The sequence below is a fragment of the Rhizobacter sp. genome (assembly GCA_019635355.1).
Classification (GTDB): domain Bacteria; phylum Pseudomonadota; class Gammaproteobacteria; order Burkholderiales; family Burkholderiaceae_C; genus Rhizobacter.
The window spans coordinates 54,921-111,292 of the sequence record JAHBZQ010000001.1; the positions used below are offsets into that span (position 1 = coordinate 54,921).

Sequence of the window (56,372 nt, forward strand, 5' to 3'; positions counted from 1 at the left end):
AGCGGAAGCCGGCCACCTGGCTCTTGCTGGTCGACAGCATGCGCCGCACCACGTTGTCGAACAGCAGCTTGGAGTAGCCGTAGACGTTGAGCGGCTTCTCGAACTGCGGGTCTTCGCGGAAGGTGTCGCTGCCGCCGTAGGTGGCGGCCGACGAGGCGTAGAGCAGCCGCACGCCCTGGGCCTGGCAGGCGTCGAGCAGGTCTTTCGAGCAGCGGTAGTTGGTGTCGAGCATGTAGCGCCCGTTGTGCTCCATCGTGTCGGAGCAGGCGCCCTGGTGCAGCACGGCCTCGACCTTGCCGAACTCGCCGCGGGCGAAGCGGGTATAGAAGTCGCTCTTGTCGAAGTAGTCGCTGATCTTCGCGCCGAGCAGGTTGCGGTACTTCGGGCCGTCGGTCAGGTCGTCGACGGCGATCACGTCGTCGATGCCGATGGCGTTCAAGCCGTGGACGATGTTGCTGCCGATCATGCCGGCAGCGCCGGTCACCACCACTTTCGTGCTCATGCGAAGAGCTCCTCGTAGGTCAGGGTCGCGTTGCCGAACTTGCCCACGGCCAGGCCGCCGGCCTTGTTGGCCACGGGCACGGCTTCTTGCACCGAGAGGCCGCAGGCCAGCATGGCGGCGAGCGTGGCGATCACGGTGTCGCCGGCGCCGGTGACGTCGAACACCTCGCGCGCCTGTGCGTGGAAGCGGGTCTCGCCTTGGGCGTCAAACACCGACATGCCTTCTTCGGATCGGGTCAGCACGAGGCTGTCGAGGCGTAGCTTCTTTCTGAGGGCTTCGGCGCGCTCATGGAGCTGCGCTTCGCTGCTCCAGTTGCCGATCACCTGGGCCAGCTCGGCGCGGTTGGGCGTGATGGTGGTGGCGCCGGCATAACGCTCGTAGTCGTTGCCTTTCGGGTCGACCAGCACCGGCTTGCCGGCCTTGCGGGCGAGTTCGATCATGCGCGGGATGTGCTCGAGGCCGCCCTTGCCGTAGTCGGAGAAGAGCACCACGTCGTGCTCCTGCAGCGCCTTCTCGAACTCGGGCAGCATGCCGGCCAGCACTTCATGGTCGGGCGCGTTCTCGAAGTCGATGCGGATCAGCTGCTGCGAGCGGCCGATGATGCGCAGCTTGACGATGGTGTAGAGCTGCGGGTCGTGGCCGAGGAGCGTCTTCACGCCTTTCTGTTCCAGCAGTTGCTGCAGCTTCTTGGCAGGTTCGTCCTGGCCGACGACGGTGAGCAGCGTGGTCTGCGCGCCGAGGGTCTTGGCGTTGAGCGCGACGTTGGCGGCGCCACCCAGGCGCTCTTCTTCACGGTTGACCTTGACGACGGGCACCGGCGCTTCGGGCGAGATGCGCTCGACGGCGCCGAACCAGTAGCGGTCGAGCATCGCATCGCCGACGACGAGCACGCGGGCCGCGGCGACGCGTTCGCGCGTGACGACGGGTTGAGACATCAGAGATCCTCCAGGCGTTGCGGCGGGTAGCTGTCCCAGCTGAGGCAGCCCGGGCATTGCCAGAAATAGTGCTGGGCTTCGAAGCCGCAGGCGGCGCAGCGATAGCGCTGCAAGGGTTTGGCAGCACGGCCGACCGCAGTGCGCAGGCTTTGCGCTTCGTTGGCGTCGAGCGCAAAGCCTTCGGTGGTCATCTGGCGCAGCAGCTCTTGTGCGGCCGACAGCGTGGGCTGCTCCTGCAGGTGGGTGAGCACGCGGGCGCGCTGCGCGGCCGGCGCGGGGTCGAGCGTGGCGATGGCCGCGAGCAGGTCCATCGTCGGGGCGCGGCGGTAGAGGCCTTGCAGGCGCTCCAGCGCGGCAGCCTGTTCACCGCAGGCCAGGGCGCTGGCGGCGTAGTCGCGTGCCACGAGGTTGAAGGCGGTGGTGTGGGCGGCCAGCAGCTCTCCCCAGAGCGCCAATGCCTGAGCGTGGTCGCCGCGCGCGTGGGCGCGCTGGCCGGCGAGCACGATCGGGCGGGCCGACAGCGGCGCGGCTTCGCGGGCGTGGCGCAAGGCGTCGTCGGCCTCGGCACTCTGCTTGCGCGCGTCGGCCTCCTGGGCCAGTTCACACCAGTAGTGCGCGATGCGCGAGGCGAACGAGGCCGTGCCGCTGCGTTCCAGCTTCTGGGCGACCTCGACCGCGGCACGCCAGTCGCGCGAGCGCTCGTGCAGCGTCAGCAACGCGAGCTGGGCTTCGGTGGCGAAGGCCGTGCCTTCGAGTGCTTGGTAGGCTTCCTCGGCGCGGTCGAAGAGGCCGGCCTTCATGAAGTCTTGTGCCAGGGCGTGCTGCGCGCGGTCACGCTCGGTCTTGGGCAAATCGGCGCGGCTCACCAGGTGCTGGTGCACGCGCACGGCGCGTTCGTACTCGCCGCGGCGGCGAAACAGGTTGCCGAGGGCGAAGTGCAAGTCAGAGGTGTCGGGGTCATGCTGGACGGCTTCGATGAAGGCGTCGATGGCCTTGTCCTGCTGTTCATTGAGCAGCAGGTTCAGGCCCTTGAAGTAGGCCTTGGGCGAGTCGTGCTGCTCGCGCTTCCATTGGCGCAGGTCGAGGCGCGAGCCCAACCAGCCCAGCGCAAACGCGATCGGCAGGCCCAGCAGGAGCCACTGGAGGTCAAAGTTCATGCTGGAGCAGGCGGGCGTCGGAGGGCAGGGCGGGGTCGGTGTTGCGCGAGTCGACGCTGGGGCCCTGTGCGCCATCGTCTGTCTTCCGACGCAGGACGGCCTGGCGGGCGCGCCACCAGCTGGGCACCATTGCGAGCACACCGAACACGCAGCCGAGCGTGAACGCCGCGAGCACGACGAACACCATGGGCGTGCGCCACTCGTGGCCGAAGAACCATTTGAGGCTGGCCTCGTGCTGGTTGTTCAGCGCGAAAGCAAGCAGGACGAAGAAGAGGGCGGCTCGAGCGAGCCAGATGAAGATGCGCATCACGACTCCGGGGCCTGGGATTCTAGGCCGGCGAATGTCGGATGGCGGGCAGAGAGGTCAGGTGCTGGGCTCGGCGGACGAAGAGGCCGCTGCAGCTTGTGCAGCTGCGGCGGCTTCCAGAGCGTCGCCACGGGCGTCGACGGCTTCGCGAAGCGCCTTGCCCGGTTTGAAATGCGGCACCAGCTTCTCAGGGATCACCACCTGCTCGCCGGAGCGCGGGTTGCGGCCCACGCGCGGCGGCCGGCGGTTGATCGAGAAGCTGCCGAACCCGCGGATCTCGATGCGGTGCCCGCGCGCAAGCGCGTCGGACATCGCATCCAGGATGGTCTTGACGGCGAACTCCGTGTCACGGTGGGTCAGTTGGCCGAATTGCTCGGCCAGCTTTGCAACGAGATCGGAGCGCGTCATAGAAGCCTGTCAGATCCTTGAGGTTCGGCGTTTCTCGGAAGAACGGCTCAGCCGTTGTCCTTGTTGTCGAGCTTCGCGCGGAGCAGGGCGCCGAGGCTGGTGGTGCCTGCGGTCTCACGCTCGTTGCTGGCCGACAGGCGCTGCATGGCTTCTTGCTGGTCGGCGCTGTCCTTGGCCTTGATCGACAACTGGATCGAACGCGTCTTGCGGTCGACGTTGATGATCAGGGCGGAGACTTCGTCACCTTCCTTCAGCACGTTGCGCGCGTCTTCCACGCGGTCGCGGCTGATTTCAGAGGCACGCAGGTAGCCGGTCACGTCGTCGTTCAGCTGGATCTCGGCGCCACGGGCGTCGACCGTCTTGACCTTGCCGGTCACGATCTGGCCACGGTCGTTGACCGAGGTGTAGCTGGTGAACGGATCGCTGTCGAGCTGCTTGATGCCGAGCGAGATGCGCTCGCGCTCCACGTCGACGGCCAGCACGATGGCTTCGACTTCCTGGCCCTTCTTGTAGTTGCGGACCGCGGCTTCGCCGGGCTCGTTCCACGAGAGGTCGGACAGGTGCACCAGGCCGTCGATGCCTTGTGCCAGGCCGATGAACACGCCGAAGTCGGTGATCGACTTCACCGGGCCCTTGACCTTGTCGCCGCGCTGGACCGTGCCGGAGAACTCTTCCCACGGGTTGGCCTTGCACTGCTTCATGCCCAGGCTGATGCGGCGCTTGTCTTCGTCGATCTCGAGGACCATGACTTCGACTTCGTCGCCGAGCGAGACGATCTTGCTCGGAGCAACGTTCTTGTTGGTCCAGTCCATCTCGGAGACGTGCACCAGGCCTTCGATGCCCGGCTCGATCTCGACGAAAGCGCCGTAGTCGGCGATGTTCGTGACCTTGCCGAAGAGGCGGGTGCCTTGCGGGTAGCGGCGCGACACGCCGTGCCACGGGTCGTCGCCCAGCTGCTTGATGCCCAGCGAAACGCGGTTCTTCTCGGCGTCGAACTTGAGGACCTTGGCTTGCAGTTCCTGGCCGACCTGAACGACTTCGCTCGGGTGGCGGACACGGCGCCAGGCCATGTCGGTGATGTGCAGCAGGCCGTCGATGCCGCCGAGGTCGACGAACGCACCGTACTCGGTGATGTTCTTGACCACGCCGGTGACGATGGCGCCTTCGGAGAGCGTGCCGAGCAGCTTGGCGCGCTCTTCACCCATCGAGGCTTCGACCACGGCACGGCGCGACAGCACGACGTTGTTGCGCTTGCGGTCGAGCTTGATGACCTTGAATTCCATCGTCTTGCCTTCGAACGGCGACATGTCTTTGACAGGACGCGTGTCGAGCAGCGAGCCGGGCAGGAAGGCGCGGATGCCGTTGACCAGGACGGTCAGGCCACCCTTGACCTTGCCGTTGACGGTACCGACGACGAACTCGCCGGACTCCAGCGCCTTCTCGAGCGACAGCCACGAGGCGAGGCGCTTGGCCTTGTCGCGCGAGAGGATGGTGTCGCCGTAGCCGTTTTCAACGGCATCGATCGCGACGGAGACGAAATCGCCAGGCTGAACTTCGAGCTCACCCTGGTCGTTCTTGAATTCATCGATGGGCACGTAGGCTTCGGACTTGAGGCCTGCGTTCACCACCACGAAGTTGTGCTCGACGCGCACGACTTCGGCCGTGATGACTTCGCCTGCGCGCATCTCCGATTTGTTCAGAGATTCTTCGAACAGGGCGGCAAAGGATTCCATCCCGGCAGGGGCGGCGGTTTGTGCTTGAGGCATGGGGACTTTCTGTGTGGCAAGTGCCACGGGTTAGGTTGAACACCCGCTGCTTCGGAGCGCCTTGAACCTGTGGGGCAGGAAAGGCGCAGAGGTGAAACGGCGGACCGGTTTTGCCCGGCTGGGCCTGAAGGATCAGGCTTGACCGAACGGGTTGCGTTGCTGCCACCACTCCAGCACCTGGGCGACACACTGGTCGACCGAGAGCTCGGAGTTGTCGAGCACCATCGCGTCTTCGGCTGGTTTGAGGGGTGAGGCGGTGCGGGATTTGTCCCGCGCGTCCCGGGCCTCGAGGTCGGCACGAAGGACATCGATACTAGTCGAAATTCCCTTGGAAATCAATTGCTTATGGCGCCTTTCGGCCCGCACGGCGGCGCTGGCGACGACGAAGACCTTGAGCTGGGCAGCAGGGAAGATGACGGTGCCCATGTCTCGCCCATCGGCCACCAGGCCGGGCAGGCGGCGGTGGGAGAGCTGGAGCTGGAGCAGGGCAGCGCGCACGGCCGGCCAGACCGAGACCTTGGACGCCATCGCGCCCACGTCTTCGCGGCGCAGCTCGTCGCTGACCTCGGTGCCGCCCAGCCAGATCTGCTGGTGGGTGAACCTGAGCTTCAGACCCGCGGCCACGGCGGCGAGCCCGGCTTCGTCGGTTTCGGACACGCCGGCCTGCATCGCCGCCAGGGCGGTGGCGCGGTAGAGGGCGCCGGAATCGAGGAAGTGGTAGCCCAGGGCCTGGGCGACGGCACTCGCCAGCGTGCCTTTACCCGACGCGGTCGGGCCGTCGACCGTGATCACGGGGATCGACGGCGTGTCGGTGCGGGCGACGGCGAAGAGCGTCTCGAAGTAGTCGGGGAAGGTCTTGGCCACGCAGCGCGGGTCGAGGATGCGAACCGGCTGGCGGGCCGGGTTGTAGGCCGCCAGCGAGAAGCACATGGCCACACGGTGGTCGTCGTAGGTGTGGATGGCGGCGGGCGTCCAGGCGGTCGGCGGCGTGATCTCGATGAAATCGTGGCCTTCGGCGACGGTGGCGCCCAGCTTGCGCAGTTCGGTGGCCATCGCGGCGATGCGGTCGGTCTCCTTGACGCGCCAGCTCGCGATGTTGTTCAGGCGCGTGGTGCCGTCGGCGTAGAGCGCCATCACGGCGAGCGTCATGGCCGCGTCGGGGATGTGGTTGCAGTCGAGCGTGATCGCCTTGAGCGGCCAGGCGCCGCGGCGCACCTCCAGCCAGCCGGGGCCGCTCGTGACTTCGGCGCCCATCAGGCGAGCGGCCTCGATGAAGCGGATGTCGCCCTGGATCGAGTCACTGCCCACACCTTCGATGCGGACGGGCCAGCTTTCGAAGCCGGCAATCGCACCAAGGGCGATGAAATAGGAGGCCGATGACGCATCGGCCTCGACGTGGATGCTGCCCGGCGAGCGGTACTCGCTGCCTTGCGGGATGGTGAACCGTTGCCAGCCGTCACGCTGCACCTCAATGCCGAAGCGCTGCAGCAGGTTCAGCGTGATCTCGACATACGGCTTGGAGATCAGCTCGCCGACCACCTCGATGGTGATCGGATTGGCTTGTGAGACCAGCGGCAACGCGAGCAGCAGCGCGGTCAGGAACTGGCTCGATACATCGCCGCGCACGCGGATCGGGTCGGTGGTGCGAAGCGCGCCGCCTTTGAGCCGCAGCGGCGGGTAGCCGTCTTGCCCCAGGTACTCGATCGTGCAGCCCAGCTGGCGCAAGGCGTCGATCAGGTCGCCGATCGGCCGCTCGTGCATGCGCGGCACGCCCTTGAGGTCGAACTCGCCACCGCCTTGCGCGCTGAGCACCGCGAGGGCCGCCGTCAACGGTCGCATCGCCGTGCCGGCGTTGCCAAGGAAGAGCTGCGCCTGCTTCACCGAGAGCGCGCCGCCCAGGCCGGTGATGCGCACCGTGGTGCCGTCGGTCTGCACGTCGCAGCCGAGCTGGCGCAGGGCGGTCAGCATGACCTGCGTGTCGTCGGAGTCGAGCAGGTCGTAGACGGTGGTGGTGCCGTGGCTCAGGCCGGCCAGCAGGAGCACGCGGTTGGAAATGCTCTTGGAGCCGGGCAGCCGCACGGTGCCGTGGGCCGACTGCAGCGGGGGGAGGTCAAGGAACGGCGTGGTGTACATGAGCGCAACGTGGCGCCGCGCCTGGGGCGCAGCCTGAGGTCAGCGAGACGAACCGGACTTGCCGGCGCCCATCTGCCAGTTGGCGCGGGCATCCGAGGCGCTGCGGATCAAGTCCTCGAGCGCCTCGACGTTGCTGGTCTTGATGACGTGTTCGAGCGCATCCAGCGTGTGCCGGAAGCGCATCGACTGCTTGAGGATCTCTTCGCGGTTCGACATCAGGATGTCGCGCCACACCTCGGGGTCGCTCGCGGCGATGCGGGTGAAATCGCGGAAGCCGGGGCCGGCCAGCGAGAGGAAATCGCGCCCGGCCGGCTGCTTGGCCACCGAGTTGAAGAAGGCGAAGGCCAGCATGTGCGGCAGGTGGCTCACGGCGGCGAAGGCGGCGTCGTGGTTCTCCGGCGTCATGCGCAGCACCTGGGCGCCGATGGCTGACCAGACGTCGGTGGCTTTCTGCACCAGCTCCGCATCGGTCTGCGGCAGCGGGGTGATGATGACCTGACGACCCGCGTAGAGCGAGGCGTCGGCATGGGCCACGCCCGACACTTCCTTGCCGGCGATGGGGTGGGCCGGGACGAACGAGCCGACGCGCTCCTTCAGGACGCGCCGGGCCGCATCGACCACGTCGCGCTTGGTCGAGCCCACGTCCATGAAGAGCACGCCCGGCTCCACCAGGTGGCGGATGGCCTTGAAGGTGGCTTCGCTGGCCGAGACCGGCACGGCCATGATCACGATGTCGGAGCCCGAGACCGCGAGCAGTGCCGATTCGGCGGTGTCGTCGATCACGCCCATCTTCTTCGCACGCTCGGTGGTCGACGGCGACTTGCTGTAGCCGATGACGCGCTTGACCAGGCCGGCCCGCTTGAGGGCAAGGGCGAAGGAGCCGCCCATCAGGCCGCATCCGATCACGCCAAGCTGGTTAAACATGGATTCCTTTGCAAGAGATCGAGCGCGCCAGCGAAGCGACGCGCACATCAAGCAACAACTCACGGAACGGGCTTGGCCCGGCCGTCGAGTTGGCGCCCCCTCGGGGGGCAGGAGCGTAGCGACGTGGGGGCTTCATCTCTAGTGCACGTCGATCGGGTAGGTGCCGAGCAACTTGAAGAACGCACAGGCCTCCCGCAGCTCGCGCAGCGCGGTGGCCACATGCGGCTGGTCGGGGTGACCTTGCAGGTCGATGTAGAAGTAGTACTCCCACTGGCCCGAGCGGGCGGGGCGGGATTCGAAACGGGTCATCGACACGCCGTGCTGCTTGAGCGGCACCAGCATGTCGTGCACCGCGCCGGGCCGGTTGCTCACCGAGACCACGAGGCTCGTGCAATCGTGGCCGGAGGCGCGTGGTTGTGGGTGCCGTTGAGGGTGGGTGACGACGGCGAAGCGGGTGCGGTTGTGCGCTTCGTCCTGGATGGCCGGGGCGACGAGGTGCAGGCCGAACTGGCTGCCGGCGCGCGCGCTGGCGATCGCGGCCAGCGTGGGGTCGGCCGCGGCCAGGCGTGCGCCTTCGGCATTGCTCGCCACCGGCCGGCGCTCCACGTTGGGCAGGTGCGTGCCCAGCCAGCCGTGGCACTGGGCCAGGGCCTGCGGGTGCGCGCAGACCGCCTCGATGCCGGCCAGCGAGTTTTCCTTGCGCAGCAGGTTGTGCTGAACAAAGAGGCTGGTCTCACCGATGATGAAGAGCGGAGTGGTGAGGAAGAGGTCGAGCGAACGGGTGACCACGCCCTCGGTCGAGTTCTCGACCGGCACCACGCCGAAGTCGGCAGCGCCTGAAGTGGTGACGTGGAAGACCTCGTCGAAGCTTGCACACGGCACCTTGACGATCGACGAGCCGAAGAAGCCGAGTGCTGCTTCCTCGCTGAAGGTGCCGGCCGGGCCGAGGTAGGCTACGCGCGTGGGTGTCTCGAGCGCGCGGCAGGCCGACATGATCTCGCGCCAGATCGGCGCCACGCTCTCGGCGAGCAGCGGGCCCGGGTTGACGGCCTTCATGCCATCGATGACCTGCGCTTCGCGCTCGGGGCGGAAGGCCACCGAGCCTTCCTTCTTCTTCACTTCGCCGACTTCCTGCGCTAGCCGGGCACGCCGGTTCAGGAGCGCCAGCAGCTCGCGATCGACCGCGTCGATCTGCGTTCTGAGGGCCAGCAGCTCAGGGTTTGGGGCGGGGGAAAGGTCAGCCATGGGTGACGCAAATTGTCGCATGCAGCCTAGCGCGATCGGCAAGTGAAGACCGACGGACCGCGCACGGTTCGCGTCACTTCTTGGCAGGCTTGGCGGGTGCCGGCGCGGCGGCACCACTGGCCGGGGCGGGCGCGCCGACGGCGATGCGGACGTCGCGCTCCAGCGCGTCGATCTTTGGCTGCACCGCGGTGGCGAGATCCTTGCGCACGGCTTGCACGTAGAGGTTGAGCAGCTCGGGTTGGGCTTGCTGGAATTTCTTGAACGCCGGGGCTTCCAGTGCGTTCACCAGCTGGCGCAGTTCGTCTTCGGTGAACTTCTCTTCCAGGAAGGGGCCGACGCTCGCCTGGCTGATCTTGGCGGCGCGGTCGCGCACGAGGGGCATGGTGCCCTCTTCGTACTTCTGCAGGTGCTCCTGGATCTTCTTGATGATCGGAGGGTGCTTGGCCGGCGGGATCTGCGTCTGCAGCGTTTCGTCGGCCATGGCCGCGATCTGCTGGGCCGGGCGGGCCACGATGTCGCGGGTGATGCCGTCGAGCTGGTTTTGTTGCAGGGTCAGCAGCCGCTGCACCAGCTCCTTCTTGGCGGCGCTCGCGGGCGCGCCCGGGATGGCCGTGTTCTGGGCGTGCGCCAGGCTTGCCGCGGCCACCAGGGCCAGACCGATCAGTCGCTTCATTCTTCGGTGCTTTCAGTCGTGGGCTCGTCGCCCGAGTTGGCATCGTTCTCGACGATGCGTTGCAGGCCGCTCAGCTTGGCGCCGTCGTCCAGTGCGATCAAGGTGACGCCTTGTGTCGCGCGGCCGAGCTCGCGGATTTCGGAGACTCGGGTGCGCACGAGCACGCCCTTGTCGGTGATGAGCATGATCTCGTCGGCGGGCCGCACCAGGGTGGCGGCGACGACCTTGCCGTTGCGCTCGCTTTGTTGGATCGCGATCATCCCTTTGGTTCCGCGGCCGTGGCGGGTGTATTCGACGATCGAGGTGCGCTTGCCGTAGCCGTTCTCGGTCGCGGTCAGCACGCTTTGCGTCTCGTCTTCGGCGACGAGCATCGCGATCACGCTCTGGCCGTCTTCCAGCATCATGCCGCGCACGCCGCGCGCGCCACGCCCCATGGCGCGCACGTCGTCTTCGTCGAAGCGCACGGCCTTGCCGCCGTCGCTGAAGAGCATCACGTCGTGCTTGCCGTCGGTGAGCGCTGCGCCGATGAGGTAGTCGCCCTCGTCGAGGTCGACGGCGATGATGCCGGCCTTGCGCGGGTTGCTGAACTCGTCGAGCGAGGTCTTCTTGACCACGCCTTGGGCGGTGGCGAAGAACACGAAGTGATCGGCCGGGAAGCTGCGGAAGCCGTCGGTCAGCGGCAGCACCACGTTGACCTTCTCGCCCGGCTGCAGCGGGAACATGTTGACGATGGGCTTGCCGCGCGAGGCGCGCGAACCCTGCGGCACTTCCCACACTTTCAGCCAGTACACACGGCCGCGGTTGGTGAAGCACAGAATGTAGTCGTGCGTGTTGGCGATGAAGAGCTGGTCGATCCAGTCGTCTTCCTTGGTCTGCGCCGCCTGCTTGCCGCGGCCACCGCGCTTCTGGGCGCGGTATTCGCTTAAGGCCTGGCTCTTGATGTAGCCGGTGTGCGAGAGCGTGACCACCATGTCGGTGGGCGTGATCAGGTCTTCAGTGCCGAGATCCTGTGCGTTGTGTTCGATGGTGGAGCGGCGTGCGCCGATCTTGGTCTGGCCGAACTCGAGCTTGATGGCCTGCAGCTCGTCGGAAATGATGGTCGTCACGCGTGACGGCGTGGCCAGGATGTCGAGCAGGTCGGCGATCTGCGCCATCACTTCCTTGTACTCGCCGACGATCTTGTCCTGCTCGAGGCCGGTCAGGCGCTGCAGGCGCATCTGCAGGATTTCGCTGGCCTGGTCGTCCGAGAGGCGATAGAGGCCGTCGGGCTGCATGCCGTATTCGCGCGGCAGGTTCTCGGGGCGATAGGCGTCGCGGCCGCCGGCGGTTTCCTTCTCGGCGCGGGCGAGCATCTCGCGCACCAGCGAGGAGTCCCACGACTTGCTCATCAGCGCGGCCTTCGCGATCGGCGGCGTGGCCGAGGTCTTGATGGTCTCGATGAACTCGTCGATGTTGGCCAGCGCCACGGCCAGGCCTTCCAGCACGTGGCCACGCTCGCGGGCCTTGCGCAGCTCGAACACCGTGCGGCGGGTGACGACCTCGCGGCGGTGCTCCAGGAAGATCGCGATCAGATCCTTCAGGTTGCACAGCTTGGGCTGGTTGTCGATCAGCGCCACCATGTTCATGCCGAACGTGTCCTGCAGCTGCGTCTGCTTGTACAGGTTGTTCAGCACCACCTCGGGCACTTCGCCGCGCTTGAGCTCGATCACCACGCGCATGCCGGACTTGTCAGACTCGTCCTGGATGTGGCTGATGCCCTCGAGCTTCTTCTCGTGAACCAGCTCGGCCATGCGCTCGAGGAGGTTCTTCTTGTTCACCTGGTAGGGGATCTCATCGACGATGATGGCTTGGCGCGCACCCTTGTCGATGTCCTCGAAGTGGCACTTCGCGCGCATCACCACGCGCCCGCGGCCGGTCTTGTAGCCCTCGCGCACGCCGCTCGTGCCGTAGATGATGCCGGCGGTGGGGAAGTCGGGCGCCGGGATGATCTCGATCAGCTCGTCGATCGTCGCCTGCGGGTTCTTCAGCAGGTGCAGGCAGGCGTCGACGACCTCGTTGAGGTTGTGCGGCGGGATGTTGGTGGCCATGCCCACCGCGATGCCGCCAGAGCCGTTGACCAGCAGGTTGGGCAGGCGGGTGGGCAGCACCAGCGGCTCTTTCTCCGAGCCGTCGTAGTTGGGGCCGAAGTCGACCGTCTCCTTGTCGAGGTCGGCGAGCATCTCGTGTGCGATCTTCGCCAACCTGATTTCGGTGTACCGCATGGCCGCGGCGTTGTCGCCGTCGACCGAGCCGAAGTTGCCCTGGCCGTCGATGAGCATATGGCGCATCGAGAAGTCTTGCGCCATGCGCACCGCGGTGTCGTACACCGACTGGTCGCCGTGCGGGTGGTACTTGCCGATGACGTCGCCGACGATACGGGCCGACTTCTTGTAGGGCCGGTTCCAGTCGTTGTTGAGCTCGTGCATGGCGAAGAGCACACGCCGGTGCACCGGCTTCAGGCCATCGCGCGCATCGGGCAGTGCGCGCCCCACGATCACGCTCATCGCGTAGTCGAGGTACGAACGCCGCATCTCCTCTTCGAGGCTGATCGGCAGGGTTTCCTTGGCGAACTGGGTCATGCGGAGTGGGGCAGAAAAGCCATGAAGGCAGGCATGGTTCGGCCTGCGCGCAAAACCCGCGATTCTAGGCGCTGGAACAGTGCTGTCGCGGTCGCGCAACAACGCCTTGTGCTACTGCAAGCACCAATGGCAAAACTCTTCGCTCCGAATACCGTATGGCACAATCGATTGTCGGTGGGAAACACCCGAGTTACTTGGGGTTTGCCAGTACTTCCCGATTCGGTTTTTGACCTTTCGTTAGAACATCTGCCCCTTCCTTGAGAGGAGAACCATGAAGAAACTGAACAAGGTCGCATCGCTCTTCGCATCGGCCACGCTCGCCGTCGCTGCGGGCTCCGCGTTTGCCCAAGCCAAGTCCGTCGACAACTGGACCAGCGGGTTCGGCCTGCCCTGGAAGGCTGGCGCTGCCGACCTGTGCTGGCGCGATGCGTTCTGGACCCCTGCGACCGCTCATCCTTCGTGCGACGGCGCGCCGAAGGCCGCTCCGGCACCTGCTCCCGCTCCGGCCCCTGCGCCGGCACCTGCTCCCGCCCCCGCTCCGGCTGCCCCCGCTCCGGTGGCTCCGCCTCCCCCGGCTCCCGCCCCTGTGGCCCCGCCCGCTCCGGTGAGCGAGAAGGTCACCTTCGCCGCTGACGCCTTCTACGACGTGGGCAAGTCGGTGCTGAAGCCCGACGCCAAGGCCAAGCTCGACGACCTCGTCAGCAAGACCTCGGGTGTGAACCTCGAAGTCATCATCGCTGTCGGCCACACCGACTCCGATGGCTCGCCTGCTGCGAACCAGAAGCTGTCGGTGGCTCGTGCCGAGTCGGTGAAGAACTACCTGGTCAGCAAGGGCATCGAAGCCAACCGTGTCTACACGGAAGGCAAGGGCGAAAGCTCGCCGGTCGCCGACAACAAGACCAAGGAAGGCAAGTCCAAGAACCGCCGCGTCGAAATCGAAGTGGTCGGTACCCGTACCCGCAAGTAATCCCGCGGCAGTACCTGAAAACCCCGCTTCGGCGGGGTTTTTTATTTACCATTTTCAAATGATCAACGCCGACCCTCAGGAACTGAGCAAATTCAGTGAACTGGCCCACCGCTGGTGGGATCCCGAAAGCGAATTCCGCCCGCTTCACGAAATCAACCCGCTGCGGCTGGATTGGATCAACGGCCTGGCGCCCTTGGCCGGTCGTCGGGTAGTCGACGTTGGTTGCGGTGGGGGCATCCTCGCCGATTCGATGGCGCGTAAAGGGGCGCAGGTGCTCGGCATCGATCTGGCCACCAAGGCCCTGAGGGTCGCGCAACTGCACGCTGTAGAAGCGGGGACTCCGTCGATCGAATATCGCGAAGTCGCCGTCGAGACCCTGGCGGACGAGATGCCCGGCCAGTTCGATACCGTGACCTGCATGGAGATGCTGGAGCATGTGCCGGACCCGTTCTCGGTGGTGCGCGCCTGCGCCACGCTCGTGAAACCCGGCGGTTCGGTCTTCTTCTCGACGCTCAACCGCAACCCCAAATCGTTTCTGTTCGCGATCGTCGGGGCCGAGTACATGCTGAAGCTGCTGCCGCGCGGCACGCACGAGTACGCACGCTTCATCCGCCCCAGCGAGCTGGCGCAATGGTGCCGCGATGCTGGCCTGACGCTCGGGCAGACGCGTGGCATGGAATACAACCCGCTCACCCGCCGCTACTCGCTGTCGGCCGACGTCAGCGTGAACTACCTCTTCGCCTGCACGAAGCCCGCGTGATGGCCGGCCTTCGCGAGCGTATCCGGGCGGTGCTGTTCGACCTCGACGGCACCTTGATCGACAGCGCGCCCGATCTGGCTGGCACGGGCAACGACATGCGAGCGGCTCGCGGCTTGGCGCCCCTGGCCTACGAGGTCTTTCGCCCCATGGTGGGGGCGGGAGCGCGCGGCATGCTGGGCATCGCCTTGCAGGTCACGCCCGAGGACGATGACTTCCTCGCCCTGCGCGAAGAGTTCCTCAGCCGCTACGAGGCCCGCATGAGCCAGGAGACGCGGGTTTTCGACGCGATGCATCCCGTGCTGGCCACGCTTCAGGCGAGCGGTACGCCCTGGGGCATCGTCACCAACAAGGCCGAGCGCTTCACCTTGCCCCTGGTGCGCACCCTGTCGCTCCACCAGCATGCGGCGGCCATCGTCGGCGGTGACACCACTGCCCATTCCAAGCCCCACCCGGCACCCCTGCTGGAGGCGGCACGCCGCCTCGGCATGGCGCCCGAAGCCTGTGTGTACGTCGGCGACGACCTGCGCGACGTGCAGGCCGGCCGTGCCGCCGGCATGGCCACGGTCGCCGCGGCCTGGGGTTACCTGGGGCTTGGCGAGCCGGTGAGTGCCTGGGGCGCCGACCATGTGATCGAAAGTCCCGGCGAACTCTTGAACTTGCTGGGCCTGGCCTAAACTAAGCACTTCTCTGGGGCCGACCTGGTTTCGACGCGGGTACGGAGTTGGCGCAGGGCATGCCGAGGGCCAGTCACCTCGTAAATCCATCTGGAAACAAAGTAACTGCGAACGACGAAACGTACGCACTCGCCGCTTAATACCGGTGAGCTTCGCAACGGTTGGCCGATGGGCCGGGTCTGAGGGGCAACCCGAAGGCTGCGAAGTCATTCACATTGGCTCGCTCTGAGTCGGGTCACTCGACCCAGGGCTAAATCAAGTGACTCGGGGTTCAGGTAGCGTGCTGCTGCGCGACCTGCGCCCTTAAAACCCAAATCAGACAGCTACGCATGTAGAACTGTCCGGCAATGGCTTGCGGACGCGGGTTCGATTCCCGCCGGCTCCACCAAATCGAAGCGAACGCCACCGATGACCTCGGTGGCGTTTTGCTTTCTGCGCTTGTGATTCAGGCCGCGTCGTCGGGCATCGCCGACAACCGTGATTCGCGGATGCGTGTCTTCGAAAGCGCACCGGCCGACTCCAGGATGGGATAGGCGATCGAGCAGATGTGCGAGTTGATGCGCTTCAGGTCGCTGATGAGGTCGAGGTGCAGCGAGCTCGTCTCGATGCTCTGCGCGGTGTTGTCCTGCAAGCGGGCGATGTGGGCCGCGGCGTATTCATGCTCCAGGTCGCGGAAGCGCGCCTTCTCTTCCAGCAGCTTGCGCGCATCGCGCACGTGGCCATCGAGGAACACGCTCATCGCCAGCCGCAGGTTGGCCAGCAGCCGCTCGTGCAGGTGCACGATCTCGGCCATGCCGGCGTCGGAGAAGCTGCGGTTCTTGCGCACCTTCTTGTCCTCCACGTCCTGCAGCACGCGTTCGATGATGTCGCCGATCTGCTCCATGTTGATGGTGAAGGAGACGATGTCGGTCCAGCGGCGGCTTTCGCGTTCCGACAGCGCTTCGTGCGAGATCTGCGTGAGGTAGAACTTGATGGCGGAGTAGAGCTCGTCGACCGTGTCGTCGAGTTGGCGCAGCTGCTGCGCGAGGTCGAGGTCGTTGTTGCGGATCACCGGGAGCACCCCGCGCAGCATGGTCTCGACCACGTCGGCCTGGTGCAGCGCCTCGCGGGCCGCGCAGCTGATGGCGAGCGACGGCGTGGCCAATGCCACCGGGTCGAGGTGGCGGGGGCGTGTGCTGCCGGCCGGGCCGCTTTTCTCGACGAGCCAGCGGTCGACCGTGCGCCCGACGAGGCCGGTGAAGCTGATGAAGGTGAGGGCCAGCACGAGGTTGAAGCCGAGGTGGAAGAACACGACCTGGTCGTGCACGTTGGGCGCGAGCTGTTGCAGCAGCACGTGGATCTGCGGCATCAAGGGAATGGCGAGCAGCACGCCGACGGCCTTGAAGATCAGGTTGCCGAGCGGCAGCCGGCGCACCTGCTGGGCAGCATTGCCGGTGGCGATGAGCGCGAGGAAGCCGCTGCCGAGGTTCGCCCCCAGCACCAACCCGAGGGCCACCGGCGTGGTCAGCAAACCCGAGGCGGCCAGCGTGGCGGTCAGCAGCACGATCGCAAGGCTCGAGTACGACAGCACCGTGAGCGCCGCGCCCACCACGATGTTGAGCATCACCTCGTTGGGCAGCGACACCAGCAGCGCGCGCACCGCAGGTGCTTCGGTGAGCGGCCGGGTGGCGGCTACGATGAGCTGCAGCGCGAGCGTGATGAGGCCCAGGCCGATCAGCACACGACCGATGCGGCCCGCCCCGGTGTTCTGCCGCGAGATGAAGAGCACCACGCCGACGAAGATGAGCAGCGGCGAGAGCCACGAGAGATCGAACGAGAACACCACGGCCATCAGGCTCGTGCCCACGTCGGCACCGAGCATCACCGCGAGTGCCGGCCCGGTGGTGACGAGCCCCTTGCCGACGAACGAGGCCACGATGAGGCAGGTGGCGGTGCTCGACTGCACGATGCTCGTGACACCCAGCCCCGCGGCCGCGGCAGTCAGCCGGTTGCTGAAGCTGCGCGAGAGGATCTGGCGCAGGTTTTCGCCGAAGACGCGCAGCATGCCGGTGCGAACGATGTGCGTGCCCCAGACCAGCAAGGCGATGGCGGCGAGCAGGTTCAGCAGGTGTTGCATGGCTTGAGTCTATCGCCGTGAACTTGCCGAAATGGCTCAAAATGCCGGCTCCTTTCGGACCTACTGTTGGATCAAACGTTGGAGTAATGGCCGTGGCAATGGACGTGGTGGACTACGAGATCAAGGGCAGCGAGATGCAGTTCGTGGAGGTCGAGCTCGACCCCGGCGAAGCGGCCGTGGGTGAGGCCGGCAGCATGATGTTCATGGACGCCGGCATCGGCATGGACACCGTCTTCGGCGACGGCTCGCAAAACCAAGGCGGCATCTTCGGCAAGCTGCTCGGTGCGGGCAAACGCCTCATCACCGGCGAGTCGCTCTTCACCACCGTCTATACCAACAAAGGCCAGGGCAAGCAGCGCGTGGCCTTCGCCTCGCCGTATCCCGGCAAGATCCTGCCGATGGACCTGAGGCAGCTCGGCGGCATGCTGATCTGCCAGAAGGATTCCTTCCTCTGTGCGGCCAAGGGCGTGTCGCTGGGCATCTATTTCCAGCAGAAGATCTCGACCGGCTTCTTCGGCGGCGAAGGCTTCATCATGCAGAAGCTCGAAGGCGACGGCCTCGCCTTCGTGCATGCCGGCGGCACCGTGGTGCGCCGTGAGCTGCAGCCTGGCCAGACGCTCTTCATCGACACCGGCTGCCTGGTCGCCTTCACGCCGAACGTCAACTTCGAAGTGCAGTACGTGGGCAAGATCAAGACGGCGCTCTTCGGCGGAGAGGGGCTCTTCTTCGCCAAGGTCACGGGCCCCGGCACGGTGTGGGTGCAGAGCCTGCCCTTCTCGCGTCTGGCATCGCGTGTGTTCGCTGCAGCACCCCAGCGCGGCGGCAGCCGCGAAGAGGGGTCGGTGCTCGGTGGCTTGGCCGGCGGCGGCCTTCTGGGCGGCATTCTTGGCGGTGACGACGAGTAAGTCGCCAAGCGAACGGAACTTTGCCGGTAACGGCGCGCCTACACTAGCCGCCCGTTCCCTGGTGGTGCCCGTCTTGAAGCTGTTGTCCGCTCTTTTGTGTGCCGCTGTGGTCGTGCTGGCCACGCTCTGGTGCCCCACGGCCTTGGCGGCTGACAAGTCGCCCATCTTCGTGCTCAACTCGCTCGACGCGTCGATCAGCGTGATCGACCCGGTGAGCTTCACCGAGACCAAGCGCATCCCGACCGGCAAGGAGCCGCACCACCTCTATCTCACGCCCGACGAGAAGTCGCTCATCGTGGCCAACGCGCTGAGCGACTCGCTCACGCTGATCGACCCGAAGACGGGCGAGGTGCAGCGCACCATCACCAAGATCATCGATCCGTACCACCTGCGCTTCTCGCCCGACATGAAGTGGTTCGTGACGGCGGCCAACCGGCTCGACCACGTCGACATCTACCGCTGGGAGCCGCACGACGCGACCACGCCGCTCAAGCTCGCGGGCCGCGTGCGTGCCACGCGCACGCCGAGCCATCTGTCGATCGACAGCAAGAGCACCACCATCTACGCGTCGATGCAAGACAGCGACGAGCTGATGGCGATCGACATCGCCACGCAGAAGCCGCGCTGGAAGATCTCGATCGGCAAGCTGCCGGCCGACGTGTACCTCACGCCCGACGACCGCCTGCTGATGGTGGGCCTCACAGGCGACGAGTTCGTCGAGGTCTATGACGTGACGCAGCCGGCCCCGAAGCTCGTCAAGCGCATCCAGACTGGCGCGGGCGCACATGCCTTCCGCTCGCGCGGTGATGGCCGGCATGTGTTCGTGAGCAACCGCGTGGCCAACACCATCAGCATGATCGACATCCAGAGCCTCGCGGTCGTGTCGCAACTCCCAGGGCCGGGTGGGCCCGACTGCATGGATCTGCTGGCCGATGGCAAGACCCTGCTGGTGAGCTCGCGCTGGGCGCGCAAGCTGAGCTTCGTCGACATCGAGAAGAAGCAGGTGGTTCGCCAGGTGGCGGTCGGCCGCTCGCCGCACGGCGTGTGGACGCTCGATCATGCGTCGCGCCGCTAGGCTGCTGGTCGCGGCGCTGCTCGCCGGCGCCACCGCAGCGCATGCGGCCTGCGACAAGCCGGTCTACCTCACCTTCGACACCGGCCACATGGGCGTGGCGCCCTTGGTGGCGGAGGTGCTGGCGAGGCAGGGCGTGAAGGCGAGCTTCTTCCTCGCCGACGAGAAGACGCAGACCGGCGGCACGAGCCTCGACGAACACTGGGCGCCGTGGTGGAAGGCGCGCGCTGCCGAAGGCCATGTCTTCGGCTCCCACACCTTCGACCATGTCTATTGGCTGGCCGACACGCCCGGCGGCTTTCGCGTCCGCGCGAGCGCGGGGCCAAAGGCGGGCCAGATCCGGACCTGGACACCTGCGCAGTACTGCGCCGAGCTTGAGCGCCCGGCCGACCGTTTCAAGGCCATGACGGGGCAGGCGATGCCGAAGCTCTTCCGTGCCCCCGGCGGCAAGACCTCGCCGGCCTTGCTCGCCGCCGCCAAGGCCTGCGGCTGGACGCACGTCGGCTGGAGCCCGGCCGGCTTCCTGGGCGACGAGTTGTCGAGCGACCGCTACCCCAACGCCAGCCTGCTGGCCCGCGCGCTGCGCGACGTGCGCAGCGGCGACATCCTCCTGGCGCACCTGGGTATCTGGTCGCGGCAAGACCCGTGGGCGCCGGCCGTGCTCGAGCCGCTGATCCAGGGGCTCAAGGCCAAGGGCTATTGCTTTGCAACCTTGGCCGATCACCCTGTCTATCGGGGGGCGGCGCTCGCGCGTTGAGTTGTCATGATCGACCCGCTTCTCCAGACCTTCGTCGACGGCTTTCACCGCGTGCAAGAGGCCCTTTTCGAGTCGGTGATCCAGCCGGTCGTGTTTTCGCTCGGCTTCGGCAACCTGCTCGAGGACGGCTACAACGCCACGGGCTGGCTGCTGGTCGGGCTCCTGCAGCTGTGCGTGATGCTGGTGGTCTTTCGTTCGCTCGAGCGCTGGCGGCCGGTGGAGCCGGTGGTCGACCGGCGCGCAGTGCGGGTCGACGTGCTCTACACGCTGCTGCACCGCCTGGGCTTCTTTCGCTTGGCCTTGTTTTTCGCGATCGACCCGCTGTGGGACCTGCTCTTCGGCACCCTGAGCCTTCACGGCCTGTCGAGCTTGCAGCTCGACGAGGCGCTGGCGCCGCTGTGGCCGGGGCTCACCGACACCGCCTGGTTCGCGTTCCTCGCCTACCTCGTGGTGCTCGACTTCATCGACTACTGGCTGCACCGCGGCCAGCACCAGTTCGGCTGGTGGTGGGGCCTGCACTCGCTGCACCACAGCCAGCGCCAGATGACGATGTGGAGCGACAACCGCAACCACCTGCTCGATGACCTGATCCGCGACAGCATCCTCGTGATCGCCGCGCGCCTGATCGGCATCGCCCCGGGGCAGTTCGTGGCCGTGGTGGCGTGCACGCAGCTGCTGGAGAGCCTGTCGCATGCCAACGTCCGCATCGGGTTCGGGCCGGTCTTCGACCGTGTGCTCGTGAGCCCGCGGTTCCATCGGCTGCACCACAGCATCGGCGTCGGCCACGAGTCGGCCGGGCGCGGCACGCTCGGTGGCCACAACTTCGCGGTGCTCTTTCCGGTGTGGGACCTGATCTTTCGCACTGCCGATTTCAGCGAGCGCTACGACCCCACGGGCATCCGCGACCAACTGCCCGAAGAGGGCGGGCGCGACTACGGTCGTGGCTTCTGGGCACAGCAGTGGCTGGGGCTTCGCCGCATGGTCGGGCGCGGGTAGGAGCCAGCATGCCGTTGCTGGCCATGAGGTCCGTCATCGATGCCGCCTGGCGCGCTGCCGCCTATTGCGTGCACCCGCTGGTCATCGCACTGTCGGTGCTGCCGCTCGTGCTGACCTGCGGGGTGGCCTACCTGCTGGCGCGCGCCTACTGGGAGCCCGCCATCGATGCGGTGCGCGCGGCGTTCGAGTCGTGGTCGCTGCTCACCGTGCTCTTCAAGTGGCTGGAGGCGATCGGCCTGCTCGGCCTCAAGTCGGTGCTGGCGCCCCTGGTGGTGGTGTTCCTCGCCACGCCGGTGATCGTGTTCTTCTCCCTGCTGACGGTGGCGGTGCTGATGGCGCCGTTCATGTTGAAGCTCGTGGCGCGGCGCCGCTTTCCGGCGCTCGAGCTGCGGCGCGGCGGCTCGTTCGCCGGCAGTCTCTTCGTGAGCGTGAGCGCCACGCTGCTCGCGGCGGTCGCGATGGTGGTGTCGATCCCGTTCTGGCTGGTGCCGCCGGTGGCCTTGGTGGTGCCGCCCTTGATCTGGGGCTGGCTCACCTACCGCGTCATGAGCTACGACATGCTGGCCGACCACGCCACCCAGGCCGAGCGCCGCGCTGTGGTGCGCAAGCACCGCCTCGTGCTGCTCGCGATAGGCGTGCTGAGCGGCTACCTCGGGGCGGCGCCGTCACTGCTGTGGGTGTCGGGGGTGATGTTCGTGGCCTTTGCGCCGGTGCTGGTGCCGATCGCGATCTGGGTCTACACGCTCGTTTTTGCGTTCTCGGCGCTTTGGTTCGCGCACTACCTGCTGGCGGCATTGCAGGCCCATCGGCTGGCGGAGGCGTCGCTCCAGGCCGAAGCGGCGGTCATCGAAGCGCTTCCCGAGCCTCCCAATCAGGGCCCCGGAGTGGTGCGTTAGCTCGCCAAAGACAGCCCAACATTGGTGCGCGATGATGCACCAAGGTGGTGTTATTCTGCGTGCCGCTCGTCCCGTGCACCATCTCCTTCTGTGCAGCGGTAGCTCCGCTGTGCCCGGCCTTTGCCGCCTCCGCCCCGGGAGGGCCGGGCATGCTTTCTGCTACATTCCTGTGCGCTTTTCGGGGCCGATCCGCGCTCGAACTGCCAGCATTACTGACCCAATTCCAACCCCACACAGCATCTCGCTAGGAGTCCCCTGATGGCAGCCAAGACCGTCGCCGACGTGATGAAGATGGTGAAGGAGAACGAAGTCAAGTTCGTCGACTTCCGTTTCACCGACACCCGCGGCAAAGAACAGCACGTTTCCGTGCCCGTGTCTCACTTTGACGAAGACAAGTTCACGTCGGGCCACGCCTTCGACGGCTCGTCGATCGCCGGCTGGAAGGGCATCGAAGCGTCGGACATGCAGCTCATGCCCGACCCGACCACGGCCAACATCGACCCGTTCTTCGAAGAATCCACCCTCATCCTCACCTGCGACGTGGTCGAGCCTGCCGACGGCAAGCCCTACGAGCGCGACCCGCGCTCGCTGGCCAAGCGCGCCGAGGCCTACATGAAGTCGTCGGGCCTGGGCGACACCGCCTTCTTCGGTCCGGAACCCGAGTTCTTCATCTTCGACAGCGTGCGCTGGGGCAATGACATGTCCGGCTGCTTCTCGAAGATCGAGTCGGAAGAGGGCGCCTGGAACACGGGCAAGGAATACGAGCACGGCAACTCCGGCTATCGCCCCACCGTCAAGGGCGGCTATTTCCCCACGCCCCCGGTCGACAGCGGCCAGGACCTGCGCTCCGAGATGTGCCTCATCCTCGAATCGCTGGGCATCCCGGTCGAAGTGCACCACCACGAAGTGGCCAACGCCGGCCAGATGGAAATCGGCACGAAGTTCAGCACGCTGGTCCAGCGCGCTGACTGGGTGCAGCTGCAGAAGTACGTCATCCAGAACGTGGCCCATGCCTATGGCAAGACCGCCACCTTCATGCCCAAGCCCATCGTCGGCGACAACGGCTCCGGCATGCACGTGCACCAGTCGGTCTGGAAAGACGGCAAGAACCTCTTCGCTGGCGAAGGCTATGCCGGCCTGAGCGAATTCGCGCTCTTCTACATCGGCGGCATCATCAAGCACGCTCGCGCGCTGAACGCCATCACGAACCCTGGCACCAACTCGTACAAGCGCCTGGTGCCTGGCTTCGAAGCCCCGGTGAAGCTGGCTTACTCGAGCAAGAACCGCTCGGCGTCGATCCGCATCCCGCACGTGGCCAACCCGAAGGGCCGCCGCGTCGAAGCGCGCTTCCCCGATCCCCTGATGAACCCGTACCTGGGCTTCTCGGCCATGCTGATGGCTGGTCTCGACGGCGTGGAAAACAAGATCCACCCGGGCGAAGCCGCCACCAAGGACCTGTACCACCTGCCGCCGGAAGAAGACGCGAAGATCCCGACCGTCTGCCACAGCCTCGACCAGGCGCTCGAGTACCTCGACAAGGACCGCGCGTTCCTGACCAAGGGTGGTGTGTTCACCGACGGCTTCATCGACGCCTACATCGAGCTGAAGATGCAGGAAGTGACCCGCTTCCGCATGGCCACGCACCCGATCGAGTTCGACATGTACTACACCCTCTGAACCTCTTCAGGTTCCGATGGCTCGAAGGGACGGCAGTTGCCGTCCCTTTTCTTTTGGTGCACAGGGATGGCAATCGGACACAATCGCAAGGCTTGTCCTGTCACCCTGCGCACGGGCGCTGGCGTTACAGGGCAGAGGTGACACATGACATCAGCGCGCTTCCGGTTCTCTCTTTCCATGTTGACGGCCCTCACGGCGGCATCGCCGGCCTGGTCGCAAGGCGACAAGCCTGTCTACCGCTGCCCCGGCAACCCGCCGCTGTACACCGACAGCCTGTCTGCGAAGGAAGCCAAGGACAAGGGTTGCCGCACGCTGGAAGGTGCGCCGATCACCGTGATCCAGTCGCCCAAGCCACGGCCCACCGCCGGCGCTCCCGTACCACCCGCCCCGAACCGCGAGCGTGTCGACGCCGCCGAGCAGCGCAACCGCGATTCCGATGCGCGCCGCATCCTCGAGGCCGAGCTGCGCAAGGAAGAAGAGCAGCTCGCCAACCTGCGCAAGGAGTTCAACAACGGCGAGCCCGAGCGGCGAGGCGATGAGCGCAACTATCAGAAATACCTCGACCGCGTGGCCGAGATGAAGGCCACCATTGCCCGCAAGGAAAGCGACGTGGCCGCCCTGCGCCGTGAGCTGGCCAAGCAGACGCCGGCCGACGCCACCCCGAAACCGCAGTGAGCGCCGCTTCCTCGTCCACCCACCCGGCAACGCCCGCCCTCACGTCGGCGCAGACCCGGGCCTACGAGGCTTTCGATCAGCTCGCCACCATGGTCGCGGTGGTGCACCGCGACGGAAGTTGCCTCTTCGCCAACGCCGCCTTCGAGCATGTGTTGGGCCTGTCACGGCGCAGCGTGCTGCGGGAGTCCCTCTTCGACTGGTTCGTCGACGCGCAGATCGTGCGTGACACGGTCGATGCCGTCGCCCGCAACGATTTCGCCACCAGCCGGTTCGAGGGGCTGCTGCGCCGGCCTGCACAACTGCACAGCGACCCGCTGCCGGTGCACGTGATCGTCAACCAGATCGACCGGGCCGACCAGGTGCTGGTGGAGCTGGTCGAGATCGAGCAGCAGACGCGCATGGACCGTGAAGAGCGTGCCCTCGGCCAGGCCGCTGCCAACAAGGAACTGATCCGCAACCTCGCGCATGAGATCAAGAACCCGCTCGGTGGCATCCGCGGCGCGGCGCAGCTGCTCGAGATGGAAGTCGAGTCGCGCGCGCTCACCGAATACACCCAGGTCATCATCCAGGAGGCCGACCGCCTGCAGGCGCTCGTCGACCGGCTGCTCGCGCCACACCGCAAGCCCCACGTGGTGAGCGACGTCAACATCCATGAGGTCTGCGAGCGGGTGAGGGCGCTGATCCTGGCCGAGTTCCCGCGCGGGCTCAGCGTGCGGCGCGACTACGACACCTCCATCCCCGAATTCCGCGGCGACCGCGAGCAGCTCATCCAGGCCGTGCTCAACATCGCCCACAACGCCGCCCAGGCGCTCACCGAGCGCATCGCCCAAGGCGATGCGGTCATCACGCTGCGCACGCGCATCGCACGCCAGGTCACCTTGGGCAAGCAGCGCTATCGACTGGCACTGGACTTGCATATCGAGGACAACGGCCCGGGCATCCCGGAGTCGATCCGAGATCGCATCTTCTACCCTCTGGTATCGGGGCGCGATGGCGGGTCGGGTCTGGGGCTCACACTCGCGCAAACCTTCGTGCAACAGCATCAAGGCGTGATCGAATGTACGAGCGAGCCGGGCCAGACCATTTTCAAGATCGTGATACCGCTGCCGTAGTCATCTCGTCTTCGTCAGCGGCCACTAGAACAGGCAGGGCATGAAACCCATCTGGATCGTTGACGACGACCAATCCATCCGATTCGTGTTGGAGAAGGCGCTGGCGCGCGAAGAACTCGCGGTGCGCAGCTTCACCAACCCACGCGACGTGCTCGCCGCACTCGAAGACGACGTACCGCAGGTGCTGGTCTCCGACATCCGCATGCCGGGTGGCTCGGGCATCGAGCTGCTCACCAAGGTCAAGGAGCGTGCCCCCGGCCTGCCCGTCATCATCATGACGGCCTACTCCGACCTCGACAGCGCCGTGAGCGCCTTCCAGGGCGGCGCCTTCGAATACCTGCCCAAGCCCTTCGACGTGCCGAAAGCGGTGGAGCTCATCCGCCGCGCCGTCGACGAGAGCATGCGCGAGGAAGTGCGCGACGAGCGCATGGCCGCCATGCCCGAGATGCTGGGTCAGGCACCGGCGATGCAGGATGTCTTCCGCGCCATCGGGCGGCTCAGCCAGAGCGTGGTCACGGTGCTCATCACCGGCGAGTCGGGCTCCGGCAAGGAGCTGGTGGCGCATGCGCTGCACAAGCACAGCCCGCGCGCGAGCGGCCCCTTCGTCGCGATCAACACCGCCGCCATCCCGAAGGACCTGCTCGAGAGCGAACTCTTCGGCCACGAGCGTGGTGCCTTCACCGGCGCGCAGACCACCCGCCGCGGCCGCTTCGAGCAGGCCGATGGCGGCACGCTCTTCCTCGACGAAATCGGCGACATGCCCTTCGACCTGCAGACGCGCCTGCTGCGTGTGCTGAGCGACGGGCAGTTCTACCGCGTGGGCGGCCACAACCCGCTCAAGGCCAACGTGCGGGTGATTGCCGCCACGCACCAGAACCTGGAAGAGCGCGTGAAGCTCGGCGCTTTCCGCGAAGACTTGTTCCATCGCTTGAACGTCATCCGCCTGCGCCTGCCCGCGCTGCGCGAGCGGCGCGAAGACGTGCCGGCGCTGGCGCGTTTCTTCCTGCAGAAGAGCGCCAAGGAATTGGGCGTCGAAGCCAAGCGCATCACCGATGCGGCGCTCAACAAGCTGATGCAGTTCGACTTCCCCGGCAACGTGCGCCAGCTCGAAAACATCTGCCACTGGCTCACCGTGATGGCCCCGGCCCAGGTGATCGAGCCCAAGGACCTGCCGCCCGAGCTGCTCGGCGGTGGCGACCCGATGGCGGCCCGCCCGCTGCCCGCGCCGGCGGCTCCGGCTGCGGTCATCGAAGGGGCCGACCTGCCCGGCGCCGCACCGGCTGCCGCCGCACCCGCGTGGACGGCCCCGGTGGCACCCGTGCTGCCCATCGACACACCGGTGGCCAGCGCCAACTGGCTCTCCGACCTCGAACGTGAGTCGCGCACCATGCTCCAGGCCGGCGTGCCCGAGGTGTGGGACACGCTCACCCGCAAGTTCGAAGCGCAGCTCATCCACACCGCGCTCGAGATCACGCGAGGCCGCCGCATCGAAGCCGCGCAGAAGCTCGGCATCGGCCGCAACACCATCACGCGCAAGATCCAGGAACTCGGCCTGGATGATTGACGGCCCCCCAGTCGCTTCGCTCCTGCCCCCGGGAGGCGACCCCCGAGTGGCCCGGCCAAGCCGGTTCCACGGGGTGGCTTGATGAGACGCTTGCTCCGCTCGCTTTGGGGCTAGCCTTTCATCAGTTCCGCGAAGCGTTGGCCGGGTCGCGTGTGTTCCGCGACCACCTTCATCACCACGACCAGGGCAGGCCCGAGGAAAAGGCCCCAGAGGCCCCAGATCGAACCCCAGAACACGAGGCCGATGAAGACCGCCGCGGGGTTCATCTTCGCAGCACGGCCTTGCAGCCATGCGGTGACCACCGTGCCGATCAGCGTTGACATCACCACGATGAACGTTGCCATCGCCGCGGCCGAGCCGAGCGAGCCATGCGCCAGAAAGGTCTCGGCCGCACCCAGGCCCGTGAGCACCGCCATGCCGAGGTAGGGGATGACGTGCAACAGGCCGGCCGTCACGCCCCAGCCGCCCGCGTCGGGTAGGCCGGTGGCCCAGAAGGCCAGCCACACGGCCGTGCCGATCAACGCATTGGTCACCACCAGCACGCCGAGGTAGATGCGCACCTGGTGCGCACATTCGAGCAGCGCCTTCTCCGCCCGTGACTGCACCTCGGGGTGCTCGCCCCAGAGGCCGATGAAGCGCTCGGTGAGCGGCTTGCCGCCGATCAGCACGAAGAAGGCGATCAAGAACACGATGCTCAGGTTGGCGGTGAATTCGAGCAGCGCGCTCGAGCCCGTGACGGCGCCTTCGCGCAAGGCCACCGTCGCGCCCGCCGTGATGGTGTTGGGCGCCGACGCCGCGGCCGCCGCGGCTGCGGCGGCGACCACGCGCTTCGTCGGCCGTGGAGGCTTGCCCGACATCACCCGCTCGGTGGCGCGGTCGAGCTCCTGCAAGGCGATGCGGGCCCGCGACACGACCGACTCGGCGCCCGGGTCGCGCTCGGCGAGCTTGGCCGCGGCCATGCTGATCATCTCGGGCGTGCGCTCGGCCACGCGCACGAGCTGGCCGCCGAAGATCATGCCGCCCGCGGCCAGCGTGCCCATCACCACGCCCAGCGTGATGAGCGTGGCGAGCGTGCGGCTGCGCAGCCAGTGTTCGAGCGTCACCGACAGCGGCGTCACCAGCATCACGAGCATCAGGCCCGCGGTGAGGGGGATCAGGAAGCGCTGGCCCCACCACAGCACGGCCACGACGGCGAGCGCGGCCAGCAGGTTGGTCGCCGCGCTTGCACGCACACGCGGCTTGTGCGTGCGGCGTGGCGGCGGGTCGTCGTCGTCTTCGTCGTCGGTCTGCATCGGGTGTGCGAAAAAAAGCCCCGGTGTTCACGTGAACCCGGGGCGGTGCCGAGGCGTGCGATCAGGGGCGAACCGCGATCTCGTTCTTCACGGCCTTCACGCCGTCGACCTTCCAGGCCAGGTTTTCAGCCGTCGACTTTTCGGTCGCGTTCTTCGCGAAACCCGACAGCATCACCGTGCCCTTGAGCGTCTCGACCTTGATGGCGCTCGCGTCGACATCCTTGTTGTCGACCATGCGCGCCTTCACGGCGGTGGTGATGGCGGCGTCGTCGACAAACTGGCCGACGGTCTCTTGCTTGCGGGTCACTGCGCAGCCCGAAGTGGCCAGCAGGGCAACGGCCGTCATCGCGGCGGCGAGGGTGGTGCGGATCATCATGGTGTAGCTCCTACGTGTTGGACATGCGGGTGGTTCTTCGGCCCACCACCCTGGGGCGGAAACTCGACGACGTGATGGGTGCTCAGGCCAGCCAGTCCGACAGCTCGTCGGCATGCTCCTGCTCGTCCGCGAGGATCTCCTCGAGGATGCGGCGCGTGGTGCTGTCCTTGTCGCCGATCAGCTTGATGATCTGCGTATAGGCCTCGATGGCCACGCGCTCGGCGATGAGGTTGGCGCGGATCATGTCCTGCAGCTCCAGCGATTCGTCGTAGTCTGCGTGGCTGCGCTGCGTGAGCGAGTCGGGGCGGAAGTCGGGCTTGCCGCCGAGCTGCACGATGCGCTGCGCGAGCTTGTCGGCATGGGCCGACTCTTCGTTCGCGTGCACGAGGAACTCGTCCGCGATGGCGGGCGAGTCGAGCCCGACCGCGGTGTAGTAGTGGCGCTTGTAGCGCATCACGCACACGAGTTCGGTGGCGAGCGAATCGTTCAGCAGCTTGATGATGTCTTCGCGCCACGGGCCGTAGGCGGGTGTGATAGCTCCCTGGTCGATGCTCTTGCGTGCGGCCTCGAGGCCGGCTTGGTCGAGCACCAGCGGGGTGTATTCGGCGCTGGCCGTCGACGTCTGGGTTTTCTGGTCTTGTGAGCTGAACATGCAGTCCTCGTGGGATGGCGTGGCGATGGATGAACTCTAGAAAGACATCTGAGTGGCAACCATCGGCGCGCTGGCCCTGGTGCTGTAGGACGGCACCGCGGCCCGCTGTCGGAGCTGCGGGGTCACTTGTGAAGCGCGCTGTGGGCCGGTGACGCGGCGACTTCGTCTTCCGGCGTGAGCGGCACCACGAAGGCCGTGTCGGCTGGCAGCTCGCGCCAGTTCACCTTTTCCCCCACGGCGAGCACGCGCGCGTTCTTTGCCGACGCGGCCTCGCGCGCCGCGTGTGCGCTGCCCCGCAGCAGCGTGAAGTGCAGGCGCCGGCCCTCGCGTTGCAGCGTCAGCTCGGCCTGCGGCCAGTGCGCGGGCAGGCAGGGCCGCACGCTCAAGCGCTCGGCCTGCAGCTTGAGGCCCAGGATGGAGCCGACCGCCGCGCGGTGCAACCACGCCGCAGCGCCGGTGTACCAGCTCCAGCCGCCGCGGCCCACGTAAGGTGGCTGCGTGTACACGTCACCCGCCATCACGTAGGGCTCGATCGCATAGGCCTCGCCCAGGCGCGGGTGCTGTGCGCGGTGTGCCGGGCTGAGGTAGCAGAAGTAGCGATAGGGCAGCTCGGCGAGGCTGGGCGTGCTGCCGTCGCGCGTGGCCAGCTCGGCCTGCGCCATCAGGGCCCACACCCCGGCGTGCGAATACTGCCCGCCGTTCTCGCGCACGCCGGGTGGGTAGGCCTGGATGTAGCCCGCGCTCGGTGTGGCGGTGGCGAGCGGTGGGTCGAGCAGCTTGATGAGGCCGGCGTCGTGGTCGACCAGCAGCTCTTCGGCCGCCGTCATCGCGCTGTGCGGGCGCTCGAAAGGCTCGGCGTTCGCGAGCACGCTCCACGCCTGTGCGATGAGGTCGATGCGGCCCTCCCGGTTGGCCTGCGAGCCGAGCGGCGTGCCATCGTCGAAGAAGGCGCGCTTGAACCACTGGCCGTCCCAGGCCTCGGTGTCGAGCGCACGGCGCCAGCCCGTCGCTGCGGCCTCCCACAGCTCGGCGCGAGCGTCTTCGCCGCGCGCGCGCGCCAGTGGCGCGAAGTCGTCGACGATGCGGCAGAGAAACCACGCGAGCCACACCGACTCGCCGCGCCCTTCGTGGCCCACACGGTTCATGCCGTCGTTCCAGTCGCCGGTGCCCATCAGTGGCAGGCCGTGGGTGCCGCACTTCAGGCTGCGGTCGATGGCGCGTGCGGCGTGCTCGTAGACGCTCGCCTTCTGCGCGCTCACGGTGGGGGTGTAGTACGCGTCTTCCGCGCCCTCGGGGATGGGGCCGCCGTCGAGGAAGGGCACCTCTTCGTCGAGCAGCGAGCTGTCACCGGTGGCCTGCAGGTAGTGCGAGCAGGCGTGTGCGAGCCAGAGCAGGTCGTCCGAGAAATGCGTGCGCACGCCGGCGCCGGTGGGGGCGTGCCACCAGTGCTGCACATCGCCTTCGGGGAACTGGCGCGAGGCCGCCACGAGGATCTGGTCGCGCAGCATCTGCGGCGCCGGCCAGGCCAGCGCCATCGCGTCTTGCAGCTGGTCGCGAAAGCCCGTGGCACCCCCCGCCTGGTAGAAGCCGGCCTTGGCCCACAGCCGGCAGGCCACGGCCTGGTAGAGCAGCCAGCGGTTGACCATCGCGTCGAAGAGCGGGTCGGGCGTGTGCACGCGGGTGGCGCCGAGCAGGGCGTCCCACCGGGTGAGCACTTCGTCGAGCCGCTGGCGCGGCGGCACGGTCACCGCGGCCTGGGCCAGCTCGCGCGCGGCGGCGGGTGTGTCGGCATAACCGATGAGGAAGACCTGGTCGTGCGTGGCGCCGGGTTCCAGCGTAAGGCGTTTCGAGAGCGCGGCGCAGGGGTCGAGGCCGCCGCCCTGGTGCTCGGCAAAGTGATCGGGCAGCACCAGCCGGCCCCGCGCATCGAAGCACTCGCGGCGGTCGCAGGTCCAGTCGTCGTCTTCGGTGGCGCCGTGCATCGCGAGGAAGGCGGTGCCGTCGCCATACCCCGCCGTGCGGTCGGCCTGCGTGGCGAAGAGCGCCAGACCCTGGGCCGACGTGTGCGCCGCCGTGTGCACGGTGCCGCGGTCGCTGCGGCCTGCGCCCATCATCCACTCGGCCATCGCCACCAGGCGCAGCGGCTGTGCGCGCGTGCCGCGGTTCTCGAGCCGCAGCCACACCTGCTTGACCGAGGTCTGCGCATCGACGCACCACGAGGCGGTGATCGCGATGTCGCCGCGCTGGTGGCGCACCATCGAGTAGCCTTGGCCGTGCTGCACGTGGTACGTCACCCGCTCGTCGCCCCAGGCCGAGGGCGTGACGCTCCAGGCCTCGCGGGTCTTGCGGTCCTGCACGAGGAACCATTCTGACGGCGGGTCCGACACCGGGTCGTTCGACCACGCGGTGAGCTGGTTGAGCCGGCTGTTCACCGCCCAGGTGTAGCCGCCACCCGCCTCGGACAGCTGGCCGCCGAAGCCCGGGTTCGACAGCACATTGATCCACGGGCGCGGGGGGCGAGAGCGGGCGCCGGCCTCGAAGCGGAACTCGTGCGCGCCATCGTCGAAGCGGCCGTGCGTCACCGCCACCGGCGCCTGCGGCAGACGTGCCATCGGCACCGCCGTGGTCGACACCTCGCCGCGCGCGTCTTCCGCCTTCTCGTGCAGCGCAATCCACTCCTGCAGGTGGTGCACCAGCGGCCGGCCGTCGGCGCGCAGGCGGATGCGCGCCAGGCTGCGCAGCGTGCCCAGTTCTTCGGGGCTCAGCTCGTCGGCGCGCAGCAGGTGGAGGCCGGTGCAGGCGGGGCCGGGCTGCGCCGCATTGTCGGCATCGTGCCGCTCGCGCAGCGCGGTGATCTCGCGGTGCAGGGCCATGTGGTAGGAGGCCGGTTCCGCGTCGACCACGACCAGGTCGCAGGGCAAGCGCCCCCAGGCCCACAGGCGCAGCACCTGGCCGAGCGAGCGCAGCAGGCCGAGCGATTGGGTGAGGCCGGCGGACACGAGCACGATGGGCCGGTCGCCCGAGATGCCGAAGCGCCACAACAGCTTGCGGTCGCAGACGTCGATGCGCGGCGAGGCGCGTCGTTCGACGCCCGGCGGGCCGAGGCTCGGGCGCGTGAGCGAGAGCGCCACCGCCGTCGTGAGCGCCTGTGCAGCGGCGAAGTTCTCGGCGCTGATGCCGAGGCTGCGCAGGCGAATGCCGGTGAGCGTGGCCGACATCAGCGACGAGCGCTGCAGGTGGATGGGCTGGCGGTACTTGTCGATCACCGCGTGCAGCGTGGCGGCCGAGTCGGAGGCGGCGGTCGCGAAGGTGAGCCGTGCCTTCGCGTTCGGCGGGATGCGCAGCGTGAGCGCGAGCGCGCAGACGGGGTCGAGGCCGGTGTCGAGTGTCAGGTTGTCGCCCGCCGGCAGCTCGTGCAAGCCGCCCTGTGGCCGCACCGCATCGTGGTTGCGGCCCACCCAACGCAGGCGGTCGGTTTGTGCGCGCACGGCGGAGACGTGCGGGCTGCTGTCGGCGAGAAAGTGAGCGGCCTGCAAGCCGCTCTCGGTCACGAGCCGCGGCGTGCGCTCGAAGAGCAGCGCCTGCTCCGCGGCGCGCCACTCCGCCCGGATGAAGAGGTTGGAAAACGCCGGGTGCGCCTCGTCGGCACGCGGGTCGGCAAGCGTGGGCTCGAAGGCCGAAACGAGCTCGATCTCCAATGGCTCTCCGGTGAGGTTCTGCAGCTCGACCTGGCGGAATTCGATGTCGTCTTCGGGGCTCACCCACACCGTCGTGTGGGCCTGCACCTGGCGCCACGCGGCATCGAAGCACACGCGGTCGGCGTGGAAGAAGGCGCGGTACCAGGCCTTGGGGTCGGGGGCCGGGTGCTGGGTGATGGAGACCAGTTCTTTCCCGGTGGGCAGACGCAGGTAGAAGAAGCTGCCGTGTGCATCGCGCAGCGCATCGTCGCGCCAGCGGGTGATGCCGGCGTTGCCGCGGCGGCTCCAGCCGGCGCCGTTGGCGCGCAGCGCCACGCTGTAGCGCCCGTTCGACAGCAGGTGCGTCGGCTCGACCGCGCTCGTGCCCGGGCTCAGCTCGCGCAGCAGCGCCGGGGTGCGCTGCACCTTCACCGGCGGCGGCCCGGCCAGCGGCTCGTAGAGGCGCGACACCTCGTGCGGCGCACGTTCGTGCAGCAGCGTGGCCACCGCCTCGATGCGCGGGTGGCCCATGCCCCAGCGTTTGGCGCGGTTGTCGAGCAGCACGTTGGCGATCGAGACGATGCTCATGCCCTGGTGGTGCGCCATGAAGGTGGCCACCGGCGCATAAGGCTCGCCGGCCGCCAGCCGCGCGGGCGTGAAGTCGAGCGCCTCGATGAAGCCGTAGCGTGCGCGCGCGCCCAGCCCTTCGAGCGCCGCGAGGTTGGCCGCTGCGCGGCGTGGTGCCACCTGCGAGGCGAGCGCGGTGGCGTAGGGTGCGATCACGAGTTCGTTGGCCGGCGTGCGGCGGAAGGCCAGGCGCGGCACGCCTTGCGGTGCGTACTGGTAGGCGAGCGTGTGGTCGCGCCCGGCATAGGCCGACTCCGAGATGCCCCAGGGCACCGCGTGCGACCGCGCGTAGGCGATCTGCTCCTGCACCGCCGCGATGGCCGCGTCGCGCAACACGCTGCCGTGCGGCTCGTCGAGGGTCAGGCTCGGCATCAGGTACTCGAACATCGAGCCCGACCACGAGCGCAGCCCGGCCTGCGCCCCCACCGCATAGAAGGGCCGCCCGAGCGATGCCCAGTGGCTCACCGGCACCTCGCCCTTGGCAATGGCGAGCAGGCTGGTGAGCCGCGCCTCCGACGCGAGCAGGTCGTAGAAGCCGGCATCGAGCTGCCCTTCGGCCACGCGGAAGCCGATGTGGAAGAGGTGGCGCTTCGGGTGGTAGAGGAAGCTGAAGTCGGCCTCCCAGGCGAAGCGCTCGCAGCGGTCGGCGATGGCCAGGAGCTGCTCGCTCAAGCCATCGGCGTCATGCCGCGCGTCGATGTCGCGCAGCGCCGATTGCAGGGTGGCGAGGTGGTCGGTGAGCTGCCATGCGAGCTCGTCGCGCAGCGTCGGCTTGGCCGGCATCGCGGGCTGCACGGCTTCGGGCACCCAGGCGTGCAGCTCGTCGCGCGCTTCCTGCAGCAGCAGGCCGAAGTCGGCCGGCCGGTGCTGTGCTTCGTCGAGCGGGCTCGGCATGGCGAGCAGCCGCGCGAGCGGCCGGGTGCTGTGGTGCACGCCGTTGTCGGGGAAGAGTTCGGGCAGCTGCTGCAAGAGCGGCGACAGCCGCGCACGCGAGGCATGGGCGGCGGCCTCGGCGGCGTTCAGGTCGACGGGCCGGCGCGCCAGCTCGCGGCAGGCCTGCGCCACGGCGAGGAAGTGGCCGCAGAGGTTGCCGCTGTCGACGGTCGACACATACAGCGGCAGCAGCGTGGCACCGCTTTGCGTGTCGTACCAGTTGAGGAAGTGGCCGCGGTGGCGCTGCAGCGTGTCGAGCGTGCCGAGCGTGGCCTCGAGCCGCTCGGTGAGCTCGCGCGTGCCGATCCAGCCGAAGGCGCGTGCGCAGCAGCTGGAAAGCAGGTACAGCCCGATGTTGGTGGGCGAGGTGCGGTGCGCCACCATGTCGTGCGGCAGCGTCTGCAGGTTGTCGGGGGGCAGGTGGCGGTCGGCCGGGCCCACGCAGCGTTCGAAGAGGCGCCAGGTGTCGCGCGCGATGCGCTCGAGCCGCATGCGGTCGTCGTGCGGCAGGGCCTGGTCTTCGCGGGCCGGGCGGGGGCGGCTCACCCACCACGTCCACACCGGCGAGGCGGCCCAGATCGCGCACAGCAGTGCGGCGAGGCCCGGTGACGGCGTGCGGGCCGCGAGCAGCAGCACGAGCAGCGCGATGGCGGTGGCCGAGGTCTGCCAGTGGCCGCGGGCAATCTCGCGCAGCTCGGTTTCGGTGGCGGCCTGGGCGCTGGCCGAGGTGGTCCATTGCATCAGCCAGCGGCGGCTCACGAACATGCGGTGCAGCGAGCGCACCACGGCATCGGTGGCCATCAGGGCGTGGTGCAGCAGCTGTGCCAGGTGCCACAGCGCGCCGAGGACCGCGCGGGCGAGGCGGTGGGCCGCACCACGGTAGAAGTGGCGCAGGGCGATGTTGTCGCGGCTTGGCGCGAAGCCGGCCACCGCGCCCAGCAAGGGCCCGGCGCCGAAGGCCGCGAAGACGAGCAGCAGCGCGGCCCACGGCGACACCACCGGCCGCACCAGCACCAGCACGAGCAGCGCGAGCGACGCGGGGGCGACCAGCGAGCGGCGCAGGTTGTCGAACACCTTCCAGCGGTTCACGCCGCGCATCGGGTAGAGGCGTGGGCTCGCGAAGATGGGCAGCAGCTGCCAGTCGCCGCGCATCCAACGGTGGATGCGCGCGGCGGCGGCGTCGGCATGCACCGGCGCGTCCTCGATCAGCGTGAGGTCGGTGACGGCCGCGCAGCGGGCAATGGAGCCTTCGACCAGGTCGTGGCTCAGCACCAGGCCTTCGGGCAGGCGCTCGTGCAGCACGGTGTGCATGGCCTGCACGTCGAGCAGCGCCTTGCCGGTGTAGGTGCCTTCGCCGAACACGTCTTGATAGATCTCGGAGCTGGGCGTGCTGTAGGGGTCGAGCCCGGGCTGGCCCGCGTAGAGCCAGTGGAAGGGCGTGACCTCCTGCGGCTGCGGCAGCGGCGTGGCGATGCGCGGCTGGAAGATGCTGTAGCCGCTCACCACGCGCAGGCCCGTGTCGTCGAGCCGGGGGCGGTTGTGCGGGTGCGCGGCCACGCCCACCAGCTCGCGCAGGCGGCCGGGCGGGAGCTGGGTGTCGCTGTCGAGCGTGAGGATGTAGCGCGTGCCGGGCGCGATCTGCGATTCGCGCCCGAGGTCGAGGAAGGGGCCGCGCTCGCCGCGTGCGAGTGCAGCGATCAGCTGCTCGAGCTTGCCGCGCTTGCGCTCCCAGCCGATCCAGCTCTGCTCGGTGGCGCTGAACTCGCGCTCGCGGTGCAGGATGAGAAAGCGCGGTGGGTCACCCTCGGCGACGGGGTGGCGCTTGTTGAGCTCACGCAGCGCGATCACCGCGTCGCGCAGCAGCGGTGTGTCGGTGGGCATGTGCGCGGCTTCGGCATCGGCCCAGTCGCTGAGCAATGCGAACTGCGCGTGCCGCTCGGGGTTGGCGAGGTAGTGCAGCTGCAGGCGGTGCACGAGCGCGGCGATGCCGTCGTCGCTCGTCAACATGCACGGGATGACCACCATCGCCCGGTGTTCGGCCGGGATGCCCTCGTGCAGCGCGAGCCGCGGCAGGTGCTCGGGCCGCACCGATTCGCTCACCAGCCGGTTGATCACCGCCACCACCGCCTCGGATGCCGGGAAGAGCAACAGCAGCGCTGCCAACGTGCTCAGCAGCATCGACGGCTTGGCCAGCGGCGGCGTCATCGCGAACATCGACAGCACCAGCACGATCACCGCGGCGAGCAGGCTGCCGAGGTAGAGCGGCAGCGCGGCCTGCCGTGCGTGCGAGACGCAGGCGGTGCCGGTGTCTTCGCGCAGCTTCAGCGCTTCGAGCAGGCGCGGGCGGCCGTCGCCTTGCAGCCAGTGCAGGGCGACCTGCGTGTCGGGCTCGTCAGGGTCGTCGCTTTGCATCAGGGCGAGCAGCGTGCGCCCGACCTCGGTCTCGCTGCGCCGGCAGCGGCGGGCCAGGCGCTCGATGGCATGCAGCGTGCGGTCGCGCGTGGCGGCGTGCTCGGCGGCGAAGAGCGGCGAGCCGAGCATCATCTGCATCAACGGGCTGCTCTTCGCGATGAGCTCGGGCCAGTCAGCATCGCCGATGGTGCGCAGCGAGGTCACGGCATTGCTCACGCTCAGGTTGTCGGCGGCCTGGTCGGCGGCCTGCTGCGCACGCTGGCTCGCCACGTCGGGCAACCCGGCCTGCAGCCAGTGCTGGTAGGGCAACAGGGCCAGCGGGTCGCTGGTGCGTTGCAGGTCGGCCAGGCGCTGCGTCATCTGGCCGAGGAAGGTGCGGCCGACGCCGCGGCGGTTGAGCTCGCCCAGCAGCTCGTCGAGCGACTCGATGGAGAAGGTGTGCAGCCGGTCGCTGCACAGGTTGGCCAGCTCGCGTGCGGCCTTGTGCGTGGCCACACGCTCGGCCAGGCGCCGCAGGTTCTCGATCAGCACCACGCGCAGCGTGGTCGGCAGTGCCCACAGCTCGGCCAGCTGCAGCTCGCGCGCTTGCTGGTAGGCGGTGAGAAAGCGCAGCGCGAGGTCTTCGTCGAAGGCGCCGTCGGTGTGCGCCACGAAGGCCCAGGCGAGGCCGTAGATGCGCGGCAGGCCGGCGAGCGGCTCTTCCACCAGCACCGGCAGGTGGCGGTAGTAGCGACGCGGCAGGTCTTCGTGGATGGCCTTGAGCTGCGCTTCGATCAGGTGGAAGTTGTCGAGCAGCCATTCGCCAGCCGGGCTGATGTCGTAGCCGCTCTCGGCCTGCAGGCCGATGTATTGGTGCGCTTCGCGCAGGGCCCGGATGTTGTGGCGCAGGCGGGGGAAGAAGGTTGCTGCGCGCCAGGGACCGCGCTGGGCGCGGTGGCTGTCGGCGAGGCTCTTCGCGTGCTGGGCAAAACGCTCGGCGCCGTAGAGCTCGGCGCGCACCGGCGCGAGCACGGGGCCGCGCTCGCCGTCGAGGATGTTCAGCAGGGCCCGGGGCGCCTCGGGTATCAACCGCTCCAGCGCGCGCGTGGCCATCACATGACCAGTGAAGTGACCCCTATCAGAAAGGCGGCCACCACCAGCGTTGTGACGAGCCGGGCGGCGATGAAGCGGTCGGCGGCTTCGGCCAGGCACTGCAAGGCGAAGAGCCGGCCGTTGACGCCCTTGCACGAGACGAGGTGCTCGCTCAGGCCCGACAGCTCCACCGGCGTGGTGTCGGTGCTGTCACCGAAGGAAGCGGTGCTCCAGAAAGGCATCTCGGGGTGGCGTTGCGTCATGCGCTCGATGGTCGCCGCGGCGCTGCGGCGCGCCCATCGGACGAGCCCGGCACGCGTTGTCGGACGAGGCCTACACCTGCAGCCGCACGGAGCACGGTTGTAGGCGGCGGCCCACAGCGGAAGTCGCTCCGGGCCGATGGTGCATCGCCGGCGGTGTGAGCACGATCTGGCCACCCTGATACCAACGTCTTTGGAGGACGACATGACCCTAGGCACCATCCTGCTCATCGTGCTGATCCTGTTGTTGATCGGCGCCTTTCCCAGCTGGCCGCACAGCCGCGGCTGGGGCTACGGCCCGACGAGTGGCGTCGGCCTGTTGCTGATCATCGTGATCGTGCTGCTGCTGATGGGACGGATCTAGCCATGTCGCGCCTCGCGCTGGCGCTGCTCGCGGCGGCATCGCTCGCCGGCTGCGGCGAGACCGCCAAGCTTCCGGTGTCGGCCGGTACGGGCCCGCAACCGGAGCTGCCGGCGCCCCACAAGACGCTGATCCCGACCGTGAAGGTGGCCAAGGTCGAGCCCTGGCCTGCAGGGCAGGGGCCGCAGGCAGCGCCGGGCACGAAGGTCAACGTGTTCGCCACCGGCCTCGACCACCCGCGCTGGCTGCATGTGCTGCCCAACGGCGACGTGCTCGTGGCCGAGAGCAACGCGCCGCCCCGGCCCGACGATGGCAAGGGCCTCAGGGGCTGGGTGATGAAGCTCCTGATGAAACGGGCGGGTGCGGGCGTGCCCAGCGCCAACCGCATCACCTTGCTGCGCGACACCAACGGCGATGGCGTGGCCGACGAGCGCTCGCCCTTCCTGCAGAACCTCGATTCCCCCTTCGGCATGGCGCTCATCGGCGACCAGCTCTACGTGGCCAACACCGATGCGATCGTGCGCTTCACCTACACGCCCGGCAGCACGCGCATCGAGACGGCCCCGGCCCGCGTGACCGATCTGCCCGGCGGCACGCTCAACCACCACTGGACCAAGAGCCTCATCGCCAGCCGCGACGGCCGCAAGCTCTACGCGACGGTGGGCTCCAACAGCAACGTGGCCGAGAACGGCATCGAAGCGGAAGAAGGCCGCGCGGCCATCTGGGAGGTCGACGTGGCGAGCGGCGCCAAGCGCCTCTATGCGACCGGCCTGCGCAACCCCAACGGCATGGCCTGGGAGCCCACCACCAACATGCTCTGGACGGTGGTCAACGAGCGCGACGAGATCGGCAGCGACCTCGTGCCCGACTACCTCACCTCGGTGAGAGACGGCGGCTTCTACGGCTGGCCCTACAGCTACTACGGCGGCCACGTCGACGAGCGCGTGAAGCCTCAGCGCCCCGACCTCGTGGCCAAGGCCCTCGTGCCCGACTACGCGCTCGGGCCACACACCGCCTCGCTCGGCCTGGCGTGGTCGGCTGGCACCACGCTGCCGGCCAGCTTCGCGCAAGGCATGTTCATCGGCCAGCACGGCTCATGGAACCGCAAGCCGCCGAGCGGCTACAAGGTCATCTTCGTGCCCTTCCAGAACGGAAAGCCCTCGGGTCCGCCGCTCGAGGTGTTGAGCGGCTTCCTGAACGAAGAGAGCGGCATCGCCCACGGCCGGCCCGTGGGCGTGGCGCTCGACGCCAAGGGCTCGCTGCTGGTGGCCGACGACGTGGGCAACGTGGTGTGGCGCGTGAGCGCGTCGGCACCGTGAACACGATGCGCCCGCGACTGAGGCTCAACCGCTTCGCCCTCGCCGTGCTGGTGGGCATGAGTGCCTGCAGCACCCTGCCGACCTTCGAGCCCGAAGCGGTGCTCGCCGCCGCACCCAAGCCGCAGCTCGATGGCGCGCGTGGCCCGCTCTCGCCAGAGCAGAGCAAGGCGGTGCTCGCCAAGCTCGCGGCCCGCGCCCCCGAGACGGCGATCTTCGACCGCCACCTCGCCATCGAAGAAGCGATCGTGGGCAGCCCGCTCACCGTCGGCAACCAGGCCACGCTGCTGCAGGATGGCCCGGCCACCTACGGCGCGATGTTCGCCGCCATCGAGGCGGCGCGTGACCACATCCACCTCGAGACCTACATCCTCGATGACGACGAAGTGGGCCGCAAGTTCGCCGACGCCTTGATCGCCAAGCAGAAGAAGGGTGTGCAGGTGAGCGTGATCCACGACAGCGTGGGCACCTTGCAGACGCCGAAGGAATTCTTCAAGCGCATGACCGATGCCGGCATCCGCGTGCTGGAGTTCAACCCGGTGAACCCCACGCAGGCCCGCAAGGGCTGGGAGCTCAACCAGCGTGACCACCGAAAGCTGCTCATCGTGGACGGCAAGGTGGCGTTTCTCGGCGGCATCAACATCAGCAGCGTCTATTCGAGCGGCTCGTTCAGCCGCTCGGGCGGCGGCAGCTCCGGCTCGGGCGGCGCCGCCGCGCCGGGCAAGGACGGCAAAGCCTGGCGTGACACGCACGTGCGCCTGCAGGGGCCGGTGGTGGCCGAATACCAACGGCTCTTCCTCGGCACCTGGAAGAAGCAGAAGGGCCCGCCGCTGCCCGACCGCCACTACTTTCCGCCCTTGCAGAACGTGGGCAACCAGGTGGTGCGCGCCATCGGCAGCTCGCCCGACGACCCGTATGCGCTGATCTACGCCACCTTCCTCTCGGCCCTCGGCGCGGCCGAGACGAGCGTGCACATCACGATGGCGTATTTCGCGCCCGACCCGCAGTTCCTCGAGGCACTCAAGTCGGCCGCGCGGCGCGGGGTCGACGTGACGCTCATCCTGCCGAGCCAGACCGACTCATGGCTGATCTTCCATGCGGGCCGCCGCTTCTACACGCCCCTGCTCAAGGCCGGCGTGAAGATCTACGAGCGCAAGGGCGTGATCCTGCATTCGAAGACGGCGGTGATCGACGGGGTGTGGGCCACCATCGGCTCGACCAACCTCGACTGGCGCAGCTTCCTGCACAACGACGAGCTGAACGCGGTGGTGCTGGGGGCCGACTTCAGCCAGCAGATGGAGGCGATGTTCGCGAAGGACCTCGAAGCCTCGCAGCCCGTGACGCTCAAGCAGTGGAAGGAGCGCCCGCTGGACGACCGGATGAAGGAGGCCTTCTCGGCGATCTGGCAATACTGGCTCTGACGACGCGCCGCAAAGGCGCGCCGACACGACACGTTCAGTGCAGCGTGTCGGAGCGGGGCACGGGCGGTGTGGGGGCGGCGGCTGGCGCCTGCGCCGAGGCGGTGTCTTGCGGTGCGGGGCTTGCAGCGCCGGTGGCGCGCATGCGCTCCGAGGCGAAGTCGGAAGCGGCCGCCATCCAGGCCTCCAGCGGCACGTGGTCCATGGCCCGCGCGACGAGGTGCGGCACCAGGCCGGCCAGCAGCGCCGGCTTCAAGAGGCCGCGCCAGGGCTTGATCCAGTAGAGCAGGCCGCCCACCGCGACGGCCGCGGCGATGAGGGCGAAGGGCTTGCGGCGGGCGATGGGTGCCATCGCGCTGCGCGCGGTGTTGCCGGCCACCATCGTGGCCATGTGCAGCGGGTGCTGCGACCACCATGAGCGCACCGAGTCCGCCACGAGCTGCACGCCGGGGATGGCCATCAGCGCCGTCATCAGCACCGAGGGCTCGGGGTCGCCGGCAGCGTCGGGCGGCGGTGCGATCTCGATCAGCGCGCCGCGCAGGCGCTCGCGCGAGAGCATGAGCCGCTCGACGGCAGGCAGGCGGGGGTCGTTGAATTCGGCGCTCATGATGCGCGGGCCTCCCGCAGCATGGCGGCGTCTTCGCGGAGCTGGCGGCGCACCTGCTCGAAGGCACGCGGCCCGGCCTGGCGCTGCGCGGAGACCCAGCAGCCGACCGCGAGCCCGAGCGGCACGAGCGGTGCGGCGATCAGCGCCCACGGGGCGTTCATGTTCTCGGGCGGGATCACCGCCCACAGCATCAGCGCCACACCCACCAGCACCGCGCCCACGCCGCCACTGCACAGCGCCACCGCGCTCAGCAGGGCCTTGCGCTTCCAGTGGGTGGAGGCGACCCCGATCTCTTCACCGAGCAGCTCGGCATAGGCGCCGGCATGGTCGGCCAGGAGGTCGGGTTCGCGGACGATGAGGTGCAGCAGCGGGTGCATGGGGCGGTCCTGGGAAGGCGCTCAAGAAGGGGTGGCACAACGAACAGCGCCGTCCGCACTCGGGCGGACGGCGGTGCGTGGCGCCAGGTGGCTCAATCGTGGTGGCGCGAGCGGGTCACGAGGCTCACGAGCGCCATCAGCGCGGCACCCGTGGCAGCGGCGATCAGCACCGACTTGATCGGGTCGTTGCGGATGTAGCTGGCGGTGGTGTCGGAGGCGTGCATGGCCTTGTCGCGCAGCTGCTGCGAGGTCTGGCGCACGGCGTCGACGCTCTTCTGCGCGAAGGCGGTGGCCTGCTCGGTGGCGCGGTTGATCAGCGGCGAGACGCGGCTGCTGGCGCTGTTGACGCTGTCGGACAGGCCGTCGAGCGCATCGTTGGCCATGCGCTGCGTGGAGCGGATGGCCTGGTCGGCCTTGCCAGCGGCCTGGTCGGCGACGGTGGTGGCGGTCGCGGTGGGATCAGCGGGGTTCTTCGTGTACATGGTGATGTCCTTCCGTGGGTGGGTGGGATGTCTGGGCGCGAGGCGGTGCGGCGCCTTCAGCCTTTGCGCAGCAGGCCGAAGAGGAAGCTCGCGACCGCCAGCACGGCGAACACGACGAACAGGATCTTGGCGATCCCGACAGCGCCGGCGGCGATGCCACCGAAACCGAACAGTGCCGCGATCAGGGCGATCACGAAGAAAACGACGGCGTAATGCAGCATGAGTTGCTCCTTGTGGATGAATGAGTCTTCTCGGGCTCGCAGACGTTTCTTCTGCGATGGAGCGCAGTGTGGGCACGCGCTCGCGCCGCGGCGATAGGCCGCATCGCCTCTGCACTGTCGGGGGAGCGAGCAACGCGGCGTAGGAGGCCGCTGACAGGTGGGCGCCTGCCGTGCTCAGGCCGGGGTCGGGCTCGTTTCGGGCAGCGTGGCCTCGATGCAGGTGCCCTGGCCGGGCGCCGAGCGCAGCTTGAGTTCGCCACCTTCGGCGGCCACGCGGTAGCGCATGCCGATGAGGCCGAAGGCCGAGCGTGGCTGGTGGGCGGGGTCGAAGCCCACGCCGTCGTCGCGCACGCACACCTCGGCGTGGCCGTCGCGGGCCTTCAGCTTGATCCACACCTGCGTGGCCTGCGAATGCTTGGTGATGTTGGTGATGGCCTCCTGCACCAGGCGGTACACCACGAGCTGCGCATCGGGCGGCAGCTTCACCGCTTCGAGTTCGCAATGCACCTTCAGGCCCGAGTGGGTGGCAAAGTCGCGCCCCAGGATCTCGAGCGTGGGCACGAGGCCGAGGTTGCTGAGCGTGGACGGGCGCAGGTCTTCGATGATGCGGCGGCCGAGCGCGATGCTGCTGTTAAGCGTCTCCACGAGGTGGTTGAGCCGGTCGAGCGCCTCGGGGTTGCCGCCGGTCAGGCGCGAGCGGATGCGTGCGGCGTCGAGCTTGGCCGAGGTGAGCAGGGCGCCCAGCTCGTCGTGCAGGTTGCGCGCGAGGCGGTTGCGCTCGTCTTCCCGGGCGGTCTGCAGGTGATCGGTCAATTCGACAAGCTGGGCCGTGCGCTGGGTGACTTCTTCTTCGAGCCGGTCGCGCTCGCCGCGCACCAGGCGTTGCTGTTCCTCGCGCTGCGCTTCGAGGGCGGACGTCTGGCGCAGGTACATGAAGAGCGACAGCAGCCCGAGGGCACTCAGCACCAACACGCCCATGCGGCCGAGCCAGAGCGTCTGGTTGACGGCTTCGCGCTCGGCGGTGACGTTGGCGCTCTCGCGGGCGAAGAGCTCCCGGGTGAGCTGGCGCACCGCCTCCATCTTCTCGCGGCCGATGTCGGAGAGCATCAGCTCCATCGCGGCATCATTTTTGCCCTCTCGTTGCAGACGCATGGTTTCGGTCAGTTCCGACACCTTGCCGTCGACGGCCGCGTGCAGCCTGGCGAGCACGGCGGTGGAGTTGTCGTCTTTCTGGTAGTACTGGTCGAGGAAATTGAAGGAATGGTCGATCTGCTGGAGCGCGCGTTCAAACGGCCGCAAGTATTCCTCGCGATGGGTGAGGAGGTAGCTGCGCTGGCTCGCTTCGGCATCGAGGATCGATTGGGCGAGGTCTTGCACTGCCGTGCGGGCCGCGCCCACTTCGGTGAGCGTTTCGAGCTTGCCGGCCGAGCGCCAGTAGGAGGTCTCGCTGACCGCCACCATGGCCAGCACGGCCAGGCACGCAAGAGGAAAGACAACGGGGTTTCGTTTGAGGACCTTGTAGACGCTCATGTTTTCTTTTCGTCCGATAACATGCAATCTTCGTTGAGGAGCAACAGAGGCACACCATGATTCGAATTGCCATCGTTGATGACCATGCCATGATTCGTGCCGGCCTGAAGCAATTCTTTGCCGATCAGCCGGACTTTTCGGTCGTGGCCGAAGCGAACAACGGCCGTGAGGCCCTCGACATCGTGCGAGGCGGGGAGGTCGATGTGATCGTGCTCGACATCTCCATGCCCGACCAGAGCGGCGTCGATGCCCTCGCCGGCATCAAGGCCCGCGCGCCCGACCTGCCGGTGCTCATTCTCAGCGGCTTTCCCGAAGAGCACTACGCCACGACCCTGCTGCGCCAGGGTGCGAGCGGCTATCTCAACAAGGACTGCGACCCCGAAGAGATCGTGAAGGCGATCCGCACGGTGGCGCGTGGCCGCAAGTACATCACCGCCGGCGTGGCCGAGCGCCTGGCCGACGGGCTCAATGGCGGTGGCGACAAGCCACCGCACGAGCAGCTCTCCGAGCGCGAGCTGCAGGTCTTCCTGCGGCTGGCCAAGGGCGAGACCATCAGCCACATGGCCGACAGCATGTCGCTCAGCGTGAAGACGGTCAGCACCTACCGCACGCGCGTGATGGAGAAGATGAAGCTCGAGTCGAACAGCGACCTCACGTATTACGCGCTCAAGAACGGCCTCATCCAGTAGCGCGCCAGGGCCACGTAGCAAAACGGGGCGCCGCGGCGCCCCGTTTTGCTTTGACCATCGCACGGCCTACATCAGCGGGCCGTGGCCGGTATCACCCCCGGCCAGGCGCGTGCAGTACTGGATCAGCGCATCGATCTCGTTCGACTTGTCGAACACCTTGTCGGCACCCAGCTCCAGGCACTTGCGGCGGATGTCCTGCGTGGCGAAGTTGCTGAGCACGACCACGTTGCGCCGCGCGGGCAGGTCATGCGTGACCTTGAGCACGCCGAGGCCCGAGCCCGACTTCAGGAAGATGTCGACGATCACGAGGTTGGCGTCGTTGTCGTGCTGCTGCAGCCATTGGATGGCCGTGGCCTCGTCTTCCGCATGGCCGACGACTTCGACAGGCACCAGCTCTTCGAGCGTGGCGATGAGGTTGTCGCGAATGACCTGGCTGTCTTCGACGATGTAGGCCCTCAGCGGCTGCATGGACGGCGACCTTTGTTGGTTGTCAGGAGCCTGGGCAAACGTTTCACCACTGCTGACGGAAGAGAGAACTTGCATTTGCACCCAAGTTTGCGACGTATCGGGTGGCAACGCCATGTTCGGGAACCCCAAGCCGGTGTCGGACGATGCCTACAAGCGTTCTCGCATTCTTCTCCTGGCAGGCCGCGCGTGCAGGGCCATCCGTAGGACTGGCACTACAGGCGCTTCCGGCGTTATCCGGTGGCTGCGCGCATCGGTGCTGCCGATACTGCGCTCACTTTCAACAAGCCATGAGGAGCGCCCCATGACCAAGACCTCTCACTTCAAGTATTCGCTGCTGGCCGCTGCCGCACTGGCGCTGCCGATGACCTCGGCCTTCGCGCTCGACAAGGCGCAGCACAAGGCGGAAAAGGAACGCGTCGAAGCCGCGTACAAGGCCGACAAGGCCGCCTGCGATGCGCTGAAGGACAACGCCAAGGACGTGTGCAACCAGGAAGCCAAGGCCAAGGAAAAGGTCGCCAAGGCCGAGCTGGATGCACAGCTGAGCGGCAAGCCGAAGGACCAGGAGAAGCTCGCCAAGGTGAAGGCCGACACCGCCTACGACGTGGCCAAGGAAAAGTGCGACGACAAGTCGGGCAACGACAAGGACGTCTGCGTGAAGGAAGCCAAGGCCGCGAAGGAAAAGGCCCACGCCGACATCAAGGCCGCGAAGAAGTCGCAAAGCGCCCGCGCCGATGCCGCCGACGACAAGCGCGACGCCAACTACAAGGTCGCCAAGGAGAAGTGCGACGCCCTCTCGGGCGACGCCAAGGACGCCTGCGTGGCCAACGCCAAGGCGCAGAACGGCAAGTCCTGATCGCGCCTCACGGCACGATGAAGAAGGCCCGCGGATGCGGGCCTTTTTTCATGGGGCGCTGACGCTCAGATGTGGAACCAGGCCATGCCGCCCAGCGCCACGCCGACTGCGCTCACGCCGATCACCGCGTACTCGAGCCAGCGCTTCTTCGTGAGCAGCGCGATGGCCGCCATCGCGATGGCGATCTGCAGCGCCGTGGTGGCCTGCGCCCAGCGGTGGTGCTCGTGCATCTGGGCGTCGCTCTTCTTGTCCCAGTCCTTCGACTCGGCCTCGATCTTCTCGGCCTCGGCCTGGATGTCCTTCTTCTCTTTTTCGTAGCGGTCGATCTTGGCCTGGTACTTCTCGCGGTCGGCGGCCACGGGCGAGAGGTCGCGCGACACCTCGGCGAGCGACTGTTTCGTGCTCTTGGCCTGGAAGAAATTCCACTGGTTGGAGGCCTCGGTCTTCTTGATGGCCGCCATGTTCTTGTAGAGGCCCGCATTGGCCTGCGTGGCCCCGCCCATGTAGGCGAACATGGCGCCCACCGTGGCGAGGATGGCGGTGATCACCGCCAGCTGCCCGGCCATGCCGGCCGGCTCGTGTTGGGCCGCATGCTCCAGCTCGTGGTCATGCGGGCCGTGGACGTGGAAACCTCCTCCAGACATCGTGTGCTCCTCAGCGTTTTCGTTGGTAGGTGACAAAGGCAAAGCGGAATGGGGCCGACGACGCAGCGTCGGCCGGTGGCAGCTCGCGCGCGGTTTCCTCGAAGTCTTCGCGCTGCCAGGCGGGGAAGAACACGTCGCCCTCGGCCTCTTGCTCGACTTCCGTGAGATCCAGGCGGTCGGCGTGGGGCAGGGCGAGCGCGTACAGCTCGGCACCGCCGATCACGAAGGCCTGCTGCGCGCCGCGGGTGTGTTCCAGCGCGTCCTCGAGGCTGTGCACGGTGACGGCGCCTTCGGCGCGCCAGTCGCGGTTGCGGGTGACGACGATGTTGAGGCGCCCCGGCAGCGGCCGGTTCTTCGGCGGCAGCGACTCCCAGGTCTTGCGGCCCATGATGACCGGGTGGCCCAGCGTGATGCGCTTGAGGCGTGGCAAGTCGCCGGGGATGCGAAAGAGCAGCTGGTTGTCGCGGCCGATGGCGCCATTGCGGGCGACGGCGGCGATGAGCGTGAGCGGGGGGCGGGGCGCAGGTGACATGGCCCGCGATTCTGTCAGGACAGCGTGGCGGCTTCGCGGCCTTGCTTGATGTGTCGTTCCATCAGCTGCTTCACCTTGGCAGCATCGCGCGCCTTGAGCGCCTGCATGATCTGGCGGTGCTCGTCGAGCGAAGCCTCCACGCGGCCCTGCTTGAAGAGCGACTGGTGCCGGTTGAGCTTCATCACGCGGCGCAGGTCGCCCACCATCGCCTGCGTCCACTGGTTGTCGGCGATGTGCAGCAGCTTCAGGTGGAACTGCTCGTTGGCGCGGAAGAAGGCGTCGCGGTCGTTCACGCTCTTCTCCAGCAGGTCGTGCAGCGCCTGCAGCTCGGCGAGCTGCGCGTCGGTGGCCGCTTCGGCAACCGTGGCGGCGGCATCGGCTTCGAGCAGGCCCAGCAGGTGGTAGACCTCGGTCAAGTCGCGCTCGGAGACTTCGGTGACGTAGGCCCCGCGGCGCAGCTTCATCGTGACCAGCCCTTCGGCGGCCAGCACCTTGAGCGCTTCGCGCAAGGGGGTGCGGCTGATGCCGAACTCGGCGGCAAGGGCCTGCTCGTCGATCCAGCTGCCGGGCGGCAGGGTGTGCGCCAGGATGCGTGCGCGCAGCCGCTCGGCCACCTGTTCGTAGAGGGCGCTCTCGCGCAGGCGAGACGAAGCCGGTGCGGGCGCGGCGCGGGGCGACAGGGTGGTAGACATGGGGCGGCGACCGTAGCGAGTAGGTGAATTGGCGTAAGAAGCGCGGCGTAAGCCGACGTCAAGCCTATTGTAGATATAATTCAATTTTGAATTACGGCCGGCGAACGCATTTTTACGTGTGCGCGTGGTCCGAAGTCAGCCCCTTTCTTTCCGCTCCTTCTGAAACTTCCGGGTTCCGTCATGTCCGATCCCAAGCTCACCCCCGACGCGCTCGCCGCCTGGCAGAAGGCTGCTGCCAAGTCCGCCCCGGGCGGCAACGTGGAAGCGCTCAACTGGGTCACGCCCGAGGGCATCACCGTCAAGCCGCTCTACACCGCGGCCGACACACAAGACCTGCCCTACGCCGACACGCTGCCCGGTTTCGCGCCCTTCGTGCGCGGCCCGCAGGCCACGATGTACGCGGTGCGGCCATGGACGATCCGCCAATACGCCGGCTTCTCCACCGCCGAAGAGAGCAACGCCTTTTACCGCCGCGCGCTCGCCGCCGGCGGGCAGGGCGTGAGCGTGGCCTTCGACCTCGCCACCCACCGCGGCTACGACAGCGACCACCCGCGCGTGACGGGCGACGTGGGCAAGGCCGGTGTCGCCATCGATTCGGTGGAAGACATGAAGATCCTCTTCGACGGCATTCCGCTCGACAAGGTGAGCGTCTCCATGACGATGAACGGCGCGGTGCTGCCGGTGCTCGCGGGCTACGTGGTCGCGGCCGAAGAGCAGGGCGTGTCGCAAGACAAGCTCTCCGGGACCATCCAGAACGACATCCTCAAGGAGTTCATGGTCCGCAACACCTACATCTACCCGCCCGAGCCGAGCATGCGGGCCATCGGCGACATCATCGAGTACACGGCGAAGAACATGCCGAAGTTCAACTCGATCTCGATCTCGGGCTATCACATGCAGGAGGCGGGGGCCAACCAGGCGCTCGAACTCGCCTTCACGCTGGCCGATGGCCGCGAGTACGTGAAGACGGCGCTCGCCAAGGGCCTGAACGTCGATGACTTCGCCGGGCGCCTGAGCTTCTTCTGGGCCATCGGCATGAACTTCTATCTGGAAGTGGCCAAGATGCGCGCCGCCCGCCTGCTGTGGTGGCGCATCATGAAGGAGTTCAACCCGAAGAACGACAAGAGCCTGATGCTGCGCACGCACTGCCAGACCTCAGGCTGGAGCCTGACGGAGCAGGACCCGTACAACAACGTCGTGCGCACCACCATCGAGGCGATGGCCGCGGTGTTCGGCGGCACGCAATCGCTGCACACCAACTCGTTCGACGAAGCCATCGCGCTGCCCACCGACTTCTCGGCCCGCATCGCACGCAACACGCAGCTCATCATCCAGGAAGAGACCCACATCACCAACGTGGTCGACCCCTGGGCCGGCAGCTACATGATGGAGAAGCTCACGCAAGACATGGCCGACAAGGCCTGGGCCATCATCGAAGAAGTCGAGGCGATGGGCGGCATGACGAAGGCCGTGCAGAGCGGCTGGGCCAAGCTCAAGATCGAGGCGAGCGCCGCCGAGAAGCAGGCCCGCATCGACTCGGGCAAGGACGTGATCGTTGGCGTCAACAAGTACAAGCTCAAAGAAGAAGACCCGATCGAAGCGCGCGACATCGACAACCATGCGGTGCGCGATGCGCAGGTCGCGCGCTTGCAGAAGATCCGCGCCACGCGCGACGCGAAGGCCGTGCAGGCCGCGCTTGACGCGCTCACCCAATGCGCCGACAGTGGCTCGGGCAACCTGCTCGACCTGTCCATCAAGGCCATCCGCCTGCGCGCGACGGTGGGCGAGGTGAGCGATGCACTCGAAAAAGTCTGGGGGCGCCACCGCGCCGACACGCAAAAGGTGACCGGGGTGTACGCAGCTGCCTACGACAGTGCCGAAGGCTGGGAAAAGCTCCAGCAGGAAATTGCCGCCTTCGCCGAAGAGCAGGGCCGCCGCCCGCGCGTGATGATCGCCAAGCTGGGGCAAGACGGGCACGACCGTGGCGCCAAGGTAGTGGCCACGGCCTTCGCCGACCTCGGCTTCGACGTCGACATGGGCCCGCTCTTCCAGACCGCTGAAGAGTGCGCCCGCCAGGCGATCGAGAACGACGTGCACGCGGTGGGCGTCTCTACCCTCGCGGCCGGCCACAAGACCTTGGTGCCGGCCATCATCGAAGCGCTCAAGGCACAAGGTGCCGACGACATCGTTGTCTTCGTGGGTGGCGTGATCCCGCGGCAGGACTACGACTACCTCTACGAGGCCGGCGTGAAGGGCATCTACGGCCCGGGCACGCCCATCCCGGCGAGCGCGAAAGACGTGCTCGAGAAGATCAAGGCGCAGATCGCGAAAGCCTGAGTGTCGTGGCCTTCTACACCTACCTGCTCAAGTGCGCGGACGATTCGTACTACTGTGGGCACACCGACGACATGGCGGTGCGCATGCGGCAGCATGAAGACGGCCTGATCGGGTACACCGCGACCCGCAAGCCGGTCACCCTCGCGTGGCAGGGCGAGTTCGAGAGCCGAGCCGAGGCGCTGGATTTCGAACTGAAGGTGAAGGGGTGGTCCAGGGCGAAGAAGGAGGCGCTGATCGCGGGGGATTGGAACGAGGTCAGCCGGTTGGCGCGGAGCAAGGCGGCGGCAGGGCTTCGACAGGCTCAGCCCGAACGGAGTGGTGGATCCGTTCGCCCTGAGCTTGTCGAAGGGCCGACGCCGGGCGGACATGGGCTTCGACAAGCTCAGCCCGAACGGGGTGGTGTGGCCCTCCCCTCCGTTCGCCCTGAGCCTGTCGAAGGGCCCGCGCAAGACGCCCTCTTGCCCGGCATCCTCCGCGCCGATCGCCGCACCCTCGCCAAGGCCATCACCCTGCTCGAATCGACGCGAGCCGATCACCGCGCACGCGCCGATGCGCTGCTCAACGCGCTGCTGCCGCACACCGGCCGCGCCCTGCGCCTGGGCATCTCCGGCGTGCCGGGCGTCGGCAAGTCGACCTTCATCGAAGCGCTCGGTCTTCATCTCATCGCCCAAGGCCATCGGGTGGCCGTGCTCGCGGTCGACCCGTCGTCCAGCCTCTCGGGCGGCTCCATCCTCGGCGACAAGACGCGCATGGAGCAGCTTTCGGCCAACCCCTCGGCCTACATCCGACCGAGCCCATCGTCGGGCACGCTGGGCGGCGTGGCCGAGAAGACGCGCGAGGCGATGCTCGTCTTCGAAGCGGCGGGCTACGACGTGGTGATCGTCGAGACGGTCGGCGTCGGCCAAAGCGAGACTGCGGTCGCCGGCATGACCGACCTTTTCGTGCTGATGCAGCTGCCCAATGCCGGTGACGACCTGCAGGCCATCAAGCGCGGCGTGATGGAGCTGGCCGATCTTGTCGTCATCAACAAGGCCGACCTCGATGTCGACGCGGCCACGCGGGCCGAAGCCATGATCGCAAGCTCCCTGCGCCTCTTGGGCCAGGCCGGCCACGGAGATGGCGCCCCCTCGCGCGTGCTCAAGCTGAGCGCGCTCAAGGCCCAGGGAGTCGACGCCTTCTGGCAGAAGGTGCAAGGCCTCATCGCCCATCGCCGGGCGAGCGGCGAGTTCGCACAGCGTCGGCAGCACCAGGGCCAGGCCTGGATGTGGGACCTGATCCACGCCGCGTTGCTCGGCGACTTCCGCCGCCACCCCGACGTTCGCCACGCCTTGCCCGAGGTGCTGAAGAACGTCAACGAATCCCGTGTCGCGCCGTCGGCTGCGGCGCGCCAACTCCTCCAACTGTTCACACGAGCCTGAGAGGCCAAACCATGCACGACATCATCGAACAGCTCGAAAAGAAGCGCGCCGCGGCGCGCCTCGGCGGCGGCGAGAAGCGCATCGCCGCGCAACACAGCAAGGGCAAGCTCACCGCGCGCGAGCGCCTCGAGCTGCTGCTCGACGAAGGCACCTTCGAAGAGTGGGACATGTTCGTCGAGCACCGCTGCCACGACTTCGGCATGCAGGACAACAAGATCCCCGGCGACGGTGTCGTCACCGGCTACGGCATGATCAACGGCCGCCTCGTCTTCGTCTACAGCCAGGACTTCACCGTCTTCGGCGGCGCGCTCAGCGAAGCGCATGCCGAGAAGATCTGCAAGGTGATGGACCAGGCGATGAAGGTCGGCGCCCCGGTGATCGGCCTCAACGACTCGGGCGGCGCGCGCATCCAGGAAGGCGTGGCCTCGCTCGGCGGTTATGCCGAAGTGTTCCAGCGCAACGTGATGGCGTCTGGCGTGGTGCCGCAGATCAGCATGATCATGGGCCCGAGCGCCGGCGGTGCGGTGTACTCGCCCGCGATGACCGACTTCATCTTCATGGTGAAGGACAGCAGCTACATGTTCGTCACCGGCCCCGAAGTCGTGAAGACAGTGACGCACGAGGAAGTGACCTCCGAAGAGCTGGGCGGCGCGGCGACGCACACGACCAAGAGCGGCGTGGCCGACCTCGCGTTCGACAACGACGTCGACGCGCTGCTCATGCTGCGCCGCTTCTACAACTACCTGCCGCTCAACAACCGCGAGAAGCCGCCGGTGCGCCCCAGCCACGACCCCGCTGACCGCATCGACCTCTCGCTCGACACGCTGGTGCCCGACAACCCCAACAAGCCGTATGACATCAAGGAGCTGATCGTCAAATGCGCCGACGACGGCGAGTTCTTCGAGCTGCAGCCGGGCTACGCGCAAAACATCGTGATCGGCTTCTGCCGCATGGAAGGGCAGACGGTGGGGGTGGTGGCCAACCAGCCGCTGGTGCTCGCGGGCTGCCTCGACATCAAGAGCAGCATCAAGGCCGCGCGCTTCGTGCGCTTCTGCGATGCGTTCAACATCCCCATCGTGACCTACGTCGACGTGCCGGGCTTCATGCCGGGCACTTCTCAGGAGTACGGCGGCATCATCAAGCACGGTGCCAAGCTGCTCTACGCGTATGCCGAGTGCACCGTCCCCAAGATCACCGTCATCACCCGCAAGGCCTATGGCGGCGCCTATGACGTGATGGCCTCCAAGCACCTCAGAGGCGACGTCAACTTCGCCTGGCCCAACGCCGAGATTGCGGTGATGGGCGCGAAGGGTGCGGTGGAGATCATCTTCCGCGAGGAGAAGAGCGACCCGGCCAAGCTCGCTGCGCGCGAAGCCGAATACAAGGCCAAGTTCGCCAACCCCTTCGTGGCGGGCGCACGCGGTTTCATCGACGACGTGATCCAGCCGCACGAGACGCGCAAGCGCATCTGCCGTTCGCTGGTGATGCTGAGAAACAAGAAGGTCGAGAACCCGTGGCGCAAGCACGGGAATATTCCGCTGTGACGCTGCAAGCCTCCGCTTTGCACACGCATACCTCCGTTCGCCCTGAGCTTGTCGAAGGGCATTGCGCACACCGCTCATGCTTCGACAAGCTCAGCACGAACGGTGTGTGGAGACACTGAAAATGTTCACAAAAATTCTCATCGCCAACCGTGGCGAAATCGCCTGCCGCGTCGTCAAGACCGCGAAGAAGATGGGCATCAAGACGGTCGCCGTCTATTCCGACGCCGACCGCGACGCCCGCCACGTGGAGCTGGCCGACGAGGCCGTGCACATCGGTGCGCCGCCCTCGCGCGAGTCCTACCTCGTGATGGACAAGATCATCGCGGCCTGCAAGCAAACGGGCGCGCAAGCGGTGCACCCGGGCTACGGCTTCCTGAGCGAGAACGAGGAGTTCGCGCGCCGCGTGGAAGAAGAGGGCATCGTCTTCATCGGCCCGAAGCACGCCTCCATCGCCGCGATGGGCGACAAGATCGCGTCGAAGAAGCTCGCAGCCGAGGCGCGCGTCAACACCATTCCGGGCCACAACGCGGCCATCTCGGGTGCGAAGGAGGCGGTCGAGATCGCCAAGAAGATCGGCTACCCGGTGATGATCAAGGCGAGTGCCGGCGGTGGCGGCAAGGGCCTGCGCGTGGCCTACTCCGACAAGGAGGCCTTCGAAGGTTTCACCGCCTGCCAGAACGAAGCCCGCAACAGCTTCGGCGACGACCGTGTGTTCATCGAGAAGTTTGTCGAGGAGCCGCGCCACATCGAGATCCAGGTGCTGGGCGATGCGCACGGCAACACCGTCTACCTGTGGGAGCGCGAGTGCTCCATCCAGCGCCGCCACCAGAAGGTGATCGAAGAGGCGCCCAGCCCCTTCCTTGACGACGCCACTCGCAAGGCGATGGGCGAGCAGGCGGTGGCGCTTGCCAAGGCGGTGAACTACCAGTCGGCTGGCACGGTGGAGTTCGTCGTCGGCAAGGACAAGAGCTTCTACTTCCTCGAGATGAACACCCGCCTGCAGGTGGAGCACCCGGTCACCGAGTGCATCACCGGGCTCGACCTCGTGGAGCTGATGATCCGCGTGGCGGCCGGCGAGAAGTTGCCCTTCAAGCAGGAGGAGATCCAGCGCAACGGCTGGGCGATGGAGTGCCGCATCAACGCGGAAGACCCGTTCCGCAACTTCCTGCCGTCGACCGGCCGGCTGGTGAAGTACGCACCGCCGAAGGAAGAGAACGGCGTGCGCGTGGACACGGGCGTCTACGAGGGCGGCGAGATCCCGATGTACTACGACTCGATGATCGCCAAGCTCATCGTGCACGGGAAGGACCGGCTGGAAGCCATCCGCAAGATGCGCGAAGCGCTCAACGGCTTCGCCATTCGCGGCATCAACTCCAACATCCCTTTCCAGGCGGCACTGCTGGCGCACCCGGATTTCGTGGGCGGCAACTTCAACACCGGCTTCATCGCCGAGCACTACGGCAAGGGCTTCACCGCCGAGGCCGTGCCGCACGACGAGCCGATGTTCCTGCGGGCGCTCGCGGCTGTGGCCAACCGCAAGCACCTCGAGCGTGCGAGCCGCATCAGCGGGCAGCTGCCGGGGCACGAGATGGAGATCGGCGTCGACTTCGTGGTGGTCACCGATCTCGGGGGCGGCAAGACCGAGCAGGTGCCGGTGAAGGTGGAGAAGCAGGGCGGCGGCTTCGAAGTCACGATGGGCGGCAAGACGAGCCGCATCAACTTCGTGACCCCGCTGCGCGACATCGTGATCCGCGGCACGCTCGACGGTGAGCCCTTCTGCGCGCAGATCGAGCGCATGGGCCTGGCGTATCGCGTGTCGCACAACGGCACCCAGATCGAGGCCAAGGTGCTCACGCCGCGTGCGGCCGAGCTGAATGCGCTGATGCCGTTCAAGGCGCCGCCCGACCTGTCGAAGTTCCTGCTGTCGCCCATGCCCGGCCTGCTGGTCGACGTGGCCGTGACCAAGGGGCAGAAGGTGATGGCCGGCGAGAAGTTGGCGGTCATCGAGGCGATGAAGATGGAGAACATCCTCACCGCCACGCAGGATTGCGTGGTGGCCGAAGTGGCGGCAACCAAGGGCGAGAGCCTGGCCGTCGATCAAGTCATCCTCAAATTCGAGTGAGGGGCTTCGACAGGCTCAGCCCGAACGGAGCGTTCCGTTCGCACTGAGCTTGTCGAAGTGCCCGATGGAAGGAGATCTTTCATGAGCAAGCGACCCTTCAAGGTGCTGGGGATCCAGCAGGTGGCCATCGGCGGCCCGAGCAAGGAGCGCCTGCGCACGCTCTGGGTTGACACGCTGGGGCTCGAGGTCACGGGCAAGTTCGTGAGCGAGCGCGAGAACGTCGACGAAGACATCTGTGCGATGGGCCAGGGCGCGTTCAAGGTCGAGGTCGACTTGATGCAGCCGCTCGACCCCGAGAAAAAGCCTGCGGTGCACACCACGCCGCTCAACCACATCGGTCTGTGGATCGACGACCTGCCCAAGGCGGTGGAGTGGCTCACCGCCAAAGGCGTGCGGTTTGCGCCGGGCGGCATCCGCAAGGGGGCTGCGGGCTACGACATCTGCTTCCTGCACCCGAAGGCGAACGAGGAGTTTCCGATTGCGGGCGAAGGTGTGCTGATCGAGCTGGTGCAGGCGCCGCCCGACGTGATCGCCGCGCTTCAGTAGCCTTTTGCGAGGCCCGAGTTGCGGCGCGGATCGTTGGCGCCGTAGTAGCGGTTCTTGCCCACCGGCTTGCCGCCGA

Annotated in this window: 49 protein-coding genes, 1 other RNA gene and 1 pseudogene (2 of these 51 cut by a window edge); 24 read left to right on the top strand and 27 right to left on the bottom strand. The window is 67.4% G+C overall.

Annotation, left to right across the window (positions count from 1 at the left end; all coding sequences use genetic code 11):
* The 11 genes from rfaD to gyrA form a co-directional block, all read right to left on the bottom strand.
* A protein-coding gene (gene rfaD, locus KF892_00285; GenBank protein ID MBX3623420.1) for an ADP-glyceromanno-heptose 6-epimerase crosses the window boundary here: on the bottom strand, positions 1 to 502 show its 5' portion. The gene continues 500 nt to the left of window position 1, outside the view; the window shows 502 of its 1,002 coding nt (coding positions 1-502); it begins with the start codon at positions 500 to 502; its stop codon lies off the left edge, out of view.
* Positions 499 to 1,437, bottom strand: coding sequence for a D-glycero-beta-D-manno-heptose-7-phosphate kinase (gene rfaE1, locus KF892_00290; GenBank protein ID MBX3623421.1), 939 nt, complete (start codon positions 1,435 to 1,437; stop codon positions 499 to 501). The genes rfaD and rfaE1 overlap by 4 nt, the downstream gene beginning before the upstream one ends.
* Positions 1,437 to 2,594 carry a lipopolysaccharide assembly protein LapB gene (gene lapB / locus KF892_00295; GenBank protein ID MBX3623422.1) on the bottom strand — a complete coding sequence of 386 codons (1,158 nt, stop codon included), beginning with the start codon at positions 2,592 to 2,594 and terminating at the stop codon, positions 1,437 to 1,439. Before lapB ends, rfaE1 begins: the two co-directional genes overlap by 1 nt.
* A complete protein-coding gene (locus tag KF892_00300; protein ID MBX3623423.1) occupies positions 2,584 to 2,901 on the bottom strand; it encodes a DUF1049 domain-containing protein in 318 nt (105 codons plus the stop codon). Before KF892_00300 ends, lapB begins: the two co-directional genes overlap by 11 nt.
* Positions 2,902 to 2,958: 57 nt before the next feature.
* On the bottom strand, positions 2,959 to 3,309 hold the full coding sequence (locus KF892_00305) for an integration host factor subunit beta (protein ID MBX3623424.1): 351 nt from the start codon (positions 3,307 to 3,309) through the stop codon (positions 2,959 to 2,961).
* 47 nt (positions 3,310 to 3,356) lie between these two features.
* On the bottom strand, positions 3,357 to 5,075 hold the full coding sequence (rpsA, locus tag KF892_00310) for a 30S ribosomal protein S1 (GenBank protein ID MBX3623425.1): 1,719 nt from the start codon (positions 5,073 to 5,075) through the stop codon (positions 3,357 to 3,359).
* A gap of 132 nt (positions 5,076 to 5,207) precedes the next feature.
* Positions 5,208 to 7,208, bottom strand: coding sequence for a bifunctional 3-phosphoshikimate 1-carboxyvinyltransferase/cytidylate kinase (locus KF892_00315; protein MBX3623426.1), 2,001 nt, complete (start codon positions 7,206 to 7,208; stop codon positions 5,208 to 5,210).
* A 39-nt stretch (positions 7,209 to 7,247) separates the two neighbouring features.
* Positions 7,248 to 8,132, bottom strand: coding sequence for a prephenate dehydrogenase/arogenate dehydrogenase family protein (locus KF892_00320; GenBank protein ID MBX3623427.1), 885 nt, complete (start codon positions 8,130 to 8,132; stop codon positions 7,248 to 7,250).
* A gap of 138 nt (positions 8,133 to 8,270) precedes the next feature.
* Entirely contained in the window at positions 8,271 to 9,377 is a 1,107-nt protein-coding gene (pheA, locus tag KF892_00325) for a prephenate dehydratase (GenBank protein MBX3623428.1), read from the bottom strand.
* Between the two features lie 73 nt (positions 9,378 to 9,450).
* Positions 9,451 to 10,050, bottom strand: coding sequence for a hypothetical protein (locus KF892_00330; protein ID MBX3623429.1), 600 nt, complete (start codon positions 10,048 to 10,050; stop codon positions 9,451 to 9,453).
* Positions 10,047 to 12,668 (bottom strand): DNA gyrase subunit A, encoded by a 2,622-nt coding sequence (gene gyrA, locus KF892_00335; protein MBX3623430.1) that lies wholly within the window; start codon positions 12,666 to 12,668, stop codon positions 10,047 to 10,049. The genes KF892_00330 and gyrA overlap by 4 nt, the downstream gene beginning before the upstream one ends.
* 271 nt (positions 12,669 to 12,939) lie before the next feature.
* Between gyrA and KF892_00340 the strand changes: the two genes are divergently transcribed.
* The 4 genes from KF892_00340 (at position 12,940) to ssrA (ending at position 15,457) form a co-directional block, all read left to right on the top strand.
* Positions 12,940 to 13,635: an OmpA family protein gene (locus KF892_00340; GenBank protein ID MBX3623431.1), complete on the top strand. Its 696-nt coding sequence runs from the start codon at positions 12,940 to 12,942 to the stop codon at positions 13,633 to 13,635.
* Positions 13,636 to 13,693: 58 nt separating this feature from the next.
* The gene (gene ubiG, locus KF892_00345; GenBank protein MBX3623432.1) at positions 13,694 to 14,395 is read left to right on the top strand and encodes a bifunctional 2-polyprenyl-6-hydroxyphenol methylase/3-demethylubiquinol 3-O-methyltransferase UbiG; all 702 of its coding nucleotides are present in this window, start codon (positions 13,694 to 13,696) and stop codon (positions 14,393 to 14,395) included.
* Entirely contained in the window at positions 14,395 to 15,069 is a 675-nt protein-coding gene (gene gph / locus KF892_00350; protein ID MBX3623433.1) for a phosphoglycolate phosphatase, read from the top strand. Before ubiG ends, gph begins: the two co-directional genes overlap by 1 nt.
* A 15-nt stretch (positions 15,070 to 15,084) precedes the next feature.
* Positions 15,085 to 15,457: a transfer-messenger RNA gene (gene ssrA, locus KF892_00355) on the top strand.
* Between the two features lie 57 nt (positions 15,458 to 15,514).
* On the opposite strand, the gene KF892_00360 is transcribed toward ssrA, so the two are convergent.
* Positions 15,515 to 17,185 carry a Na/Pi cotransporter family protein gene (locus tag KF892_00360; protein ID MBX3623434.1) on the bottom strand — a complete coding sequence of 557 codons (1,671 nt, stop codon included), beginning with the start codon at positions 17,183 to 17,185 and terminating at the stop codon, positions 15,515 to 15,517.
* Between the two features lie 92 nt (positions 17,186 to 17,277).
* On the opposite strand from KF892_00360, the gene KF892_00365 reads away from it, so the two are divergent.
* The 9 genes from KF892_00365 to ntrC all read left to right on the top strand — a co-directional run bounded on the left by KF892_00365 (position 17,278) and on the right by ntrC (position 26,839).
* On the top strand, positions 17,278 to 18,090 hold the full coding sequence (locus tag KF892_00365) for a TIGR00266 family protein (GenBank protein MBX3623435.1): 813 nt from the start codon (positions 17,278 to 17,280) through the stop codon (positions 18,088 to 18,090).
* A gap of 106 nt (positions 18,091 to 18,196) precedes the next feature.
* Entirely contained in the window at positions 18,197 to 19,165 is a 969-nt protein-coding gene (locus tag KF892_00370; protein MBX3623436.1) for a YncE family protein, read from the top strand.
* Complete coding sequence (locus KF892_00375; GenBank protein ID MBX3623437.1) at positions 19,149 to 19,919, top strand: polysaccharide deacetylase family protein; 771 nt, start codon at positions 19,149 to 19,151, stop codon at positions 19,917 to 19,919. The genes KF892_00370 and KF892_00375 overlap by 17 nt, the downstream gene beginning before the upstream one ends.
* A gap of 6 nt (positions 19,920 to 19,925) precedes the next feature.
* Positions 19,926 to 20,915, top strand: coding sequence for a sterol desaturase family protein (locus tag KF892_00380; GenBank protein ID MBX3623438.1), 990 nt, complete (start codon positions 19,926 to 19,928; stop codon positions 20,913 to 20,915).
* A gap of 23 nt (positions 20,916 to 20,938) precedes the next feature.
* Entirely contained in the window at positions 20,939 to 21,811 is an 873-nt protein-coding gene (locus KF892_00385) for an EI24 domain-containing protein (GenBank protein ID MBX3623439.1), read from the top strand.
* Positions 21,812 to 22,069: 258 nt separating this feature from the next.
* On the top strand, positions 22,070 to 23,488 hold the full coding sequence (gene glnA, locus KF892_00390) for a type I glutamate--ammonia ligase (GenBank protein ID MBX3623440.1): 1,419 nt from the start codon (positions 22,070 to 22,072) through the stop codon (positions 23,486 to 23,488).
* A 144-nt stretch (positions 23,489 to 23,632) separates the two neighbouring features.
* On the top strand, positions 23,633 to 24,163 hold the full coding sequence (locus tag KF892_00395; protein ID MBX3623441.1) for a hypothetical protein: 531 nt from the start codon (positions 23,633 to 23,635) through the stop codon (positions 24,161 to 24,163).
* Positions 24,160 to 25,275, top strand: coding sequence for a PAS domain-containing protein (locus tag KF892_00400; protein MBX3623442.1), 1,116 nt, complete (start codon positions 24,160 to 24,162; stop codon positions 25,273 to 25,275). Before KF892_00395 ends, KF892_00400 begins: the two co-directional genes overlap by 4 nt.
* A gap of 40 nt (positions 25,276 to 25,315) precedes the next feature.
* Complete coding sequence (ntrC, locus tag KF892_00405; GenBank protein ID MBX3623443.1) at positions 25,316 to 26,839, top strand: nitrogen regulation protein NR(I); 1,524 nt, start codon at positions 25,316 to 25,318, stop codon at positions 26,837 to 26,839.
* A 110-nt stretch (positions 26,840 to 26,949) separates the two neighbouring features.
* Here ntrC and KF892_00410 read toward each other — a convergent pair whose 3' ends face one another.
* From KF892_00410 to KF892_00430, 5 genes are all read right to left on the bottom strand, one after another.
* The gene (locus tag KF892_00410; GenBank protein ID MBX3623444.1) at positions 26,950 to 28,131 is read right to left on the bottom strand and encodes an AI-2E family transporter; all 1,182 of its coding nucleotides are present in this window, start codon (positions 28,129 to 28,131) and stop codon (positions 26,950 to 26,952) included.
* 61 nt (positions 28,132 to 28,192) lie between these two features.
* Positions 28,193 to 28,507 carry a BON domain-containing protein gene (locus tag KF892_00415; protein MBX3623445.1) on the bottom strand — a complete coding sequence of 105 codons (315 nt, stop codon included), beginning with the start codon at positions 28,505 to 28,507 and terminating at the stop codon, positions 28,193 to 28,195.
* Positions 28,508 to 28,589: 82 nt separating this feature from the next.
* Positions 28,590 to 29,159 (bottom strand): ferritin-like domain-containing protein, encoded by a 570-nt coding sequence (locus KF892_00420; protein ID MBX3623446.1) that lies wholly within the window; start codon positions 29,157 to 29,159, stop codon positions 28,590 to 28,592.
* Between the two features lie 122 nt (positions 29,160 to 29,281).
* Positions 29,282 to 37,900, bottom strand: coding sequence for a carbohydrate-binding protein (locus tag KF892_00425; GenBank protein MBX3623447.1), 8,619 nt, complete (start codon positions 37,898 to 37,900; stop codon positions 29,282 to 29,284).
* The gene (locus KF892_00430; protein MBX3623448.1) at positions 37,900 to 38,142 is read right to left on the bottom strand and encodes a hypothetical protein; all 243 of its coding nucleotides are present in this window, start codon (positions 38,140 to 38,142) and stop codon (positions 37,900 to 37,902) included. The genes KF892_00425 and KF892_00430 overlap by 1 nt, the downstream gene beginning before the upstream one ends.
* A 202-nt stretch (positions 38,143 to 38,344) precedes the next feature.
* Between KF892_00430 and KF892_00435 the strand changes: the two genes are divergently transcribed.
* Genes KF892_00435 through cls form a run of 3 tightly spaced genes read left to right on the top strand, consistent with a single transcriptional unit; the run spans position 38,345 to position 41,237 of the window.
* Positions 38,345 to 38,503, top strand: coding sequence for a DUF3309 domain-containing protein (locus KF892_00435; GenBank protein ID MBX3623449.1), 159 nt, complete (start codon positions 38,345 to 38,347; stop codon positions 38,501 to 38,503).
* Positions 38,504 to 38,505: 2 nt separating this feature from the next.
* A complete protein-coding gene (locus KF892_00440; protein MBX3623450.1) occupies positions 38,506 to 39,819 on the top strand; it encodes a sorbosone dehydrogenase family protein in 1,314 nt (437 codons plus the stop codon).
* 5 nt (positions 39,820 to 39,824) lie between these two features.
* Complete coding sequence (gene cls, locus KF892_00445; GenBank protein MBX3623451.1) at positions 39,825 to 41,237, top strand: cardiolipin synthase; 1,413 nt, start codon at positions 39,825 to 39,827, stop codon at positions 41,235 to 41,237.
* 34 nt (positions 41,238 to 41,271) lie between these two features.
* Here cls and KF892_00450 read toward each other — a convergent pair whose 3' ends face one another.
* From KF892_00450 to KF892_00470, 5 genes are all read right to left on the bottom strand, one after another.
* The gene (locus KF892_00450; protein ID MBX3623452.1) at positions 41,272 to 41,841 is read right to left on the bottom strand and encodes a hypothetical protein; all 570 of its coding nucleotides are present in this window, start codon (positions 41,839 to 41,841) and stop codon (positions 41,272 to 41,274) included.
* Positions 41,838 to 42,218: a phage holin family protein gene (locus tag KF892_00455; protein MBX3623453.1), complete on the bottom strand. Its 381-nt coding sequence runs from the start codon at positions 42,216 to 42,218 to the stop codon at positions 41,838 to 41,840. Before KF892_00455 ends, KF892_00450 begins: the two co-directional genes overlap by 4 nt.
* A gap of 92 nt (positions 42,219 to 42,310) precedes the next feature.
* On the bottom strand, positions 42,311 to 42,700 hold the full coding sequence (locus KF892_00460) for a hypothetical protein (GenBank protein ID MBX3623454.1): 390 nt from the start codon (positions 42,698 to 42,700) through the stop codon (positions 42,311 to 42,313).
* Positions 42,701 to 42,756: 56 nt separating this feature from the next.
* Positions 42,757 to 42,921: a DUF1328 domain-containing protein gene (locus KF892_00465; protein MBX3623455.1), complete on the bottom strand. Its 165-nt coding sequence runs from the start codon at positions 42,919 to 42,921 to the stop codon at positions 42,757 to 42,759.
* A gap of 174 nt (positions 42,922 to 43,095) precedes the next feature.
* Positions 43,096 to 44,451 (bottom strand): CHASE3 domain-containing protein, encoded by a 1,356-nt coding sequence (locus KF892_00470; protein MBX3623456.1) that lies wholly within the window; start codon positions 44,449 to 44,451, stop codon positions 43,096 to 43,098.
* A 56-nt stretch (positions 44,452 to 44,507) separates the two neighbouring features.
* Here KF892_00470 and KF892_00475 point away from each other — a divergent pair, with 56 nt between their 5' ends.
* Positions 44,508 to 45,140 (top strand): response regulator transcription factor, encoded by a 633-nt coding sequence (locus tag KF892_00475; GenBank protein ID MBX3623457.1) that lies wholly within the window; start codon positions 44,508 to 44,510, stop codon positions 45,138 to 45,140.
* 66 nt (positions 45,141 to 45,206) lie between these two features.
* Here the strand turns inward: KF892_00475 and KF892_00480 are convergent, their stop codons facing one another.
* Positions 45,207 to 45,608 carry a response regulator transcription factor gene (locus tag KF892_00480; protein MBX3623458.1) on the bottom strand — a complete coding sequence of 134 codons (402 nt, stop codon included), beginning with the start codon at positions 45,606 to 45,608 and terminating at the stop codon, positions 45,207 to 45,209.
* Between the two features lie 301 nt (positions 45,609 to 45,909).
* Between KF892_00480 and KF892_00485 the strand changes: the two genes are divergently transcribed.
* Positions 45,910 to 46,461, top strand: coding sequence for a hypothetical protein (locus tag KF892_00485; GenBank protein MBX3623459.1), 552 nt, complete (start codon positions 45,910 to 45,912; stop codon positions 46,459 to 46,461).
* A gap of 65 nt (positions 46,462 to 46,526) precedes the next feature.
* Here the strand turns inward: KF892_00485 and KF892_00490 are convergent, their stop codons facing one another.
* Genes KF892_00490 through KF892_00500 form a run of 3 tightly spaced genes read right to left on the bottom strand, consistent with a single transcriptional unit; the run spans position 46,527 to position 48,329 of the window.
* The gene (locus KF892_00490; GenBank protein ID MBX3623460.1) at positions 46,527 to 47,105 is read right to left on the bottom strand and encodes a DUF4337 domain-containing protein; all 579 of its coding nucleotides are present in this window, start codon (positions 47,103 to 47,105) and stop codon (positions 46,527 to 46,529) included.
* A gap of 10 nt (positions 47,106 to 47,115) precedes the next feature.
* Positions 47,116 to 47,637, bottom strand: a complete 522-nt coding sequence (locus tag KF892_00495) for a dihydrofolate reductase (protein MBX3623461.1) — start codon at positions 47,635 to 47,637, stop codon at positions 47,116 to 47,118.
* Between the two features lie 14 nt (positions 47,638 to 47,651).
* The gene (locus KF892_00500; protein ID MBX3623462.1) at positions 47,652 to 48,329 is read right to left on the bottom strand and encodes a GntR family transcriptional regulator; all 678 of its coding nucleotides are present in this window, start codon (positions 48,327 to 48,329) and stop codon (positions 47,652 to 47,654) included.
* A 180-nt stretch (positions 48,330 to 48,509) separates the two neighbouring features.
* Here KF892_00500 and scpA point away from each other — a divergent pair, with 180 nt between their 5' ends.
* The 6 genes and pseudogenes from scpA (at position 48,510) to KF892_00530 (ending at position 56,296) form a co-directional block, all read left to right on the top strand.
* Positions 48,510 to 50,666 carry a methylmalonyl-CoA mutase gene (scpA, locus tag KF892_00505; protein MBX3623463.1) on the top strand — a complete coding sequence of 719 codons (2,157 nt, stop codon included), beginning with the start codon at positions 48,510 to 48,512 and terminating at the stop codon, positions 50,664 to 50,666.
* 5 nt (positions 50,667 to 50,671) lie between these two features.
* Positions 50,672 to 50,938: pseudogene (locus tag KF892_00510) on the top strand (GIY-YIG nuclease family protein).
* 186 nt (positions 50,939 to 51,124) lie between these two features.
* A complete protein-coding gene (gene meaB, locus KF892_00515; protein ID MBX3623464.1) occupies positions 51,125 to 52,084 on the top strand; it encodes a methylmalonyl Co-A mutase-associated GTPase MeaB in 960 nt (319 codons plus the stop codon).
* A gap of 11 nt (positions 52,085 to 52,095) precedes the next feature.
* Positions 52,096 to 53,628 (top strand): acyl-CoA carboxylase subunit beta, encoded by a 1,533-nt coding sequence (locus KF892_00520; protein ID MBX3623465.1) that lies wholly within the window; start codon positions 52,096 to 52,098, stop codon positions 53,626 to 53,628.
* A 121-nt stretch (positions 53,629 to 53,749) separates the two neighbouring features.
* Entirely contained in the window at positions 53,750 to 55,750 is a 2,001-nt protein-coding gene (accC, locus tag KF892_00525; GenBank protein ID MBX3623466.1) for an acetyl-CoA carboxylase biotin carboxylase subunit, read from the top strand.
* Between the two features lie 81 nt (positions 55,751 to 55,831).
* Positions 55,832 to 56,296, top strand: a complete 465-nt coding sequence (locus tag KF892_00530) for a VOC family protein (GenBank protein ID MBX3623467.1) — start codon at positions 55,832 to 55,834, stop codon at positions 56,294 to 56,296.
* Here the strand turns inward: KF892_00530 and ggt are convergent.
* Positions 56,290 to 56,372, bottom strand: the 3' end of a protein-coding gene (gene ggt, locus KF892_00535; protein MBX3623468.1) for a gamma-glutamyltransferase. Its footprint extends 1,633 nt past the window's final position; the window shows 83 of its 1,716 coding nt (coding positions 1,634-1,716); its start codon lies off the right edge, out of view; its stop codon occupies positions 56,290 to 56,292. The two genes, KF892_00530 and ggt, sit on opposite strands and share 7 nt — an antisense overlap.

What these genes read in the sequence shown, in the direction of transcription:
- rfaE1 (MBX3623421.1), bottom strand. Translation starts at nt 1,437, where the DNA reads ATGTCTCAACCCGTCGTCACGCGCGAACGCGTCGCCGCGGCCCGCGTG.
- lapB (MBX3623422.1), bottom strand. Translation starts at nt 2,594, where the DNA reads ATGAACTTTGACCTCCAGTGGCTCCTGCTGGGCCTGCCGATCGCGTTT.
- KF892_00300 (MBX3623423.1), bottom strand. Translation starts at nt 2,901, where the DNA reads ATGCGCATCTTCATCTGGCTCGCTCGAGCCGCCCTCTTCTTCGTCCTG.
- KF892_00305 (MBX3623424.1), bottom strand. Translation starts at nt 3,309, where the DNA reads ATGACGCGCTCCGATCTCGTTGCAAAGCTGGCCGAGCAATTCGGCCAA.
- rpsA (MBX3623425.1), bottom strand. Translation starts at nt 5,075, where the DNA reads ATGCCTCAAGCACAAACCGCCGCCCCTGCCGGGATGGAATCCTTTGCC.
- KF892_00315 (MBX3623426.1), bottom strand. Translation starts at nt 7,208, where the DNA reads ATGTACACCACGCCGTTCCTTGACCTCCCCCCGCTGCAGTCGGCCCAC.
- KF892_00320 (MBX3623427.1), bottom strand. Translation starts at nt 8,132, where the DNA reads ATGTTTAACCAGCTTGGCGTGATCGGATGCGGCCTGATGGGCGGCTCC.
- pheA (MBX3623428.1), bottom strand. Translation starts at nt 9,377, where the DNA reads ATGGCTGACCTTTCCCCCGCCCCAAACCCTGAGCTGCTGGCCCTCAGA.
- KF892_00330 (MBX3623429.1), bottom strand. Translation starts at nt 10,050, where the DNA reads ATGAAGCGACTGATCGGTCTGGCCCTGGTGGCCGCGGCAAGCCTGGCG.
- gyrA (MBX3623430.1), bottom strand. Translation starts at nt 12,668, where the DNA reads ATGACCCAGTTCGCCAAGGAAACCCTGCCGATCAGCCTCGAAGAGGAG.
- KF892_00340 (MBX3623431.1), top strand. Translation starts at nt 12,940, where the DNA reads ATGAAGAAACTGAACAAGGTCGCATCGCTCTTCGCATCGGCCACGCTC.
- ubiG (MBX3623432.1), top strand. Translation starts at nt 13,694, where the DNA reads ATGATCAACGCCGACCCTCAGGAACTGAGCAAATTCAGTGAACTGGCC.
- gph (MBX3623433.1), top strand. Translation starts at nt 14,395, where the DNA reads ATGGCCGGCCTTCGCGAGCGTATCCGGGCGGTGCTGTTCGACCTCGAC.
- KF892_00360 (MBX3623434.1), bottom strand. Translation starts at nt 17,185, where the DNA reads ATGCAACACCTGCTGAACCTGCTCGCCGCCATCGCCTTGCTGGTCTGG.
- KF892_00375 (MBX3623437.1), top strand. Translation starts at nt 19,149, where the DNA reads ATGCGTCGCGCCGCTAGGCTGCTGGTCGCGGCGCTGCTCGCCGGCGCC.
- KF892_00380 (MBX3623438.1), top strand. Translation starts at nt 19,926, where the DNA reads ATGATCGACCCGCTTCTCCAGACCTTCGTCGACGGCTTTCACCGCGTG.
- KF892_00385 (MBX3623439.1), top strand. Translation starts at nt 20,939, where the DNA reads ATGAGGTCCGTCATCGATGCCGCCTGGCGCGCTGCCGCCTATTGCGTG.
- glnA (MBX3623440.1), top strand. Translation starts at nt 22,070, where the DNA reads ATGGCAGCCAAGACCGTCGCCGACGTGATGAAGATGGTGAAGGAGAAC.
- KF892_00395 (MBX3623441.1), top strand. Translation starts at nt 23,633, where the DNA reads ATGACATCAGCGCGCTTCCGGTTCTCTCTTTCCATGTTGACGGCCCTC.
- ntrC (MBX3623443.1), top strand. Translation starts at nt 25,316, where the DNA reads ATGAAACCCATCTGGATCGTTGACGACGACCAATCCATCCGATTCGTG.
- KF892_00410 (MBX3623444.1), bottom strand. Translation starts at nt 28,131, where the DNA reads ATGCAGACCGACGACGAAGACGACGACGACCCGCCGCCACGCCGCACG.
- KF892_00415 (MBX3623445.1), bottom strand. Translation starts at nt 28,507, where the DNA reads ATGATGATCCGCACCACCCTCGCCGCCGCGATGACGGCCGTTGCCCTG.
- KF892_00420 (MBX3623446.1), bottom strand. Translation starts at nt 29,159, where the DNA reads ATGTTCAGCTCACAAGACCAGAAAACCCAGACGTCGACGGCCAGCGCC.
- KF892_00425 (MBX3623447.1), bottom strand. Translation starts at nt 37,900, where the DNA reads ATGGCCACGCGCGCGCTGGAGCGGTTGATACCCGAGGCGCCCCGGGCC.
- KF892_00430 (MBX3623448.1), bottom strand. Translation starts at nt 38,142, where the DNA reads ATGACGCAACGCCACCCCGAGATGCCTTTCTGGAGCACCGCTTCCTTC.
- KF892_00435 (MBX3623449.1), top strand. Translation starts at nt 38,345, where the DNA reads ATGACCCTAGGCACCATCCTGCTCATCGTGCTGATCCTGTTGTTGATC.
- KF892_00440 (MBX3623450.1), top strand. Translation starts at nt 38,506, where the DNA reads ATGTCGCGCCTCGCGCTGGCGCTGCTCGCGGCGGCATCGCTCGCCGGC.
- cls (MBX3623451.1), top strand. Translation starts at nt 39,825, where the DNA reads ATGCGCCCGCGACTGAGGCTCAACCGCTTCGCCCTCGCCGTGCTGGTG.
- KF892_00450 (MBX3623452.1), bottom strand. Translation starts at nt 41,841, where the DNA reads ATGAGCGCCGAATTCAACGACCCCCGCCTGCCTGCCGTCGAGCGGCTC.
- KF892_00455 (MBX3623453.1), bottom strand. Translation starts at nt 42,218, where the DNA reads ATGCACCCGCTGCTGCACCTCATCGTCCGCGAACCCGACCTCCTGGCC.
- KF892_00460 (MBX3623454.1), bottom strand. Translation starts at nt 42,700, where the DNA reads ATGTACACGAAGAACCCCGCTGATCCCACCGCGACCGCCACCACCGTC.
- KF892_00465 (MBX3623455.1), bottom strand. Translation starts at nt 42,921, where the DNA reads ATGCTGCATTACGCCGTCGTTTTCTTCGTGATCGCCCTGATCGCGGCA.
- KF892_00470 (MBX3623456.1), bottom strand. Translation starts at nt 44,451, where the DNA reads ATGAGCGTCTACAAGGTCCTCAAACGAAACCCCGTTGTCTTTCCTCTT.
- KF892_00475 (MBX3623457.1), top strand. Translation starts at nt 44,508, where the DNA reads ATGATTCGAATTGCCATCGTTGATGACCATGCCATGATTCGTGCCGGC.
- KF892_00480 (MBX3623458.1), bottom strand. Translation starts at nt 45,608, where the DNA reads ATGCAGCCGCTGAGGGCCTACATCGTCGAAGACAGCCAGGTCATTCGC.
- KF892_00485 (MBX3623459.1), top strand. Translation starts at nt 45,910, where the DNA reads ATGACCAAGACCTCTCACTTCAAGTATTCGCTGCTGGCCGCTGCCGCA.
- KF892_00490 (MBX3623460.1), bottom strand. Translation starts at nt 47,105, where the DNA reads ATGTCTGGAGGAGGTTTCCACGTCCACGGCCCGCATGACCACGAGCTG.
- KF892_00495 (MBX3623461.1), bottom strand. Translation starts at nt 47,637, where the DNA reads ATGTCACCTGCGCCCCGCCCCCCGCTCACGCTCATCGCCGCCGTCGCC.
- KF892_00500 (MBX3623462.1), bottom strand. Translation starts at nt 48,329, where the DNA reads ATGTCTACCACCCTGTCGCCCCGCGCCGCGCCCGCACCGGCTTCGTCT.
- scpA (MBX3623463.1), top strand. Translation starts at nt 48,510, where the DNA reads ATGTCCGATCCCAAGCTCACCCCCGACGCGCTCGCCGCCTGGCAGAAG.
- KF892_00520 (MBX3623465.1), top strand. Translation starts at nt 52,096, where the DNA reads ATGCACGACATCATCGAACAGCTCGAAAAGAAGCGCGCCGCGGCGCGC.
- accC (MBX3623466.1), top strand. Translation starts at nt 53,750, where the DNA reads ATGTTCACAAAAATTCTCATCGCCAACCGTGGCGAAATCGCCTGCCGC.
- KF892_00530 (MBX3623467.1), top strand. Translation starts at nt 55,832, where the DNA reads ATGAGCAAGCGACCCTTCAAGGTGCTGGGGATCCAGCAGGTGGCCATC.